This is a genomic window from Pseudomonas sp. BW16M2 (assembly GCF_014268865.1).
GTDB lineage: Bacteria > Pseudomonadota > Gammaproteobacteria > Pseudomonadales > Pseudomonadaceae > Aquipseudomonas > Aquipseudomonas peradeniyensis.
This window is the reverse complement of the sequence record NZ_JABWRI010000004.1, coordinates 1-57,230: the sequence shown is the minus strand read 5'-3', so window position 1 is coordinate 57,230 and position 57,230 is coordinate 1. Positions and strand designations below refer to the sequence as shown.

Sequence of the window (57,230 nt, the reverse complement as noted above, 5' to 3'; positions counted from 1 at the left end):
ACGCAGGTTTGTGATCGGTTCGTGGGAGCGGGCTTGCCCCGCGATTGGCCCTTTCATGAAACTTGTTTCATCGCTGTTTTATTTACTTAGCCTGCTAACAAATTCTATAAAGGAGCCCTGCGACAGAGTGCCGCAGCCAACCTAAGCAGTGGAGTTTGACGATGACAGTCCAGGTAACCGAACGCGACGAATCGAAAATGTCCCACGAAGGCCAGGCCGCTGGCCTGCGGATCTGGGACGTGCATCAACAAGGCCAGCTGGTCGGCATGTTCCATGACGAGCAACAGGCTCAGCAATACCGCATGGAGCTGGAGTACCTCGAGCGCCAACGCCCGGCGCAGTGACCCGGCCCTGCAACAAAAAACCCCGCCAAGGCGGGGTTTTTCGTGCTTACCACATGAGATCGTCAGGGATCTTGTAGGCCGCGTACGGATCGTCCTCGTCCGCCTCCTCGACATGGGTGTTGAGCAGCAGAATGCGATTGGGGTCACGCTCCTGGATCTTCACCGCCGCCTCGCGCGGGATCACCTCGTAGCCGCCACCATGGGCGACGATGGCCAGCGCGCCATTGCTCAGCTTGCTGCGCATCAGGGCGTTGACGGCGATGCGCTTGACCTTCTTGTCATCGACGAAGTTGTAGTAGTCCTCAGTGGTCAGCTTGGGCAGGCGGGTCGCCTCGATCAGTTGCTTGATCTGCGCGGCACGGGCCTTCTGCTCGGCCTTCTCCTGGACCTGGCGATTCAGTTCCTGGTCCTTCCTGGCCTTCTCGGCCATGGCTTCCTTGGCCAGGCGTTGCTGGCTGTCGTCCACCTCCACCTGACCCTTGTGTTCCAGGCGTTTCTGTTTCTTCTGGGCTTTGTTGGTCTGCGAAACCTGTTTCTGGTTGACCAGGCCGGCTTTGAGCAATTGGTCGCGAAGGGAAAGGCTCATGGGTGTTCACTCACTTATGCATCGGCTCAGCCGCAGCTGGGCAGGTTCTTTTCCTGACGCTTGGCCTCGCCCCAGAGGGCGTCCAGCTCGTCGAGGGTACGATCTTGGATGTTCAGGCCCTGCTCGCGCAATGCCTGTTCGATGAATCGGAAGCGCCGCTCGAACTTGCGGTTGGCGCGGCGCAACGCGTTTTCCGGGTCGTGCTTGAGGTGCCGGGCCAGGTTGACGGTGGCGAACAACAGGTCGCCCAGCTCGTCCTCCAGCGCGTCGCTGTCGCCGTCGGCCATGGCCTGCAGCACTTCGTCGAGCTCCTCGCGGACCTTGTCCAGCACCGGCAACGCCTCGGGCCAGTCGAAGCCGACCGTGGCCGCGCGCTTCTGCAGTTTGGCGGCGCGGGACAGGGCGGGCAAGGCAGCCGGTACGTCATCGAGCAAGGACAACTGCTCCGGGGCGCCTTTCTCGGCGCGTTCCTCGGCCTTGATTTCTTCCCAGCGCGACTTGACCTGGCCCTCGTCGAGCTTGGGTGTGTCCAACGATGCGTACAGCTCGCCGGTAGGGAACACATGGGGATGGCGACGGATCAGCTTGCGAGTGATCGAATCGACCACCCCATCGAACTCGAAGCGCCCTTCCTCGCGGGCCAGCTGGCTGTAGTAGACCACCTGGAACAGCAGATCGCCCAACTCGCCCTGCAGGTGCTCGAAATCGCCGCGCTCGATGGCGTCGGCGACTTCGTAGGCTTCCTCGATGGTGTGCGGGACGATGCTGGCGTAGTCCTGCTTGAGGTCCCAGGGGCAGCCATATTGCGGGTCGCGCAGGCGGGCCATCAGGTGCAGCAGGTCTTCAAGGGTGTAGGTCATGGGTTGTCCTTACCGGCCCCATCGCGGGGCAAGCCCGCTCCCACGCGGGGAGCGGGCGGTATCAAGGGGTGCGATTACGCCGCGTCTCGATGATGTTGGGCAACTGCGAGATCCGCCCCAGCAAGCGCCCGAGGGCATCCAGGCCGGGGATCTCGATGGTCAGCGACATCAGCGCGGTGTTGTCTTCCTTGTTCGAGCGGGTGTTGACCGCCAGCACGTTGATCTTCTCGTTGAGCAGCACCTGCGACACGTCGCGCAGCAGCCCCGGGCGGTCGTAGGCACGGATGACGATGTCGACCGGGTAGGTCTGCACCGGGATCGGCCCCCAGCTGACCTGGATCATGCGCTCCGGCTCCTTGCCCGCCAGCTGCAGCACCGAGGCGCAATCCTGGCGGTGAATGCTCACGCCACGGCCCTGGGTGATGTAGCCGACGATGGCATCGCCCGGCAGCGGCTGGCAGCACCCGGCCATCTGCGTGAGCAGGTTGCCGACGCCCTGGATCTGGATGTCGCTGCGCTTGCCCGCGCGGATGCCCCGGGCCTGGCGTGGGATCAGCTCGACCGGCTCCAGGCGCTCGGGTTCGAGCAACTGCTGCGCGGCGTTGACCATGTGCGCCAGGCGCAGGTCGCCGGCGCCAAGGGCGGCGAACATGTCCTCGGCAGTCTTGACGTTGGCCTTTTCCGCCAGGCGTTCGAAGTCCACCTGGGGCAGGCCCAATCGGCTCAGTTCGCGCTCGATCAGGGTCTTGCCGGCGGCCACGTTCTGGTCGCGGGCCTGCAGCTTGAACCAGTGGACGATCTTGGCCCGGGCCCGCGAGGTGGTCACGTAGCCCAGGTTGGAGTTCAGCCAGTCACGGCTCGGGTTGCCGTGCTTGCTGGTGATGATCTCCACCTGCTCGCCGGTCTGCAGGCTGTAGTTCAGCGGCACGATACGGCCATTGATCTTGGCGCCCCGGCAGTTGTGGCCGATCTCGGTGTGCACCCGGTAGGCGAAGTCCAGCGGCGTGGCGCCCTTGGGCAGGTCGATGGCGTGGCCGTCGGGGGTGAACACGTAGACCCGGTCCGGCTCGATATCGACACGCAGCTGTTCGGCCAGGCCGCCGATGTCGCCCAGTTCCTCGTGCCACTCCAGCACCTGGCGCAGCCAGGAGATCTTCTCTTCGTAGTGGTTGGAGCTGGGCTTGACGTCAGTACCCTTGTAGCGCCAGTGCGCGCACACGCCCAGCTCGGCTTCCTCGTGCATGGCGTGGGTGCGGATCTGCACCTCCAGCACCTTGCCCTCGGGGCCGATCACCGCGGTGTGCAGGGAGCGGTAGCCGTTTTCCTTGGGGTTGGCGATGTAGTCGTCGAACTCCTTGGGGATGTGCCGCCACAGGGTGTGCACGATGCCCAGCGCGGTGTAGCAGTCGCGCACTTCCGGCACCAGCACGCGCACCGCGCGCACGTCGTAGATCTGGCTGAATTCCAGGCCCTTGCGCTGCATCTTGCGCCAGATCGAGTAGATATGTTTCGCCCGGCCACTGATGTCGGCGTTGACGCCGGTGGCCAGCAGCTCGTTCTGCAGCTGGTTCATCACGTCGCTGATGAAGCGCTCGCGGTCCAGCCGGCGCTCGTGCAGCAGCTTGGCGATCTGCTTGTACTGATCGGGCTCGAGGTAGCGGAACGACAGGTCCTCGAGTTCCCATTTGATATGGCCGATACCCAGCCGGTGCGCCAGCGGCGCATAGATGTCGAACACCTCGCGGGCCACGCGCAGGCGTTTTTCGTCATCAGCGGCCTTGACCGCACGGATGGCGCAGGTACGTTCGGCGAGCTTGATCAGCGCCACGCGCACGTCGTCGACCATGGCCACCAGCATCTTGCGCAGGTTCTCGACCTGCGCCTGGGAACCGAGCACCAGCGACTGGCGCGGGCTGAGGCTGGCACTGATGGCCGCCATGCGCAGCACGCCGTCGATCAGCTTGGACACCACCGGGCCGAAACGCTGGCCGACCTCGGCCAGGGTCACCTTGCCTTCGCGCACCGAACGGTAGATGACCGCCGCCACCAGCGAATCCTGGTCGAGCTTGAGGTCGGCGAGGATTTCGGCGATCTCCAGCCCCGCCTGGAAACTGGAGGTGCCGTCGGCCCAGGAATGCTTGGCCGGATTGCCTTTCTTCTCGACTTCATGGGCGAACTCGCAGGCCTCTTTCAGCCCCGGGCGATCGAGCTGCGAATCGACGCTCACCACATGATCGAGCCATGCTTCGAGATTGATACTGCCGTCGTGGTTGACCGGCTGGTGCACTCTCACCTGTACCATCTTTGTTCTACCTTTCCATACAGCGCACCACGCGGGTGCACTGGCTATCACCTGTGCGTCCCTCACTCCCTGAAGGGCGCACCAAGAGGGCCAGCCCGGCTAGCCCGCTTCGAATAACGCCATGGCCTCGACATGCGCCGTCTGAGGAAACATGTCGAGAATCCCGGCCCTTTTTAACCGGTACCCCTGCCCGACCAGCACCTGCGCGTCTCGCGCCAGCGTGGCCGGGTTGCACGATACGTAGACCAGCCGCTTCGCACCCAGCCGGGCGATGCCTTGCACCACCTCGAAAGCCCCGTCGCGCGGTGGATCCAAGAGTACCGCAGAAAAGCCCTCGGCGACCCATCCGGCGCCTGCCAAAGGCTGCGATAAATCGGCCTGAAAAAACCGAGCGTTATGCACATTGTTACCGTCGGCGTTGGCCGCCGCGCGCTCGACCATGGCCTGCACGCCCTCCACCGCCACCACCTCGCGCGCCTGGCGAGCCAGGGGCAAGGCGAAGTTGCCCAGGCCACAGAACAGGTCCAGGACCCGCTCGTGCGCCTCGGGCGCCAGCCAGGCCAGGGCCTGCTGGATCATCAGGGTGTTGACCTGGGCATTGACCTGGACGAAGTCTCCCGGCCGCCAGGCCAGTTCCAGGCCCCAGGGCTCCAGGGCAAAGCCCAGTTGCGCCGCAGCATCCACCGGCGCTGGCTCGCCATCGCCCTGCAGCCACAGCTGGGCGCCGGCTTCGCGGCAGAACGCCTCGAGCCGTGCCAGGTCTTCACTGGGCAATGGCGCCACATGCCGCACCAGCACCGCCTCGGCGGTACCGCTGAACAGCTCCACGTGCCCCAGCGCCTGCGGCTTGCCCAGGCTGCGCAACACGGTCGGCAGGTGGCGCATGATCGTTTGCAAGGGTTGTACCAGCACCGCGCATTCGTCGATGCCGACGATGTCCTGGCTGGCCTCGGCGCGGAACCCAACGTCCAGTTGGCGCGCCTTGGTGTCCCAGCGTACCGCGACCCGCGCCCGGCGGCGGTAGCCGAATTCCGGTCCGCTCAGGGGAACAGCCCACTCCTCGGGCTGCACGCCAGCCACCCGCTGCAGCTGCTCGGCGAGCAGGCGCTGCTTGAGTGCCAGCTGGCCGTCATGGGGCAGGTGCTGGAGGTTGCAGCCACCGCAGCGGGCGTAGTGCCGGCAAGGTGCTTCGCGGCGCTCGGGGCTGGCCTGGAACACGCGCTCCAGGCGCGCCTCGACCACCTTGCCACGGGCAGCGAGCACCCGCGCCTCGACGTCCTCGCCGGCCAGCGCGCCGCTGACGAACCAGGTACGTCCTTCGATGAAGGCGATGCCGCGACCGTCACCGGCCACGCGCTCGATCGACAGACGCTGCTTCTTGCCCACGGGCAGTTGTGCGGCACGGTTGCCGCCGGCCGGCTGGAAACGCAGGCCGGCGTTGCTTTTCTTTCTGGACATCAGGTCGGATCGAACAGGCCGGTGGAGAGGTAACGGTCGCCGCGGTCGCAGATGATGGCGACCATCACCGCGTTCTCGACTTCACGGGACAGGCGCAGCATCGCCGCCACCGCACCGCCGGAGGATACGCCACAGAAAATGCCCTCTTCGCGGGCCAGGCGACGGGTGGTCTCCTCGGCCTCCTGCTGGGACATGTCGACCACGCGATCGACGCGGGTGGCGTCGAAGATCTTCGGCAGGTACTCGTGGGGCCAGCGACGGATGCCGGGGATGGCCGAGCCTTCCATCGGCTGCAGGCCGACGATCTGCACCGCCGGGTTCTGCTCCTTGAGGTACTGCGAGCAGCCCATGATGGTGCCGGTGGTGCCCATGGAGCTGACGAAATGGGTGATGGTGCCCTGGGTCTGCTGCCAGATTTCCGGGCCGGTGCTGTTGTAGTGGGCGATCGGGTTGTCGCCGTTGGCGAACTGGTCGAGGACCAGGCCGCGGCCTTCGGCCTGCATCTTCTCGGCGAGGTCGCGCGCGCCCTCCATGCCCTCTTCCTTGGTCACCAGGATCAGCTCGGCGCCGTAGGCGGTCATCGCCGCCTTGCGCTCGGCGGTGGAGTTGTCCGGCATGATCAGGATCATCTTGTAGCCCTTGATCGCCGCGGCCATGGCCAGGGCGATGCCGGTGTTGCCGGAGGTGGCTTCGATGAGGGTGTCGCCGGGCTTGATCTGGCCACGCAGCTCGGCGCGGGTGATCATCGACAGCGCCGGGCGGTCCTTGACCGAGCCTGCCGGATTGTTGCCTTCGAGCTTGAGCAGCAAGGTGTTGCTGGTGTCCCCGGCGATGCGCTGCAGGCGAACCAGTGGCGTATGGCCGATGCAATCGGCGATGGTTGGGTACTGCAGGGTCATGGGCGTTTTCGCAATCCGGACGGCAGGGGCGACTATCATACCGGCAAACCCAGCGTGGCCATATCACGCAATTGCTGGATGTTATAACGGGTGGCTATAAGTGCGGAGGCCTGGCACCCGCTTTGCGGGTGATCGCGGGGCAAGCCCGCTCCCACGCTGGAACCCTGTTCCCTGCGCGACAGCGCAGCCCAAGGGCTGGGTAATCTCCTACAGGGTGTGCGGAGACCTTGTGGGAGCGGCGGTGCACCGCTGCGACTTGTCCCGCGATGGGCTCGACTCCTCCGCAGCCAGGCGCATGCACAAGCGCAGGCCATGCTCGCCATTGACCGCCCACACGCTCCCACCCTGGCGCCGGATCGCATTGCGGGCGATGCTCAAGCCCAGGCCGAAACCACCATCCCCGGGCCGCGAACCCTCCAGCCGGGAAAACGGCGCGAAGATCCGCTCCAGGTCTTCCTCGGCCACGCCACCGCCCTCGTCCTCCAGGTCGATACGCCAATACCCGCCCTCACGCCAACCGCTCAGGCGCACCACCCCCGCCTCCGGGGAGTGACGGATGGCGTTGCGCAGCATGTTCTCCAATGCCTGGGCCAGGTCGTTGAGGCTGCCCTGCACCCAGCAGTCGGCCGGCAACTCGCAACGCAACCGTCGCGGTGCCCAGCCGCTTTCGTAGCAGGCGTTCTCGCTGAGCAGGTCCCACAGCGCCGCCACCTGGATCGGCTCGAGGTTCACCGGCGCGCGCTCGGCGTCCTGCCAGGCCAGTTGCAAGGTGTCCTCGACCAGTTGCTGCATGCCATCCACCTCGCGGTGCAGGCGTTCGCGCAGGCGCTGCAGGTCGGTCTCGCCATCGCAGGCCACGCGCAGGCGGCTGAGCGGCGTGCGCATCTCGTGGGACAGGTCGCGCAGTAATTGCTGCTGCAGGGCCACGGTACCCTGCAGGCGCTCGGCCATCTGGTCGAAGGCCCGGGCCAGTTCGCCCAGCTCGTCCTTGCGCCGGGTGGTGCGCGAGTCCAGCCTGGCCGCCAGCTGGTCAGCCCGCCAGGCATTGGCCTGCTCGCGCAACTGGTTGAGCGGCACGATCAGCATGCGGTACAGGCCGACGCACAGCAGCAAGGTGAACAGCCCGGGGATGATGCCGTTGGTGACGATGCGCCAGAACAACCGGTACTGACCAGGGTTGAAACGCTCCGGCAGCTCGATCACCAGCATGCCCTGCTCCGGCGCGCCGGGGAACGGCAGGCGCAACCAGGGCTGGCCGATGGTGCGCCGGCTCATGGGCCAGTCGACGCCACGCAGGCGGGTCAGGCGCTGGGCCTGGCCAGCAGTCAGGTCGGCGCTGCCCAGCGGCTGCAGATCGCCATCGAGCACGCCCACCCAGCCCCGCTCGCGCTCGCGCATGGTGGCCAGCCAGGCGTCCACGCCCTCACGGTCGCCGCTGCGCCAGGCCTGCTCGGCTTCGGCCGCATAGCCGCGCAACACTTGCCGTGCCGGCTCGGAGAGGAAAGCATCCTGGGTTTCCATGTGCCGGCCCCAGCTGTAGCTCAGGCCAATCATCAGCAGGCAGAAGCCCACCAGCAGGACGGTCAGTTTCCAGAACAGCGAGTGACGGTCAAGCACGGTTCAGTCGGCCTCGCCCGCGCCGAACACATAGCCTTTGCCCCACACGGTACGCACTTGTCGCTCGTGGTAGCCGATGGCCTTGAGCTTGCGGCGGATCTGGCTGACGTGCATGTCCAGGCTGCGGTCATGCCGCGAGTAGCCGCGCTGCAGTACCTGCTGGTAAAGGAAGGGCTTGCTCAGCACCTCGTCCTGGCTGCGGTGCAGGGTGTCGAGCAGGCGGTACTCGCTGGGGGTCAGACCGGCACAGGCTCCGGCGAGACTGACATCGGTGGTCTGCTCGTCGAAATGCAACTGCCCGGTCTCCACCTCACGCGGCGCCCGAGCGCGTCGCTCGAAGGCCACCCGGCGCAGGATCGCCTCGATCCGCACCCGCAGCTCGGCAAAGCTGAACGGCTTGGGCAGGTAGTCGTCCGCGCCGCGCTCGAAGCCGCTGATGCGGTCGGCCTCGGCGCCCAGCGCCGACATCAGGATCACCGGCGTGGCGCTGCGTCGACGCAGGCTGGCCAGGGCGTCCAGGCCGTTGAGGCCGGGCAGCAGGATGTCCATCAGCACCAGGTCGAATACCTGCCGCCCCGCTGCCTCCAGACCCTCCAGGCCATTGCGGCACCAGGTCACCTGGAAGCCGCCGCGCTGCAGCTCGTCATGCAGGTAGGCGCCGAGCACGGGGTCGTCCTCGATGGCGAGGATGTTGGTCGCGTGAATCGCTTCAGGATGCATTGGCAACTGCCATCAATTCTCAGTTACGCGATTATTGGACAAGCGGTCCGAACAAGGCAACCGTCGTCCGACTGACGTGACCTCGAAGTGGCCGCGCCGGCAACGCCCGCCGAGAAAAGCAAAAACCACTACAAATCCTGTGCATTACCCCTCAGTGCAGAGTAACGTTCCCGCTGATGCGCGAATCGCGCCTTCAACAGCACATGACAGGAGACAGGTGTGCTCGACCGTTTGGGAATCCGCAGCCGCGTCCTGCTGCTGGCCTTGCTGCCCGCCAGCCTGATGGCCCTGGTGCTGGGCAGTTACTTCACCTGGCTGCAACAGAGCGATCTGCGCACGCAGCTGCTGCAGCGCGGCAAGATGATCGCCGAACAGCTGGCACCGCTGGCGGCACCGGCCCTCGCCCGCCAGGCCCCGGCGCAACTGGAGCGCATCGCCGCCCAGGCCCTGGAGCAGACCGATGTGCGCGCCGTCGCGTTCCTCGCCGCCGACCGCACGCGCCTGGCCCACGCCGGCCCCAGCATGCTCAACCAGCCGCCCAGCGGCGGCACTGGCACGCAGTTGCTGCAACGCACGGGCAACGACGCCACCCGCTACCTGATGCCGGTGTTCGGCCATCACCGCGACCTGGCCACCGACGCCGTGCCCGCCGAAGCCGAGCGCCTGCTCGGCTGGGTGGAGATCGAGCTGTCCCACGACGGCACCCTGCTGCGCGGCTACCGCAACCTGTTCACCAGCCTGCTGCTGATCCTCGCCTGCCTGAGCCTGACCGCGTTGCTGGCCCTGCGCATGAGCCGCACCATCAACAACCCGATCAACCGCATCAAGCACGCGGTCAACCAGCTCAAGGACGGCCACCTGGACGAGCGCCTGCCGGCCATGGGCAGCCACGAGCTCGACGAGCTGGCCGCCGGCATCAACCGCATGGCCGAGACCCTGCACAGCGCCCACGAAGAGCTGCAGCACAGCATCGACCAGGCCACCGAGGACGTGCGCCAGAACCTGGAGACCATCGAGATCCAGAACATCGAGCTGGACATGGCGCGCAAGGAGGCCCTCGAGGCCAGCCGCATCAAGTCCGAGTTCCTCGCCAACATGAGCCACGAGATCCGCACCCCGCTCAACGGCATCCTCGGCTTCACCCACCTGTTGCAGAAGAGCGAGCTGACCCCGCGCCAGCTCGACTACCTCGGCACCATCGAGAAGTCCGCCGACAACCTGCTGGGGATCATCAACGAGATCCTCGACTTCTCCAAGATCGAGGCCGGCAAGCTGGTGCTCGACAGCATCCCGCTGAACCTGCGCGACCTGATCCAGGACACCCTGACCATCCTTGCCCCGGCCGCCCACGCCAAGCAGCTGGAACTGCTCAGCCTGGTCTACCGCGACACGCCGCTGTCGCTGGTGGGCGATCCGCTGCGGCTCAAACAGATCCTCACCAACCTGGTGAGCAACGCCATCAAGTTCACCCGCGAAGGCACCATCGTCGTGCGCGCCATGCTCGAGGACGAGCAGGAAGACAGCGTGCAGCTGCGCATCAGTGTGCAGGACACCGGCATCGGCCTCTCGCCCCAGGATGTGCGCACCCTGTTCCAGGCCTTCAGCCAGGCCGACAACTCGCTGTCGCGCCAGCCCGGCGGTACCGGTCTGGGGCTGGTGATCTCCAAGCGCCTGATCGAGCAGATGGGTGGCGAGATCGGCGTCGACAGCACGCCAGGCGAAGGCTCGCAGTTCTGGATCAGCCTCAACCTGCCCAAGGCTCACGACGACGCCGAGGAACAACCCGCCCAGGCCCTGCTCGGCCGCCGCGTGGCCATCGTCGACGGCCACGACCTGGCGCGCCAGGCGCTGGAGCACCAACTGGAGGACTGCGGCCTGGCGGTCAGCGTGTTCGCCTCCTGCGACCAGCTGCTGCAAGGCGTGCAGGCCGCCAGCCAGGCCGGGCAGCCGTTCGAGTTCGCCGTGCTCGGGGTCAACCTGGGCAGCCTGGCGCCGGAACAGCTGGGCCAGTACCACCAACAGCTCGAGCGCCTCGGCTGCCAGTGCGTGGTGCTCTGTCCGACCACCGAGCAGCCGCTCTACCACCCTTACCTGCCCAATGCCCATGGCCAACTGCTGGCCAAGCCGACCTGCACCCGCAAGCTGCGCCGCCTGCTGCTGGAACTGGTGCAGCCGCGCCGCCCGGTGTGCGAGCAGCGCAACCACGGTGGCCAGCGCATGCCGAAGATCCTCTGCGTCGACGACAACCCGGCCAACCTGCTGCTGGTGCAGACCCTGCTCGAAGGCATGGGCGCCGAGGTGCTGGCGGTGGACAATGGCTACGGCGCAGTGCAGGCCGTGCAGGACGAACCGTTCGACCTGGTGCTGATGGATGTACAGATGCCCGGCATGGATGGCCGCGCCTGCACCGAGCAGATCCGCCAGTGGGAAAGCAGCCAGAGCGGCCCGCCCCTGCCGATCGTGGCCCTCACCGCCCACGCCATGGCCAACGAAAAACGCGCCCTGCTGCACAGCGGCATGGACGACTACCTGACCAAGCCGATCAGCGAGCGCCAGCTGTCCCAGGTGGTGATGAAGTGGACCGGCCTGAGCCTGGGCTCACCGCCACCGGAACGCGCCAGCGAACGCCTGGCCGACAGCAGCGAGCTGAAGGTGCTCGACCCGGAGGAAGGCCTGCGCCTGGCGGCCGGCAAGCCGGACCTGGCGGCGGATATGCTGGCCATGCTGCTGGCCTCGCTGGAATCCGACCGCGAAGCCATCCGGGCCGCGCGCAATGCCGCCGACCGCACGGCGATGATCGAGCGCGTGCACCGGCTCAACGGCGCCTCGCGCTATTGCGGCGTGCCGCAGTTGCGTGCGGCCTGCCAGCGCAGCGAAACCTTGCTCAAACAGGACAGCCCCCAAGCGTTGCAGGCGCTGGACGAACTGGACCAGGCCATCAACCGACTGGCCGAGCAGGCGCGCCAGAGCGCGTAGGAGACACAGGTCAACGCCACAACCAGCCATATGGCTAGACTGGTGGCATTTAAGATAGGACTCAGACCATGCGCGCCCTGTTGTTCAGCAGCCAGCACTACGACCAGGAAAGTTTCACCCGCGCCGCCAGTGCGGGCAGCGTGGAGCTGCACTACCAGCCCACCCGCCTGACCCTCGACACCGCGCCCCTGGCCCAGGGCTTCGAGGTGGTCTGCGCCTTCATCAACGACGAGCTCGACGCCCCGGTACTGGAGCGCCTGGCCACCGGCGGCACGCGCCTGATCGCCCTGCGCTCGGCCGGCTACAACCATGTCGACCTGGCTGCGGCACAGCGCCTGGGCCTGACTGTGGTCCGCGTCCCGGCCTACTCGCCCCACGCCGTCGCCGAGCACGCCGTGGCCCTGATCCTGGCCCTCAACCGCCGCTTGCACCGGGCCTACAACCGTACCCGCGAAGGCGATTTCACCCTGCACGGCCTGACCGGCTTCGACCTGCACGGCAAGACCGTCGGCGTGGTCGGCACCGGCCAGATCGGCACCGCCTTCGCCCGCATCATGGCCGGCTTCGGCTGCCAGCTGCTGGCCTACGACCCCTACCCCAACCCCGAGCTGGTCGCCCTCGGCGCCCGCTACCTGGAACTGCCCGAGCTGCTGCGCCAGGCACGCATCATCAGCCTGCACTGCCCGCTGACCGAGCACACCCGCCACCTGATCAACGCCCAGAGCCTGGCCCAGCTGCAGCCTGGCGCCATGCTGATCAACACCGGCCGTGGCGCGCTGGTCGACACCCCGGCGCTGATCGACGCGCTCAAGAGCGGCCAGCTCGGCTACCTGGGGCTGGATGTGTATGAAGAGGAGGCGCAGCTGTTCTTCGAGGACCGTTCCGACCTGCCGCTGCAGGACGACGTGCTGGCACGCCTGCTGACCTTCCCCAACGTGATCGTCACCGCCCACCAGGCCTTCCTCACCCGCGAGGCTTTGGACGCCATCGCCGCGACCACCCTGGACAACATCAACCGCTGGGCGGCAGGCAATCCGCACAATCTTGTAAACGGTTGATGCTAGGATACGCGGCAATTTTGGAGGACCCATGGTCGAACACGATTTCCGCTACACCCTTTTCAACCCGCAACACACCCTGATCGAGTGCCGCGCGCTGGTGCCGGGCCGCTACCAGGTCACCGGCAACGGCGGCTCGATCCAGAAAGGCGACGTCCTGCTGGTCACCCTCAAGGGCAGCAAGGACCTGTCCATGCGCCTGACCGTCGAGACCGTGCGCCACCTGATCAACCCGCACGGCCAGTGGGTCGCCGTGGCCCAGGGCCCGGCGTTCAACGAGCTGGAAATCCTCAACTGGCAGGTCAAGTGCGACAGCTGCGACGCGGTGCTGGACTTCGAGTTCGCCAACGACGCCAAGCTGGGCAAGAAGGGCCAGGCCCCGGCCGCCAGCGCGCGTATCCAGGAACTGGGCTGGGCGAGCAAGGGCGACAAGCACCTGTGCCCGCAGTGCCGGGAGCGTGGTTGAGTGAAACAGCTGCTGACCGGCGCGCTGATCGCCTGCGGCCTGATGGGCTGCGCCGCACAACCCTCGAAGCTGCAGCAGGAGCAGAGCTACGTACTGGAGTGGATCGGTGAGCGCCCGCTGATCGACTACAGCCACCTGACGCTGACCCTGGCCAACGATGGTCGCGCCTACGGCAACGGCGGCTGCAACCACTGGTTCGCGCCCTACACGCTGGATGGCGAGCGCATCAGCTTCGGCAAGGTCGGCAAGACCCGCAAGCTGTGCGCGCCGGCGCTGATGGACCAGGAGAAACGCTTCCTGCAGGCGCTGGAAACGGTGCAGCGCTGGGATGTGTCGCCGATCGAGCAGATCCGTTTCTGGCCGGTCGAGGGCAAGCCGCTGCGGTTCTGGCCTGAGGAAGGCTGAAGTATCCTGGGGCCGCTGCGCGGCCCCAAGATCGATCAGGCGCCGCCTTTCAAAGCCCTGATCTTCGCCTGCAGCCCTTCGAGCGTCTGCTCGCCCATCAGCTGCTCACGCACCTTGCCCTTGTCGTCGATGATGTAGGTCACCGGCAGCGCCTCGCTGCGCGGCAGCTCGTAACGCTCGGCCGGGTCCTGGGCCAGCACGGTGAAACCGATGCCCAGGGTATCGGCGGCGGCTTTCAGGTCCGGCCCCTGCAGACCATCGAAGTTCACCCCCACCACGCGAATGCCCTGGGCCTCCCACTGCTTGGCGGCGGCATTGAGTTCAGGGATTTCCGTGCGGCACGGGCCACACCATTCGGCCCAGTAGTTGAGCACCAGCCAGTGCCCGTCGATCTGTTCGGCCTTTACCGTGTTGCCGTGCTGGTCCACGCCGTAGTCCGCACCGCAGCCGCCGAGCAACAGGCTCGCGGTGATGGCCAGTGCAGCTGCCAAACGCCTTGCCATGGGTCAATCCTTCTCGAAGTTTTCAAGCATTGAAGTCGGTCGCTGCGGTTAGAATAGCCGCCACACCCAGCTGGATGCGACCCGTCATGACCGATCTGACCCTCTATCATAACCCGCGCTGCTCGAAATCCCGCGGCGCCCTGGAACTGCTCGAGGCACGCGGCCTGGCGCCGACCATCGTGCGCTACCTCGAGACCCCGCCGGACGCCGCCACCCTCGAACAGCTGCTCGCCAAGCTGGGCATCGGCGCGCGCCAGCTGCTGCGCACCGGCGAAGACGAATACAAGGCCCTGGACCTGGCCAACCCGGCCCTGAGCGACGCCCAGCTGATCAAGGCCATGGCCGAGCATCCCAAGCTGATCGAGCGCCCGATCCTGGTGGCCGGTGACAAGGCCGTGGTCGGCCGCCCACCGGAGAAGGTTCTGGAGATCCTGCCGTGAGCGAACCCTACATCCTGGTGCTGTACTACAGCCGCCACGGCTCAACCAGCGAGATGGCCCGGCATATCGCCCGCGGCGTCGAGATGGCCGGCCTGGAGGCGCGCCTGCGCACCGTGCCGGCGATCTCCACCGAGTGCGAGGCCGTGGCCCCGGACATCCCGGCCAGCGGCGCGCTGTACGCCACCCTCGATGACCTGCGCCATTGCGCGGGCCTGGCCATGGGCAGCCCGACCCGCTTCGGCAACATGGCCGCGCCGCTCAAGTACTTCCTCGACGGCACCAGCAGCCTGTGGCTGGGCGGCGAGCTGGTGGGCAAGCCGGCGGCGGTGTTCACCTCCACCGCCAGCCTGCACGGCGGCCAGGAGACCACCCTGCTGTCGATGCTGCTGCCGCTGATGCACCACGGCATGCTGGTCACCGGCCTGCCCTACAGCGAATCGGCGCTGCTGGAAACCCGTGGCGGCGGCACGCCGTACGGCGCCAGCCACCATGCTGGCGCCGACGGCAAGCGTGAGCTGGACCCGCACGAGATCACCCTGTGCCGCGCGCTCGGGCAGCGCCTGGCGAAGACGGCCAAGGCCCTGGGTGGCGAACGTGGCTAGAAAGCCCAAGGTCTTGCCGCCACTGGACTGGCTGGCCCCGCGGGTGCGCTTTACCCGTGCCCTGAGCCTGGCCTGCTTTTTCGGCCTGATCGCCCTGCTGGTGGTGAACAACCTGTGGTTCGCCGACCTGCACGGGGCGCGGGTCGAGGTGATCATGGCCATCGAGCTGATCCCCCTGCTGCTCTTGCTGCCGGGCATGCTGACGGGCAGCGCTCGGGCGCATGCCTGGGCCTGCTTCGTGGTGAACATCTACTTCATCAAGGGCGTGCTGGCGGCGTTCGATCCGGCGCGGGCGCTGTTCGGCTGGGTCGAAGTGCTGGTGAGCCTGGGGTTGTTCGTCAGCGGGTTGCTGTTTGTGCGTTGGAAGTTCCAGCAGGAGCGACGCCTGGCGGGTGAAGGAAGCTGAACGCAATCGCGGGGCAAGTCGCATCGGCGCACCGCCGCTCCCACGCCCATTCCCGCAATTGGGGACAGGGCGTGGGAGCGGGCTTGCCCCGCGATTGCATTGCAACTGATCTCAATGGTTAACGGTATGCGCCAGCATCACCGACAACTGGCACAGCGGCCGGCCGCTCTCTGCATGCCACTGGTTGAACGCCTGCTGCACCAGCGCCAGGTCACGCTGACTGGTCGGAGGCTTGTCGATGATCTTCTGCGCGATCAGCGCCGCCGCCATGTCGTCGGTAGGAATGAAGGTATCCTTGCCGACCATCCGCAGGAACCGCGGCGCCGATAACCCGCCCAGCTGGTTGCCATGCTTGGCCAGGTACTTCCACAGCCCGACGATATCGGTCTCTGGCCAGTCGGCGATGAACGCGCCGAAACTGCCCTTCTCCTTCGCCACATCCAGCACCATCTGGGCATTGCGCGGCACGCTCTTGAGCTTGCCCAGGTGGCGGATGATGCGCTCGTCGTGCATCAGCCGCTCCAGGTGCTCGGCGCCCATCAGCACCACCTTCTGCGGATCGAAACCGAAGAACACCTGCTCGAACGCCGGCCACTTGGCGTCCACCAGGCTGTGCTTGAGCCCGGCGCGGAATACACGCAGGGCCAGGGTCGACAGGTAGCGGTCGTCAGGGATGTCGCGCAGCTGCGCGGGCGTGCGCGGCTGCGGCAGGAAGGCTTCCAGCGCCTGGGCCGAACAGAAGCGGTTCAGGCAGTACTCGTGCAGCCACTGATAGTCGCGCATGGGCTCAGATGTTCAGCACGTCGAGGAAACGCGGGGTGGCGCTCTCGTCGATCTTCAGGCTGGTGAAATCGAACAGGTTGCGGTCGGCCAGCTGCGACGGCGCGACATTCTGCAGGGCGCGGAAGATGCTCTCGGTACGGCCCGGGTGCTTGCGCTCCCACTCCACCAGCATGTCCTTGACCACCTGGCGCTGCAGGTTCTCCTGCGAGCCGCACAGGTTGCACGGGATGATCGGGAATTCCTTCATGTCCGAATAGGCCTGGATGTCCTTCTCGCTGCAGTAGGCCAGCGGGCGGATCACCACGTTGCGGCCATCATCGGCGCGCAACTTCGGCGGCATGCCCTTGAGCGCGCCGTTGAAGAACATGTTGAGGAAGAAGGTCTCGACGATGTCGTCGCGGTGGTGACCCAGGGCCATCTTGGTCGCGCCGATCTCGTCGGCGAAGGTGTACAGGGTGCCGCGACGCAGGCGCGAGCACAGCGAGCAGGTGGTCTTGCCCTCGGGTACCAGCTCCTTGACCACCGAGTAGGTGTCCTTCTCGACGATGTGGTACTCGACGCCCAGCTCTTTCAGATAAGCCGGCAGCACGTGCTCGGGGAAGCCTGGCTGCTTCTGGTCCATGTTCACCGCGACGATGTCGAACTTGATCGGCGCCACCTTCTGCAAGTGCAACAGAACGTCGAGCATGGTGTAGCTGTCCTTGCCGCCAGACAGGCAGACCATGACCTTGTCGCCATCCTCGATCATGTTGTAGTCGGTGATGGCTTCGCCGGCGAGACGACGCAGGCGTTTTTGCAGTTTGTTCTGGTTGACCGAGAGGGTGCCCATAGCGCTTGGATCCGCGAGGTGTGACAAAAGCCGGCTATTTTACGCACAAACCGCACGGCGCAGTAGGTGAATCCGATAAAGACTTCAAGGGAATCAGCACCGGGCCTGACAGCGCAATTTGCTCTAAAAACCCGGTTTTATGCGGGGAACGGCTTCCTATACTGCGACATAAGGCCACATGACCGCAGCAATCGGTGTTCCTGGCCTCGGGTCACAGGCGCTCCATCTGGGGGGCGTTTGGCAACGACGATAGGAGTGACCAGTATGATTCATCACGTTGTAGGGTTGTTCACCCACCCTGACCAGGAGTGGCGGGAGATCCGTGGCGAGGAAGAAAGCATCAGCCACATGTACCTGACGCACACGCTGATCCTGGCGGCGATCCCCGCCGTCTCGGCGTTCATCGGCACCACCCAGGTCGGCTGGGTGATCGGCGAGCGGCCGGCGGTGATGCTGACCATGGAAAGCGCGCTGTGGATGAGCATCATGTCGTACCTGGCGATGCTCGCCGGGGTCGCGGTGATGGGCGCCTTCATCCACTGGATGGCACGCACCTACGACGCCAACCCGAGCATGGCGCAGTGCATCGCCTTCGCCACCTACACCGCCACCCCGCTGTTCATCGGCGGACTCGCGGCGCTGTACCCGCACCTCTGGCTGGGCATGCTGATCGGCACGGCGGCCATCTGCTACACCGTGTACCTGTTGTATGTCGGCTTGCCGACGTTCATGAACATACCGTCGGATGAAGGCTTCCTGTTCTCCAGCTCGGTGCTGGCGGTGGGCCTGGTGGTACTGGTGGCGATCATGGCCGCGACCGTGATCATCTGGGGACTGGGCGTGGGGCCCGTCTACACCAACTGAACGCATACCTATCAGATCCAACCAACACTGGGGCATCACCCGAGGCCGCCGCAAGGCGGCTTCGTTTCGTGTGCCTGACCGGCGGCTCGGCAGCCGGCCTGTGCCTGCGGCATAATGCCCGGTCAGGAGAACTACCCCGCCATGCCCGAGCTGCTCAGACAACGCGTCGAAACCTGTTACCAGCAAGCCGAAACCTTCTTCAAACGCCCTTTTCCGCGCCCGCAGGTCAGCTTCAAGCTGCGCGGCCAGAAAGCCGGTGTCGCCCACCTGCACGAGAACCTGCTGCGCTTCAACCTGCAGCTGTACCGCGAGAACCAGGAAGACTTCCTGCGCCAGACCGTGGCCCATGAGGTCGCTCATCTGGTGGCTCACCAGCTGTTCGGCGAGCGCATCCAGGCCCATGGCGAAGAGTGGCAGCTGATCATGCGCGGGGTGTACGAACTGCCGCCGAACCGTTGCCACAACTATGAAGTGCAGCGGCGGGTGGCGACGCGCTATATCTACCGCTGCCCATGCCCGGAGAGCGATTTTCCGTTCACCGCCCAGCGGCATAAGCTGGTGCGCCAGGGCCGGCGGTATCTGTGCCGGCGGTGTCGGGAGATTCTGGTTTACAGCGGCGAGACCCGCGTCGAGTGAAAGATCGCATTCGCGGGTAAACCCGCTCCCACAGGTACCCCACCGGCCTGAAGGCAGCATTTTTCCTGTGGGAGCGGGTTTACCCGCGAAAGGGCCGGCACTGACAGCACAGAACTCCCGGCACAAAAAAGGCGACCCGAGGGTCGCCTTCTTCATTTCACACCGCGATCAACGCGCCGGGCCTTCGGCCACGCCCAGGTCGTCAGTCGGACGGGTGTCGACCAGCGGCGAGCCGCCGGACGCCAGTTCCGCCTGCAGGGTGTCGGTGTCCAGCTCCTTGACCCACTTGGCCACGACCACGGTGGCCACGGCGTTGCCGATCAGGTTGGTCAGGGCGCGGGCTTCGGACATGAAGCGGTCGATACCCAGGATCAGCGCCAGGCCCGCCACCGGCAGGTGGCCGACGGCCGACAGGGTCGCGGCCAGCACGATGAAGCCGGAACCTGTGACGCCCGCAGCACCTTTGGAGGCCACCAGCAGCACCAGCAGCAGGGTGATCTGGTGGGTGATGTCCATGGTGGTGTCGGTGGCCTGGGCGATGAACACCGCGGCCATGGTCAGGTAGATCGAGGTACCGTCCAGGTTGAACGAGTAGCCGGTCGGGATCACCAGGCCAACCACGGATTTCTTCGCGCCCAGGCGCTCCATCTTGGCCAGCATGCGCGGCAGGGCCGATTCGGAGGACGAGGTGCCCAGCACGATCAGCAGTTCTTCACGGATGTAGCGGATCAGCTTGATCACGCTGAAGCCATGGGCGCGGCAGATACCGCCCAGCACCACCAGGATGAACAGCACGCAGGTGATGTAGAAGCACGCCATCAGGTAGCCCAGCTGCACCAGCGAACCCACGCCGTACTGGCCGATGGTGAAGGCCATGGCACCGAAGGCGCCGATCGGGGCCAGCTTCATGATCATGTTGATGATGTTGAACATGACATGGGCGAAGCGATCGATCAGGTCCAGCACCGGCTTGCCGTAGCTGCCCAGGCGGTGCAGGGCGAAGCCGAACAGCACCGAGAACATCAGCACTTGCAGGATGTCGCCGTTGGCGAAGGCGCCGACCACGGTGTTGGGGATGACGTTGAGCAGGAAGCCCACGGTGGTCTGCTGCGCGCCGGCGGCGGCGTAAGCGGCCACGCTGCTGGCGTTCAGGGTGCTGACGTCGACGTGCATGCCGGCGCCCGGCTGGACCACGTTGACCACGACCAGGCCGATGATCAGGGCGATGGTGGAGACGATCTCGAAGTACAGCAGCGCGTAACCGCCGGTCTTGCCGACCGATTTCATGCTCTGCATGCCGGCGATGCCGCTGACCACGGTGCAGAAGATGATCGGGGCGATGACCATCTTGATCAACTTGACGAAGCCGTCACCCAGGGGTTTGAGGGCTACGCCGGTTTCCGGGTAGTAGTGGCCGAGCAGGATACCGATGGTGATGGCGACGATCACCTGGACATACAGCGATTTGTACAGCGGCTGACGAGTCGTCATGGCTAGTTTTTCCTCAAGTGGGCCGGCGCATCCTTCCCAGGATGTCGGGGCACCTGAATCGCGAACCCTCCTGTACCCGGAGGGATTTGTCGTTGTGGGCGAGTGCCTGGGCAGGCCTCTGCCAGCTGAATAGCAAGGGCGATGCCAAAGTGCCCACTTGAGGTGCACAGCCAATGATTACAGGGTGTGAATGCCCCGGGACGGGGCGAAGAACCACGTAGGAAATGGCGGATTTCCGCCCGATGGCGGAAATCGTACAGGGTGGGTTGGCGGGAATCCGCCTCAGAGGTAATCAGTGGGACTTCCCGGTGGGAGCGGGCTTGCCCCGCGATGAGGACCGCGCCGGATGGCACCGGCTTCACCGGTATCGCGGGGCTGGCCCGCTCCCACGCACCGCCCCCCTGCACTGGAAAGGCAGAATCAATCGAGTCGGAAAGCGATGCGGAACGCAGCCCCGCCCAACGGCGAATCGCCCAAACTCAGCTCGGCGTCATAGCTGTCGATGATGTCCTTGACCACCGCCAGCCCGATCCCCTGCCCCGGGTGCTGGCGGTCCAGCCGCTCGCCGCGCTCGAGAATCCGCTCGCGTTGATCCGGCGGCACGCCCGGCCCGTCGTCCTCGACGCACAGCTGCAGCAGCCCCGGCGACTGCTGCAGGCTGACCCGCACCTGCCCCAGGCATAACCGGTAGGCGTTTTCCAGCAGGTTGCCCAAGAGCTCCAGCAAGGCGCCCTGCTCCATCGGCACCCGCGCCAGGGCCGGGATGTCGAGGCTGACCTCGACGCGCTTGTCGCGATAGACCTTGGCCAAGGTGCTGCACAGGCTGTCGAGCAACGGCCTGAGCTCGACCTGGTGGCGGACCAGGCCGCTCTTGCGCAGGCTGGCGCGCTGCAGCTGGTAGTCGATCTGCTGGCTCATGCGCTCGATCTGGCTCTGCAGCACCCGTGCCTGTTCGCGGTCGCCCTGCTCCATGCTCTCGCCAACCCCCTGCAGCACCGCCAGCGGGGTCTTGAGGCTGTGGGCCAGGTCGTCGAGCGAGTCGCGGTAGCGCTGGCGCTGCTCACGCTCGCTGCGCAGCAGGCGGTTGAGGGAGCCGGTCAGGCGCAGCAGTTCGCGCGGGTGCTCACGACTGAGCCCGTCCCGCGCCCCGCTCTCCACGTCGTCGAGTTCGGAACTGAGCCGGCGCAATGAACGCAGCCCCCAGGTCAGGCCGGCCCAGAGCAGCACCATCAGCGCCAGCAGCGCCGCGCCGAAGCCCAGGTAGAGCTTCTCGCGCAGGCCGTTGAGAGTGTCCTGGTACTCACGCACCGGCTGCAGCGCGACGATACTGAACGCCGCGCTCTTGCCACCGAGCAGCTTGACCTCGACGTCGTAGACGAAGAACTCGTCGCCGTCGTCCTGGTGAATGCGGGCGAACTCGTTGCCGCGCCCGTCATAACGAGGGTGATAGTTGATATTGCGGTTGCGGGTGGCCCGCGACTGCCACACCAACGTGCCCTGGCGGTCGAAGATGTAGCCGAGCAGGCCGGTGTAAGGCAGGTTGTAGCGTTCGTCCGGCAGCAGCGCCGGCATCTGCAGCTGGCCGCGCTCGATGCGCGCGGCCGAGATCAGGGTGGTCACGTCCGAAGCCAGGCGCTGCTCGATCGACTCCTGCAACGCCAGGCTGAAGGCCTTCTGCAAGGCCGGCAGCAGCGCCAGCATGAACAGCAGCGCCAGCAACGCCGCCGCCAGCATCAGGCGCACTCGCAGCGAACGGATCATCGGCAGCGCTCGGTGAACAGGTAGCCCAGGCCGCGCACGGTGTCGATCGGTTTGAAGCCGTTGTCGCCCTCGAGCTTGCGGCGCAGGCGGCCGACCAGCACCTCGATGACGTTCGGGTCGCGCTCCTCGTCGTCGGGGTACAGCTGCTCCATCAGCCGGTCCTTGGCCACCACCTGCTGGTGATGACGCATGAGGTATTCGAGGATGCGGTATTCGTAGGCGGTCAGCGCCAGCGGCTGCTCGTCCAGGGTCGCCTGCTTGCGGTTGAGGTCGAGCACCAGCGGCCCGGCGGCAATGGTCGACTGGGTGAAGCCGCTGGAGCGGCGCAGCAAGGCGTTCAGGCGGGCCTCCAGCTCTTCGAACTGGAACGGTTTGACCACATAGTCGTCGGCGCCGGCGGCCAGGCCCTCGACCTTGTCCTGCCAGTTGCCGCGGGCGGTGAGGATGAGGATCGGGAAGGTCTGGCCGAGGCTGCGCAGCTGGCGGATCAGGTCCAGCCCGCTCATGCCCGGCAGGCCCAGGTCGATCACCGCCAGGTCGTGGTTGTACTGCTCGGCCTGGTACAAGGCTTCTTCCGCGTTGGCCACCGCCTGCACCACATGGCCGCCTTCGCCGAGGCGGGTGAACAGGTGATGACGCAGCAGCGCCTCGTCCTCGACCACCAGCAATTTCATGTGGATCTCCTTTCAATAGGGAATGCCTGTACCGGCCTCATCGCGGGGCAAGCCCGCTCCCACGGGTCATGCAGAGGCCGGTACAGGATAACAGCGACCTCAGAACTTGTAGGTAGCCGCCAGGTAGGTCTGCGCGCTGCTGGTCAGGCGCAGGGTACCGTCCTTCGGCCCGCCGTGGGCGCCGATCTCGGTGGCGGCGTTGCTGCGCAGGTAACGGTAGCCCAGCTCCACCGAGGTGTTGTCGGTGACTTCCTGGATCACACCGGCCTGCAGGCCGACGGCGTAACCGTAGTCGGTGTCGCGGCGGGCGCCCGGCGAATCCTGGGTCAGCTTGGTCATGCCCAGGCTGCCGCCGCCGAACAGCTTGGTGGTATCGCCCACCGGCAGGAACAGGTCGTAGCTGCCCAGCAGGTTCTCCTGGCGCAGCTTGACGCCGCTGTGATCGCCCGAGACGTTGTCGTAGGTGATGTAGTAGCGGCCCTGGTCGTTGATCTTGCCCAGGCGCGCGCCCCAGGTGCTGTCCTTGCCGATGATGCCGTCGGCGTTCAGGCCGTCGGTGTTGCGTTGCAGCAGGCCGGACTTGCGGACTTTGTCGCTGGTCTGGCCGTAGGTCAGGCTGGCGAAGTTGTCATCGGCCTGGGCAACGCTGGTGAGGCCGGCGGCGCAAACGGCCATGGCGGCAATCAGGGTGTTGAGGGTTTTCATGATTCAGGTACTCCGGGTTGGATGCGTTGTTGCTGTCTGGGGGCTAGAGTAGGGAGGGCGCCCTGAACCCCTGCTGAACCCGGCCTGAACCTTGGCTGAACGAACCGAAGAAGGAGCTCGACCATGCGTACCCTGCTTGCCCTGGCCTTGTTGTGCAGCGCCAGCCTTGCCCAGGCGGCGGTGCAGACCCGCGAGATTCCCTACCAGGATGCCGACGGCAACCGCCTGATCGGCTACTACGCCTACGACGACGCTATCGAAGGCAAGCGCCCGGGCGTGGTGGTGGTGCATGAATGGTGGGGGCTGAACGACTACGCCAAGCGCCGCGCCCGCGACCTCGCGGCGCTGGGCTACAACGCCCTGGCCATCGACATGTACGGCGACGGCAAGAACACCGAGCACCCCGCCGACGCCCAGGCGTTCATGGCGGCGGCGATGAAGGATCCGAAAGCCGCTGCCCGGCGCTTCGATGCCGGGCTTGAGCTGTTGAAGATCCAGCCCAACACCAACAAGCACCAATTGGCGGCCATCGGTTACTGCTTTGGCGGCAAGGTGGTACTGGATGCGGCGCGCCGGGGCGAGAAACTCGATGGCGTAGTGAGCTTCCATGGCGCGCTGGTGACCCAGACCCCGGCCAAGCCCGGGGTGATCCGGGCGAAGATCCTGGTGGAGCACGGCGAGGCCGATAGCATGGTTACCCCGGAGCAGGTGACGGCGTTCAAGGCGGAGATGGATGCGGCCAAGGCCGACTACAAGTTCGTCGGGATTCCGGGGGCAAAGCATGGGTTTACCAACCCGGATGCGGATCGGTTGGGGCATGGGGGGCATGGCGGACCGGATATCGGGTATGACAAGGCGGCTGACGAGAGCTCTTGGAAGGATATGCAGGCGTTCTTGAAAACCGCGTTTGACTGAAGGCCTCATCGCGGGGCAAGCCCGCTCCCACGCCGGAAAACAACGCCATTCGTGGGAGCGGGCTTGCCCAGCGATGACGCTCCGGTGATTTGCGCCAGCTATCGCGACTGGCACAATATCGACCATGAACAGACTCCCCACCTGCTGCGCCCCGCTCCAGCACCACTGGCCCCTGCCCCGCCCGGTCCCCGGCGCGGTGCTGGTCAGCTGCGCCTTCGACCCGGCCCGCCTGGCCGCCGACGACTTCCAGCGCGCCGGCGTCGAGCAGACCGCCAGCCTGCAACGCTCGGTGGCCAAGCGCCAGGCCGAGTACCTGGCCGGCCGGGTCTGCGCCCGCGAGGCGCTGCGGATTCTCGACGGTCGCAGCTACGTTCCCGCCCCGCATGAAGACCGCTCGCCCATCTGGCCCGCCGGCATCCACGGCTCGATCACCCACGGCCAAGGCTGGGCCGCCGCCGTAGTCTCGGCCGACGGCCAATGCCGTGGCCTGGGCCTGGACCAGGAAACCCTGCTCAGCGAAGAGCGCGCCGAACGCCTGGCCGGGGAAATCCTCACCCCCGCCGAACTGGAGCGCCTGGACCGCAGCCAGCAGGCGCTGGCCGTGACCCTGACCTTCTCGCTCAAGGAAAGCCTGTTCAAGACCCTCTATCCGCTCACCAAACAGCGCTTCTATTTCGAACACGCCGAGCTGCTGGCCTGGTCCGCCGACGGCCATGCCCGCCTGCGCCTGCTCACCGACTTGTCGGCCGAGTGGCACCACGGCGTCGAACTCGATGGCCAGTTCTGCCTGCAGGACGGCCATCTGCTCAGCTTGATCAGCGTCTAGTCGCGCGGCTGCTCACGCGGCCAGCTCAGGCTGAAACACGCCCCGCCCAACTGCTCGCTGTGCCCTACCAGGGCACGGCCGCCGTGCCAGTAAATGATCCGTCGCACGATCGACAGCCCCAATCCATGCCCGCCCGAGGCCCGGGTGCGGCTGTCGTCGAGGCGGGTGAACGGGGTGAAGATGCGGTGCCACACCCCTTCGGGAATCCCGGGGCCGTCATCCTCCACATCGATGCGACAACGCTGCTGGCCGATCTGGTAGCTCAGGCGCACTTCCGATTCGGCATGGCGCATGGCATTGCGCACCAGGTTCTGCAGCGCCCGGTGCAGGTAGCGCGGCTCGGCCTCGACCCGGGCGTCGCCGCCGTCGAGCCCGTGGCACACCCCACGCACCACCCGCACCTCGGCCCGCAGCGGTGCCAGCTCCTCGATCACGCGCGCCAGCAGCTCGTCCAGGTCCACCACCTGGAAATGCAGGGCCGGCGCGCCCTGCTCCAGGCGGGCGTAGGTCAGCATCTCGTCGACCAGCTTGTCCAGGTCCTGGATATCGCCGTCCATGCCGGCCAGGTGCTTGGCCCTGGCCTCGTCGGTGCTGGCGCTCTCGATCATCTCCAGGCCGAAGCGCAGCCGCGCCACCGGCGTGCGCAATTCGTGGGACACCGCCCGCACCAACTCGCGCTGCATGGTCAATGAGCGCTGCAGGTGTTCGGCCATGCCGTTGAAGGCCTCGGCCAGGCGCCCCACCGAGTCGGCGTCGCCGGCCGGCACGCGGGTATCGAGGCTGCCCTGGGCGATGCGCGTGGCCGCCACCTCCAGGCCCGACACGCGCCGCTCCAGCTGGCGCACCAGCAGATAGACCACCAGGCCGATCAGGCACAGGCCGAGGAAGGCGATCAGGATCAGCAACTGCGGCGGATAGGGGTTGAGCTGATACAGCGGGCCAATCTCCAGCACCCAGGGCGAGCCGGACAGCCCCGCGAACACGCGGATCGAATCGCCGTCCCGGCCCAGGGCCATCACCGTGTCGCCCTCTTCCACCCGACGGCGCTGGTCGTCGTCCAGGGCGGCGCGCTCGATGCGCTGCAGGGCGATGTCGAAGCCGAAGCCCTTGCTCTGGCGCAGTTGCGCCAGGCGCGCCTGCTGCTCGGTCACCGGGTAGCGCACCAGCTCGTCGGCCAACAGATAAAGGGTAGCGCGGGCCAGCTGCTCGCTGATCTGCTTGACCTCGGCCACCAGCAGCAGGTCTTCGTGGCCGACCCGACGCAACACCCGGGCGGCATGCGGGCCGGTCTTTTCCACCACCACCAGGTCGCGGTACAGCCGCGCCCGCTGCCCACCGTCGAGGGTGAACGCCGACAGCGGCTGCAGGTCCAGCGGCACGCCGAGCAGGCGCTCCCAGATCACCAGCGAACGGGTGCGCTCCACCGCGTTCTGCTGCGCCAGGTTGTCGGCCATCAGGCTGAAGGTGCCCTGGGCCAGACGCTCGCGGTGCTGGCCGGCGCGGATCTCGTTCAGCAGGTGCAGGCTGAGCACGCCGAGCACGGCCACCAGCACCAGCACTGCGAGCATGCCGCCATAGATGCGCAGGAAGATCGAATTCATGGCGCCTCGCCGACAAACAGGTAACCCTTGCTGCGCAGGGTCTTGATCAGCCGTGGGGTGATCGGGTCGTCGCCGATCTTGGGGCGGATCTTGGAAATGCGCACATCGATGGAGCGGTCCTGGCCGTCGTAGCCGACGCCGCGCAGCGAGGTGAAGATCTCCTCGCGGGACAGCACCCGCCCGGCATTGCTGGCCAGCAGCCAGAGCAGGTCGAACTCGGCGCCGGTCAGCTCGATCAGCTGGCCGCTCAGGCGCGCCTCACGCTGGCGGCTGTCTATATGCAGCGGGCCGAAGGTCAGTTCCTGGCGCCGCTCCGGGGCCTCGCTGCGGCGCAACAGGGCGTTGATGCGCGCCAGCAGCACGCGTGGGCGCACCGGCTTGCACACATAGTCGTCGGCGCCCAGGTCCAGGCCCTGGATCTGGTCCAGCTCGTCGCTGCGGGCGGTGAGCATGAGGATCGGGCCGGCGTACTGACCACGCACCCGGCGGCAGATGCTCAGGCCGTCCTCGCCGGGCAGCATCAGGTCGAGGATCACCAGGTCCGGCTGGCTGTCGATGATGCGCCGGGCGGCACGGCCGCCATCGCCCTCCACCGCCACCTCGAAGCCGTTGGCCTGGAGGTACTCGGCAGTGAGCTCGGCGAGGCGCTGGTCGTCCTCGACGATGAGGATGCGGTTGATTGGCTGGTCCATGGCCTTACCCTTCTTCTGGTTTTTGTCGGGCCTTGCGGTTGGCTGTAGCGGCCTCATCGCGGGGCAAGCCCGCTCCCACGCTGAATACATAACCATGCGTGGGAGCGGGCTTGCCCCGCGATGCGGCCAGTACAACCCTTTGATTCCAGCGAAAATCCACCTTCACCAAAGCGCAACATCAGCCCCGGATACTACGTCCCGCCCCCACCCCTGCCAACCACCCAGAACGCCCCACGACTGAACCGTTTTTTGTGATAGGGTGCGCGCCCGAAAAAATCTGCGCGGCGACATAGCACAGACAAAAAATAGTGCAAACCTCTTGGGACAAGGGCTACAGCGAATACCCACGGATCACTCACAAAGTACCCACAAGTTATCCACAGGCGCTCACCTTGCAAAGCCCCCGAGACCGCATTATCTTGTATCCCTATCGCAGCGAACCACTAGATATTGGGTTTCGCGCAAAATCACAAACACAAGTCGCCAGGCAAATTCAAGCGAATTTACCGACTGAACTTAACGTGATTTCAACAGCCAAACCGCTCCTGCGGAGGGCGACCGAGGCAAGCCGCAGACGGCCTTGTTCGGGTATGAGTGTTGCAGGCAGTGCCTCCCACTCATCAGCAACAGATTTTGGGTACGCCCAGAACCTTTGACTTCGGCCAGGGAGCGGCAGGTTATTGCCCCTTATTCCTGAGTCTGTCCCGAAGTCGGTAAGCCCGAGCGGGCGTATGCGCGTGCATGACGCCTCCCCGCCCGGGCCATCGAGCAAGTGGACGGAACGGTGGGCGCCCCAACAAGGCGCCTGAACAAACTAGAAACTGTGGAGACACCCACCCATGCAAACCGACACAACTCGCGAGAACCCGCAGGCCAAGGCGCCGCAGGCCGAATCCAACCAGGATCTGGCTGCCACCGCCCCCGGCCAACTGCGCGTGATCAAGCGCAACGGTACTGTCGTCCCCTACACCGACGACAAGATCACCGTTGCCATCACCAAGGCGTTCCTCGCAGTTGAAGGCGGCACCGCCGCCGCCTCGTCGCGCATCCACGACACCGTCGCGCGCCTGACCGAGCAGGTCACCGCCACGTTCAAGCGTCGCATGCCATCGGGTGGCACCATCCACATCGAAGAAATCCAGGACCAGGTCGAACTGGCCCTGATGCGCGCCGGCGAGCAGAAAGTCGCCCGCGACTACGTGATCTACCGCGACCAGCGTGCAAAAGAGCGCGCCACTCGCTCCAATGCCGACGCCGTGGTCGAGCCGCACCCGAGCATCCGCATCACCCTGGCCGACGGCAGCCTGGCGCCTCTGGACATGGCCCGCCTGAACACCATCATCAGCGAAGCCTGCGAAGGCCTGGCCGAAGTCGATGGCGACCTGATTCAGCGCGAAACCCTGAAGAACCTGTACGACGGCGTGGCCCTGAAGGACGTCAACACCGCCCTGGTGATGACCGCCCGTACCCTGGTCGAGCGCGAGCCGAACTACTCGTTCGTCACCGCCCGCCTGCTGATGGACACCCTGCGCGCCGAAGGCCTGGGCTTCCTGAACGTCGCCGACAGCGCCACCCACCACGAGATGGCCGACCTGTACGCCAAGGCCCTGCCGGCCTACGTCGAGAAAGGCGTCGAGTTCGAACTGCTCGACCCGGCGCTGAAAGGCTACGACCTGGAGCGCATGGGCAAGGCGATCAACCACGAGCGCGACCAGCAGTTCACCTACCTGGGCCTGCAGACCCTGTACGACCGCTACTTCATCCACAAGGATGGCGTGCGCTTCGAGCTGCCGCAGGTGTTCTTCATGCGTGTGGCCATGGGCCTGGCGCTGGAAGAGAAAGATAAAGAAGCCCGTGCGATCGAGTTCTACAACCTGTTGTCGTCCTTCGACTACATGGCCTCGACCCCGACCCTGTTCAACGCCGGTACCCTGCGTCCGCAGCTGTCCAGCTGCTACCTGACCACCGTGCCGGACGACCTGTCGGGCATCTACCACGCGATCCACGACAACGCCATGCTGTCGAAATTCGCCGGCGGCCTGGGCAACGACTGGACCCCGGTGCGCGCCTTGGGCTCGTACATCAAGGGCACCAACGGCAAGTCGCAAGGCGTCGTGCCGTTCCTGAAAGTGGTCAACGACACCGCCGTCGCCGTGAACCAGGGTGGCAAGCGCAAGGGCGCCGTGTGTGCCTACCTGGAAACCTGGCACCTCGACATCGAAGAATTCATCGAGCTGCGCAAGAACACCGGTGATGACCGTCGTCGTACCCACGACATGAACACCGCCAACTGGATCCCTGACCTGTTCATGAAGCGCGTCTTCGATGACGGCAAGTGGACCCTGTTCTCGCCATCGGAAGTGCCTGATCTGCACGACCTGACCGGCAAGGCCTTCGAAGAGCGCTACGAGTACTACGAAGCCCTGACCGAGTACAACAAGATCAAGGTGTTCAAGACCATCCAGGCCAAAGACCTGTGGCGCAAGATGCTGTCGATGCTGTTCGAGACCGGCCACCCATGGCTGACCTTCAAGGACCCGTGCAACCTGCGCAGCCCGCAGCAGCACGTGGGCGTGGTCCACAGCTCGAACCTGTGCACCGAGATCACCCTGAACACCAACAAGGACGAGATCGCGGTCTGCAACCTGGGCTCGATCAACCTGCCGAACCACATCAATGACGGCAAGCTGGACACTGCCAAGCTGCAACGCACCGTGAACACCGCCGTGCGCATGCTCGACAACGTGATCGACATCAACTACTACTCGGTGCCGCAAGCGCGTAACTCGAACTTCAAGCACCGCCCGGTCGGCCTGGGCATCATGGGCTTCCAGGACGCGCTGTACCTGCAGCACATCCCGTACGGCTCCGATGCTGCCGTCGAGTTCGCCGACAAGTCGATGGAAGCGGTCAGCTACTACGCGATCCAGGCTTCCTGCGACCTGGCCGACGAGCGCGGCGCCTACGAGACCTTCCAGGGTTCGCTGTGGTCCAAGGGCATCCTGCCGCTGGACAGCCAGCAGATCCTGATCGAGGCCCGTGGCCAGAAGTACATCGACGTCGACCTGACCGAGAGCCTGGACTGGGCACCGGTGCGCGAGCGCGTGCAAAAAGGTATTCGTAACTCGAACATCATGGCCATCGCGCCGACCGCGACCATCGCCAACATCACCGGCGTGTCGCAGTCCATCGAGCCGACCTACCAGAACCTGTACGTGAAATCGAACCTGTCGGGCGAATTCACCGTGATCAACCCGTACCTGGTCCGCGATCTGAAAGCCCGTGGCCTGTGGGACTCGGTGATGATCAACGACCTGAAGTACTACGACGGTTCGGTTCAGCAGATCGAGCGTATCCCGCAAGAGCTGAAGGACCTGTACGCCACCGCGTTCGAAGTCGAGACCAAGTGGATCGTCGACGCCGCCTCCCGTCGCCAGAAGTGGATCGACCAGGCCCAGTCGCTGAACCTGTACATCGCCGGCGCTTCGGGCAAGAAGCTGGACGTGACCTACCGCATGGCCTGGTACCGTGGTCTGAAGACCACCTACTACCTCCGTGCCCTGGCCGCGACCAGCACCGAGAAGTCGACCATCAACACCGGCAAGCTCAACGCCGTGTCGAGCGGCGGCGACAGCGCCCCGGTCCAGGCCGCGGGCCCTGCCCCGGTACCGAAGGCCTGCGCCATCGACGAGCCGGATTGCGAAGCCTGCCAATAAGGCCTTCGCAGCGCTGAGCTGAACATGCCGCCTCAATCGCCCTCACGGGTGGCTGAGGCGGCATTTTTTTGCGCCCCGACATCCCCCTGCGGGAGCGGTGCGTGGGAACGGCACGTGGGAGCGGGCTTGCCCCGCGATAGGGCCCCTACAGGCAATACACCCCCTAGGCCCTGACCAAGATCAAAACACCATATGTAGCGCCAAACAAAAAAAATCCTACTACATATAGGATCTAATCCCATTTAGGGCTAGACTCTTACCCCGTGACGAACCACCGGTATCCAGTGAACGGAAGCACGTAATGCAGGTCGAAAATTTACCGCCCTGCGCCCCCTGCGCCGCCCCGATCCAAAGTGATTTCCGGTATACTTCGCGGCCCCAAAAAGGGATGAGCCAATGATCGACTGCGTGAAGCAAGCCCCCCGGGGCCACACCGCAGGTTTTATCGTTGCCGTACAGCTTCCAGGTGCCCTGCCCCCTCGCCCGAGTGCAGGCCAGGCGCCGACCCGAACACCTTCAAACGTGACGAGAGCCCGCTCTCACTGCCTGCCGCAGCGCCCGTTGGCGTCGCGCCGTACAGGCATCACTTCAAAATCCAACCGGTTGCCCCGCGCAACCCTCTAGCAGGAGCCAGGACCATGCTGAGCTGGGACGAATTCGACAAAGAAGACGGTGAAGTCGCCGCCAAAGGCAACACCCCCGCGCAGGCCGCAGCCGCCACCACCCTCGACAAGCTCGACAGCGCCGGCGGTGCCGCCGCCCTGGAAGCCCGTGCTGCCACCGCCGCCGACTCCGACGCCGTCAAGCGTGCCAAGGCTGCGCTGGACGCCCTGGACATCGCGGAAGGCCTGGCCGAGCTGGAAGGCTCCTCGGCCCGCGTCGCGGTCGATGAAAAGCGCATGATCAACTGCCGCGCCGACCTCAACCAGCTGGTCCCGTTCAAGTACGACTGGGCCTGGCAGAAGTACCTCGACGGCTGCGCCAACCACTGGATGCCGCAAGAGGTCAACATGACCGCCGACATCGCCCTGTGGAAGAGCATGGACGGCCTGACCGAAGACGAGCGCCGCATCGTGATGCGCAACCTCGGCTTCTTCTCCACCGCCGACTCCCTGGTGGCCAACAACCTGGCCCTGGCCGTGTACCGCCTGATCACCAACCCGGAGTGCCGCCAGTACATCCTGCGCCAGGCCTTCGAAGAGGCGATCCACACCCACGCCTACCAGTACTGCATCGAGTCGCTGGGCATGGATGAAGGCGAGATCTTCAACATGTACCACGAGATCCCGTCGGTCGCGAAAAAAGCCGCCTGGGGCCTGAAGTACACCCGCGCCATCTCGGACCCGGAGTTCAACACCGGCACCGTCGAAACCGACAAAGAGCTGCTGCGCAACCTGATCGCCTACTACTGCGTCCTGGAAGGCATCTTCTTCTACTGCGGCTTCACCCAGATCCTGTCCATGGGCCGCCGCAACAAGATGACCGGCGTCGCCGAGCAGTTCCAGTACATCCTGCGCGACGAGTCCATGCACCTGAACTTCGGCATCGACGTGATCAACCAGATCAAGATCGAGAACCCGCACCTGTGGGATGCCGCGATGAAGGAAGAGGCTACCCAGATGATCCTGCAGGGTACCCAGCTGGAGATCGAATACGCCCGTGACACCATGCCACGCGGCGTGCTGGGCATGAACGCGGCGATGATGGAGGACTACCTCAAGTTCATTGCCAACCGTCGACTGACCCAGATTGGTCTGAAGGAAGAGTATCCGGGGACTACCAACCCGTTCCCTTGGATGAGCGAGATCATGGACTTGAAGAAGGAGAAGAACTTCTTTGAGACTCGGGTGATTGAGTATCAGACTGGTGGGGCGTTGAGCTGGGATTAAGAAAAAGGGCTGCTATATGCAGCCCTTTTTTTCAACTAAAGAAAGCACATCCAAAACAGAGCGACAACACAAACAATCCAATAAAAATTCACAAGAAGGCTCCAACCATGAGAAAGCCTAGAGTATTTATCGCGTCCTCTGTCGAGGGAATGAATGTCGCTAACGCAGTAAATGAAAGCTTAGATTACGATGTAGAGCTAGTACACTGGAAAGATAGCTTCAAGCTATCATCATATTCAGTAGACGATTTGATGGAGAAATCCAGAACTGTTGATTTCGCGATTTTTATTTTCACTCCAGATGACGTTTCAACGATAAGAGCGCAGGTTCACGCAGTTGCACGAGACAACGTACTTTTTGAGCTTGGACTCTTCATTGGCAGCTTGAGCAGAGAGCGTTGTTTCATCGTCAAACCTCGTGGAGTTGAAATGCACTTCCCCACGGACTTGATTGGTTTGACACCAGCTGATTTTGATGGGAACAGATCAGATGGTGATTTGACACAAGCAGTCAATGCACCGTGCATTAAAATAAAAAAGGAAATTTCCCGCCTTGGTTTAGCGTCCGAAGACAAAGACATAATAAAAGCCAGAGTCAAAAAAACCGGATTCAACTACAACATCGGAATACCAGAAAGAAAACCACTACTAACAATATTCGAAAAATGTATCCATTTAACGGAAGGTGTCCCATCAGGAGAGCTTTTCACTCTAAAAAACGAGAGTGAATTCCTCTCTATAGCTGCAATAAAACTAGAGCGCCTAGGACTAATTGAAAAGGCAATACATGCCGACAACAACTGGGAGTACTACACCTATTCAGTTACCGCCGACGGAATAGATTACATACTTACTAATGAAGAGGAAATCAAATCTTCGCGAAGCAGTAATCCGACTTCACCGCCCGCCCCACCTCATAGCTTTGACGACGACATACCATTTTAAAACTCTTCAGCTTGACGGGCATTAACTAAATGCCCGCCCGCCAAACGAGAAGTACATTTCAGAAAAAGACAACACCGGAATTTAAAGAATTTTCCCACACAAAAAAAATAATCGCCTAGCGACACTAAATATTATACTTATTTCTCAGCGCTTAAGAACGCTCACGCAGCGGATTCCCGTTCCCGTTAGAAACGGCTCTCCTGATTCTGGAAGGCCAATCATGGACAACCATTTCTGCTCCACCCTCTTCACCCGCCACAACCGCCCCCTCCACACCCTCTGGCTCGAATCCCAAGCCTGGTTCTGCGCCCACGAACTCGGCCGGATGACCGGGCGCTTCTTCGACGAACACTGCATCCGCAAGCTTGACCCAGACCAGCACCGCACCGTGCAGCTGCTGCGCTACGGCCAGTACGGCGAGACCACCATGGTCAGCGAGTCCGGTGCCTATACCCTGCTGGCCCATCATCACATTCCGGAAAACCGCCACCTGCGCCACTGGCTGACCCATGAGGTAGTGGCGGTGCTGCGCGATGGGCAGGACTCGGCGCTGGAAGACCTGCCGCGCCTGGGCAGGATGTGCTGGCCGGGTGGGCATACGGCGAGTCTGTTGTATTGGCAGAGTGAACCTTGGGTACGAATGCGGGATATGCCGGTGGTGATGGCGGCAGAGAGGCCCATGGTGGTGCCCGAGCGGCGCAAGTTGAGCTGGAAGGAATGTGCGCAGCGGGCGTTGCGGTTGCATGGGGTGGGGGATTGACCAGCTGGAGGCTTCAACCCAAGCCGATGAGAAGGCAAGCGTGTCGGTAGCGCAGGCGATTGCCAGCCACATTCGTTATCTGGCCCGAGGCAAGCCGTTCTCTGTTCAACACTTCACGAAGTTCGGATCACGCTCCGCCGTGGACAAGGCTCTGGCCCGCCTTGTCCGGGCGGGCGCCTTGGAGCGGGTGGCGCGAGGTGTGTACATGCGCCCAAAGTGCAGCCCCTATGTGGGCAAGGTGCGACCGGGACCTGTCACCGTGATGATGGCAATGGCCAAGGCACGCGGCGAGATCATCCAAGTGCATGGGGCCGAAGCAGTTCGATGGTTCAGGCTCAGCACGCAGGTTCAGGTGCGGCCGATGTACTACACCAGTGGCTCCAGTCGTAATCTACGGGTAGGTGATGCGGTCATCCACTTGCGGCATGTATCAGCGGATAAGTTGCAATGTGCGAGTAGTCAGGCCGGCTTGGCGCTGTGTGCGCTTTTTTATATCGGCAGACGCGAACTGACGGGCGCGATGGTTCAGACGATTCTATCCAGGCTCGATACCGGGGAGACAGAGAGATTGATGCGCTGCAGGATGCCTCGGTGGATGCGCAAGATGGTGGATGGGGCGTATGGATAGGTAACGCCCGCCTCAGCCCGAGGAAAGGGCTGAAACGAGCTGTGCGCATTGCTGAAAGGGCCGCGCAGGGGATGGCACCGGTTTCGCTGGTGTCTGCCCGTCAGTACAGGCGACGACGATGACCTTGCCGTCCCGATCGCGGGGCAAGCCCGCTCCCACGCCCTCATTTGCTGACTTAGGCACAATGACCTTAGTGAGCGACATCCAGCGGCATCCGGTACTCGATCACCCCCGGCTTCTCGGCAATCCAGTCATACAACCGCTGCGCAGTCCGGTTGGTCTCCTGGGTATGCCAGTACAGCCGGTCGCACTGCTGCTGCCGGGCCTGGTCCTGAACGTACTCGATCAGTTGCTTGCCGATCATCCGCCCCCGGGCGCTCGGGCACACGTACAGGTCTTCCAGGTAGCAGAAGTCGTTGCGCCCCCAGGTCGAGCGGTGGAACACATAGTGGACGAAGCCGAAGAGCTGTTCGCCGTCGGTGGCCACGGCGCAGTGCATGGGTTCGGCCGGGTCGAAGAAGCGGGCCCAGGTGCGTTCGGTGATGGCTGGGCCCAGGTCTACCTGGTAGAAGGCCTGGTATTGCGACCAGTAGTCGCGCCAGGGCTGGAGGTCGGCTTGCTTTACTTCGCGGATGAAGACGGGTGGTTGGGTGGTGGTCATTGGTGGAACCCCTTTTTGGGCAAAGCAGTGTGGATGAGTGGGGGGCCGGCCTGCCCGTAGCGCTTGCCTTCCTTGGTGGTTGCTTGCGGGCTGGGGTTTTATAGCGGATAAATGGTTGGTTTTTACCTGCCAATAAGTTGGAAGTTGCCAGACCATTTTGGGGGTCTGGATAGGGGTAGGGCTTGAGATTGCCGGGGGGCGCTTTGCGCCCCTTTCGCGACACAAGGCCGCTCCTACAGGGGTTCGCGGTCGCCTGTGGGAGCGGGCCTTGCCGGGGCGGCGGACCGGTCGGAAAGGGCTGCGAAGCGGCCCCGGCATTGGCAGCCATTAATCAGGTCCATCAGCCAGGGAATCAGGCCAATGTTCAAACACGCGCAGCTGGAATCGGTGAAAGCCTGGATCAACGACCCTGCCCATCGCGCGCTGGCCTTGCATGTGCGCATCCAACGGGCGATCCGCCAGTTGATCCTCGACGGCGCACTGCCGGTGGGCAAGGCGCTGCCCGCCTCGCGTCCGCTGGCCCAGTCCCTGGGCGTGTCGCGGGATACCGTGGAGTCGGCCTACAGCCAGTTGCACGCCGAGGGCTTTATCGAGCGGCGCGTGGGCAGCGGCAGCTTCGTGTCGCAACGGGCCCGCTGCCTGCCATCGCGCAAGCGCCAGCGTCCGGCACATCAGGAAGCCCCCGTGCAGTTGAGCCGCCGTGGTGAAGCGGTGTTGCACAGCGGTGGCGTCCACAACTTCCAGACGCCACGCCCCTTCGCCCCAGGCGTGGCCGAAACCCGGCACTTCCCCCTGGCCATCTGGGAGAAGCTGGAGCGGCAGGTGTACAAGGAATACGGCACGCGGGCGCTGGAACACAGCGAGCCGCAGGGCATGGCCCCCTTGCGCCGGGCAATCGCCGACTACCTCAACCTCGAGCGCGGGGCCCAGGCATCCGCCGAGCACATCCTGATCCTCACCAGCTCGCAGCAGGCCCTTGGCCTGTGCGCCCAGGTGCTCATGGACGCAGGCGACCAGGTCCTGGTCGAAGACCCGCTGTACCAGGGCACCCGCAAGGCCGTCACCGCCGCCGGCCTGGCATGCGTGCCGGTCCCGGTGGACGTGCACGGCCTGCAGGTGGACGCCATGGCCCGGCTGGCGCCGGATGCCCGGGCGGTATTCCTCACCCCTTCGCACCAATACCCGACCGGCGCGACCCTGGCGCTGGACCGGCGCCTGCTGGCGATCGAATGGGCCCGCCAGCAACAGGCCTGGATCATCGAGGACGACTACGACAGCGAGTTCCACTACGCCGGCCGCCCCACCGCCTGCGTGCAGGGCCTGGACCCACATGAACGCACGCTGTACATCGGCACCTTCACCAAATCGCTGTTCGCCGGCCTGCGCATCGGCTACCTGCTGCTGCCGCCCCAGCTCGTCGCGCCGATGACCGCCGCCCGCACGTTGCAAGACGGACATAACGCCTCCATCGCCCAGCTGACCCTGGCCCGGTTCATGGAGGGCGGCCACTTCAACGCCCATGTGCGGGCCATGCGCGCGCTCTACGCCGAGCGGCGGGATGTGCTGGCGGATCTGTTGCGCAGGCACCTGGGGGCGTTTCTCGTGCCGCAGGTGCCCGCCGGCGGGCTGCAGATGCCCTGCCATTTCGTGCAGGGCCTGTCTGAAGACGCCGTGGTCAGGGCGGCACGCGGGGTGGGCATCGATCTGTTGGGACTGGGCAGCTTGTACGCGGTGCCGAGGAACGATGCCGGCTTGCTGATGGGGTTTGCGGCACTGACACCCGCTGAGATGAGGGAAGCGGTGGTGAAACTGGAGAAGGTGCTGGCAGGTCTGGTCACTTCGGGACGTTCGATGCGGTAGCCCGTTCTGCGCGAAACGAAATGTGGTAAACCAATCGCTGAAATCCGCCGCGATAACAAGGATCAGACAAAGCCTAGAATTCTTGGCAAAAACATTAAAATGCGCACTCAACGCCTAGAAAACTAGTCTTTATCCCGTAGCGGTTTTTTCTTTCAAGCGCACTATACAAAGCCTAGAATCCTAGGCATGCAGGTCAATAACAGCGTTTTAAGCATAGGATCCCAGGCGTTATGAAAGCCATATCAATGACTGACGACGCTATCGCCAACGAGATCGGCCAACGCATTGAGGCTATCCGCCTGAAGCGTAATATTGGCCAGGACATCGTCGCCCATGAAGCCGGGATTTCCCGGGAGACCTACCGCAAGCTCACGGCAGGCAAAGGCACCCTGGTGAACGTGATTGCCGTCCTGAGGGTGCTGGGAGAGCTTGATCGTCTCGCCTCCCTCATCGAGGACGTCAGGACCAGCCCCGTGCAACTGGCGAAAATGCAGGGCAAACAGCGGCTGCGGGCGACCGTCACACGGGCTACACCGCCGGCGCCTGAACACGGAATCAGGACGCCTATCGGCAAGCCCACGCTCATTGGTGGCCCGAAACCCGACAAGGATGACAGCTGGTGATTGCACGGATCTATCTCTGGGATGTGTATGTAGGCGCGCTCAACTGGAACACGCAGACCCAGATCGGAGAGTTCGAATACACCCCCGAGTTCGTCAGGACCGGCCTTGAGATCTCGCCGGTCCATATGCCCTTGCGCCAGGACTACACCTACGTGTTCCAGGGGCTGGACCGCGAAACCTTCAAGGGCCTGCCCTCGATCCTCGCCGATTCCCTGCCCGATGATTTCGGCAACGCGCTGATCGATGCCTGGCTGGCCCAGCAGGGGCGTGACAAGGCAACGTTTACCCCGGTCGAGCGCCTGCTGTACCAGGGCAAGCGCGGCATGGGCGCCCTGGAGTATCGTCCGGCGATGGCCACCGAACAGGACAAGGGGGAGAGCATCCATATCGATGCCCTGGTGCGCCTGGCCAGCGAGGTGTTGTCCGAACGCGAGTCGATCGCCGAACGCCTGGATGCCAAGGACCCGTCGCTGGACGACAGCGCCTTGCAGCACCTCATCCAGATCGGTACCAGCGCAGGCGGCGCCCGGGCCAAGGCGGTGATCGCCATGAATGCCGAAGGCGAGATCCGTTCGGGCCAGGTCACCGCGCCGCCGGGCTTCGAGTACTGGTTGCTCAAGTTCGATGTGGCCAAGGACTCGACCGTACTGGCGGACTCGCAAGGCTACGGGCGCATCGAGTACGCCTACCACCTGATGGCCAAGGCGGCCGGCATCACCATGACCGAGTGCCGATTGCTGGAGGAAGGTGGACGCGCTCACTTCATGACCCGGCGCTTCGACCGCACGACCGAAGGTGAAAAGATCCACGTGGCGACCTTGTGCGCACTCGACCACGCCGACTTCCGCAAGCCTGGCCAATACTCCTATGCCGAGGCCTTCGCGGTGATGCGCACACTGCGGATTTCCCGCGACGGCGCCGAACAGTTCTACCGCCGCATGGTCTTCAACCTGGTGGCACGCAACCAGGACGACCACACCAAGAACACGGCCTTCATGATGGACACCGACGGCACCTGGTACCTCACGCCAGCCTATGACGTCTCCTACTCCTACCTGCCAGGTAGTTTCTGGGTCGATACCCACCAGATGACCGTGAACGGCAAGCGCGATGACTTCACCCTCGACGATCTGTTAAGCGTTGCCAGCCAAGTTCGTGGCATGGACGCACGACGGATCATCAAGGAAGTCTGCGAAGCCATCGCACAATGGCCGCAGTTTGCCCAGGACGCAGGGGTACCAATCTCAGCCAGTAAGCGAATCGGTGAAGTACACCGCCTGTATCTTGGCGAGGGGCTTTGAATAAACGCCCCTCCCGAGGGCTGGACGCGCAGCTCAAGCCACCCGCACCACCACCTTGCCCTTGCTCCGCCCACCTGCCACCGCCGCCAGCGCCTGTTCGGTAGCCTCGAAGGCGAACACTTGGTCGAGCACCGGCGTCAGGATCCCCTCCTCCACCAGCCGGGTGATGGCCTCCAACTGTCGACCATCGGCGCGCATGAACACGAACCGATAGCGCACGCCCAAGGCCTCACAACGCTTGCGGATGCGGCGGCTGAGCAGGCGAAGCATCTGACGTAATGGCCAAGCCATCCCTTGCTCGGCCGCAAACTCAGGCGTGGGCGGCCCGGAAATGGAAATCAGCTGGCCACCCGGTTTGAGAATCTGCACCGAGCGCTCCAAGGTGCCTGCCTCCAACCCGCTGAGCACCACATCGTAGTCGCGCAATTCCCGGGTGAAATCCTGGCGCTTGTAATCGATGACCACATCCGCGCCCAAGGCCTTCACCCATTCGACATTGCCCGTGCTGGTGGTCGTGGCGACGAACGCCCCCAAGTGCTTGGCCAACTGGATCGCGATGCTGCCCACGCCACCAGAACCCGCATGAATCAGTACCTTCTGCCCCGGCTTGAGCTGGGCGGTTTCCACCAATACCTGCCAAGCGGTCAAGGCCACCAAGGGCAGCGCGGCGGCCTGCTCCATGCTCAAGTTGGCGGGCTTGCGCGCCAGGGCCTGCTGGGTGACGGCGATCTGTTCGGCAAAACTGCCGATGCGTGCCTGCCCGGGCCGTGCATAGACCTCGTCGCCGGGCTTGAAGCGGGTGACACGGGCGCCCACGCGCAGCACGGTACCGGCCAGGTCGTTACCAAGGATCAGCGGCAGGCGGTACGGCAGCACCCGTTTGAACTCGCCGTTACGCAGCTTCACGTCCAGGGCGTTCACCCCGGCGGCGTGGACCCGCACCAGCACGTCGTCATCCCCCAGGGTGGGCACGGGCATTTCGGCGATACGCCCGGCTACATCCTTGCCATAACGATCGATGATGAAAGCTTTCATTGAGATCTCCCGTGACTCACTGCGCACTGCGATAGCGCTCGGCCACCTGGGATTGGCGCAAGTCCCCCATCAGCATCTGCCGCGCGTCATCCAGCGCAGCCCAGCGGTCGGCGTGCTGCAAGGGCGGAATGGTGATCGCTTCGCGGCGGTCGTAACCCACCAGCGCAGCATCGACCAAGTCTTCCACCTCCATCACTTCTGGCAACGTGTTGATATCCAATCCGGAACGCGACCAGATCTCGGTGCGGGTCGCGGCCGGCAGCACGGCCTGCACATAGACCCCCTTCGGCCCCAGCTCCAGCGCTAGCCCCTGGGACAGGAACTGCACGAACGCCTTGGTGGCGCCATACACGGTCATGCCCAGCTCAGGCGCCAGCCCCACCACCGAACCGATGTTGACGATCGCGCCAGTGCCCTGCTCGGCCAGGCGCGGCGCAAAGGCCGCCGCCAGGCGGGTGACTGCGGTGACGTTCAGGCCGATCAGGCGCTCGAGGCTTGCGCCATCCTGCCCCAGGAAGCCCCCTGACTGGCCTTGCCCGGCGTTGTTGATCAGCACGCCTATACGCACGTCTTCGCGCAACCGCGCTTCGACCCGAGCAAGGGCATCGGCCTGGGTGAGGTCGGCGACCAGCACCTCGACGGCGACAGCGAAGTGCTCACGCAGGCGGGCAGCCAGGATCTCCAGGCGCGTCTGGTCGCGGGCGACCAGCACCAGGTCGTGACCACGCTGGGCGAAGCGTTCGGCATAGGTGGCACCGATACCGCTGGAGGCACCGGTGACGAGAACGGTAGGCAAGGCACTCATGGCAAATCCTCAAGGTGGGTGGCGACACCCGATCGGGGTGGGCCTGGCCTTTATGATTACGATCATAATCTAACTATGTCAACATTTTGATGATGACTGACATCAATGTATGATGAACCTCATCCCCACGGCGCAGGAGTCATCCGCCATGAAAGTCACCAAGGCACAAGCCCAGGCCAACCGCGCCCATATCGTCGAGACGGCGTCCTCGTTGTTCCGCCAGCGGGGCTATGACGGGGTCGGCGTCGCCGAGTTGATGGCGGCCGCCGGTTTCACCCATGGCGGCTTCTACAAGCATTTCGGCTCGAAGGCCGACCTCATGGCCGAGGCGGCAGCCTGCGGGCTGTCACAGAACACCTCCGGCACCGACAGTGGCGGTGTGGCGGACTACCTGCGCCAGTACCTCTCCAGGGAACACCGCGACAACCCGGCCTCAGGTTGCACCCTGGCGGCGCTGGCCAGCGATGCCGCGCGCCAGCCCGACGCCGTGAAGGCGGTGTTTGCCGACGGGCTCGAGCGCTTGCTGGCAACGCTCCAGGCCGCCAGCGAGCCGACGGATACCGCCGACGAGCAGGCCGAACGCACCCGGCGCCTGGGCGTGATCGCCACCCTGGTGGGCGCCATCACGCTCTCCCGCGCCTGCCCGGACGATTCGCCGCTGGCGGACGACATTCTCCAGGCCTGCCGGGACCGGTTGCTGACACCGCAGTAACCCCGCCCCGGGCTGTATTGAAAATCGCCCAGGCGCTGTATCTGTTTCAGCAGGCGCCCGCCCTTCACCCTCCACCTCACTCCCTGGATGGCTGAAGGAACCCGCATCATGGCTGCCCTGCTGCTGCAAATGTCCCCCATTGGCCTGGTGATCGCCCTGATCCTGCTGCTGCGCCGCCCACCCGTGCAGGCCGCGCTGGCCGGCGTGGCCGGTGTCTTGCTGCTGTGGGGCCTGGGCGCCGCGCAGCCGCTGTCGGCGGCGGTGTCCAGCGCCATCCTGCAAGACACGTTGATCCTGTTCCTCAGCACCGCCTGCGTGATCGTTCCGGGGCTGGCCTTCGTCATCCTGGTCGAACGCGCCAACGCCCCGCAGGCGATCGGCGCCTGGGTGCGGGAGCTGGGCTGGACGCCGCCGATGCAGGTGATCTTCATCGTGCTGGGCCTAGCGCCGCTGCTGGAGGCGATGACCGGGTTCGGGGTGTCGCTGATCGCCACGGTGCCGCTGCTGATGGGGCTGTTTTCCCGCCAGGTCGGCATGAAGATGGCACTGGCCGGCATGGTGGTGATGCCTTGGGGCACGCTTGGATTGGCCACGGTGATCGGCGCGCTACTGGCCCATGTGCCGGCGCAGGAGCTGGGCAGCCATTCGGCGCTGGTCAGCGCGCCGGTGTTCCTCGGCCTGGCCGCCGTGGCGCTGGTGCTGGCGGGGATTCGCAGCCTGCAGGCATGGCTGGGGTTGGCGCTGGTCGCGCTGCTGTTCAGCGCGGTGCTGTATGCGGTCAACCGCTGGATCGGGCCGGAGGCCTCGGGCGTGCTGGCCGGGCTGACAGTGGCCGGCGTGGGCCTGGGGATGTCCTGGGCACGGCGCGGGGCGCTGGTGCGCTGGCCGCAGGCGGCGTGGCCGTACCTGGCCCTGCTGGCGGTGATCATCGCCTCGCGGGGGTTGTTCCTGCTGTCGGGATGGGACGGGCTATGGGTGGTGCATGGCACCAACGTGTCGTGGAAGCCACTGGCTTCGCCGGGGCTGGCCTTGCTGCTGGTGGTGCTGATGATGGTCGGGCGCCAGCGCACGGGCTTTCCGTGGCAGGCGCTGGTCACGCGGGCGCGGTTCCCGGTAGCGACGATCTTCCTGTTCCTGCTGCTGTCGCAGGTGATGGTCAAGGCCGGCTTCCTGGTCGAGGCGCAACGGGCATTGCAGGCACTGTCCGGTGTGTCGCTGGCATCGACGGTGTCGCTGCTGGCGGGGTTGGCCGGCTATGTCACCGGCTCCAATGTCGGCGGCAACACGCTGGTGATGCCCTCCATCGCCGCACTGTCCACGGTCCACGGCCCGTGGCTGGCGGCGATGGTCAACAGTGCCGCCGGGCATGGCGCGCTGGGCTCGCTGTCGATCCTGTCGCTGATCATCGGGCTGGCCGGGGCCAACCGTGAGGAAGAGCACGGGCTGATCCGCTTCGGCTTTGCCCTGGTGCTGCTGAACATCGTCATCGTGGCTGCAACCGGCGTGGTTTTGCTCTACCTTTCCGGAGCCCCCGCCTGAGACGACACAAGGCCCCCATGGACCGGAACCCCAAGCCCGACAAACGCTGGCACACCGTCAACGCCTGGCTGCTGCGCCAGATCGACAGCGGCGAATGGCCCAGCGGCACGCAACTGCCCTCGGTGCGCGAGCTGGCGCGGCTGTTCGACAGCAGCATCGCCACCGTGCAGCGGGCCCTGGCGGAGCTGGAGGCCAATGCCTATGTGCAGGCCACGCCGCGGATCGGCTATTTCGTCGCCAAGGGCGCGGCCCAGGTACAGGGGTTCGACCTGGCCAGTGTCACCGTCAACGTCAACCATGCGGTGGTCGCCATGCTCGCCCAGGCGGCCAGCAACACCGCGCTGTCGTTGAGCTCGGCGGTGCTGCACGACGAGCTCACGCCCCAGGTGCTGCTGAACAAGTGCCTGGCGACACTGGCCACCAAGGCCGACCAACCCTTGGCCGGCCTGATCGCCCCGCCGGGCCTGGCCTCGCTGCGCCGACGCATCGCCGGGCTGATGCTGCAACGCGGCGTGGCCTGCGGGCCGGACGACATCCTGGTGACCTCGGGCGACACCGTGGCCCTGGAACTGGCCCTCGAAGCCGTCGCCCGGCCGGGCGCCACGGTGGCCATCGAGACGCCTACCTACTACGGCATCCTGCAGACCATCGAACGCCTGGGGATGCGCGCCCTGCCCATCTGCACCCACGCCGACAGCGGCATGGACCTCGAGCACCTGGAATGGGCGCTCAAGCGTGGCAAGGTCGATGTGGTGTTCCTCAACCCGACGCTGCAGAACCCACGGGGCTTCATCATGCCCGACGCGGCGCGGGCACGGCTCTCACAGCTGGCGCAGGCAGCGGATGTGCCGATCATCGAGGACGATATCTTCTTCGACCTGGTGGACGAGGCGCTGCGGCCCAAGGCGATCAAGCACTACGACAGCACCGGGCAGACGATCTATTGCTCGTCGTTCTCCAAGACCGTGGCGCCGGGGTACCGGGTGGGCTGGTGCGTGGCGGGGCGCTACCGGGATGCGATCCTGGCCCAGCTGTTTTCGCGCAACCTGGCGGTGTCGAGCCTGGCCCAGCGGGTGCTGGATGAGTTTATCGGCCGGGGGTACATGGAGGAGCACTGCGCGAAGCTGCGCGGGCGGCTGGCGGTGCAGGCCGGGGTGATGGAGACGCTGGTGCGTTCGGCGTTTCCGCTGGGGACGCGGTATGTGGCACCGCAGGGCGGGTTTATCCATTGGATCGAATTGCCGGAAGGGACGGACATGGTGACGCTGCAACAGCTTGCGGCGGAGCGTGGCTGCAATGTCGGCGCCAGCGGGATGTTCTTTGCCGATGGGGAATGTGGCATTGGGTTGCGGGTATGCCTGGGGCGGGTGATTACGTCGGAGGTGATGGGCGGGTTGAGGGTGCTGGCGGAGTGTGCGGCGCTTTCAGGCGCTTGAATGCTGGGGGCGCTTTGCGCCCCTTTCGCGGCACAAGGCCGCTCCTACAGAGAGATGCGCGTTCCCCTGTAGGAGCGGCCTTGTGCCGCGAAAGGGCTGCGCAGCAGCCCCAGCTACCTGGATCAGGCCAGATGCGCCTGGCTACGCAAATGCTCGGCCAACATATCGATAAAGGTACGCACCTTGGTCGAGCCATATTTGCTCTCCCGATGCAGGATATGGATCGGCCAGGGCGCTTCCTCATATTCAGCCAGGATCACCTGCAAGCGCCCGGCCGCCACTTCGTCCGCCACCTGGTACGACAGCAACCGTGCAATCCCGAGCCCGGCACTGGCTGCGGCGATAGCGGCGTCGTTGCTGGTCACGGTCAGGCGCGGCTTCATGCGGATCAGCGTCGGGTCGTCGATGGCGCCGAAGCGCCAGTCCGTGCGCGGTGACAGGGTTCCGGCGGCGATGACTTCGTGCTTCTGCAATTCAGAGGGATGGCGCGGCGTGCCGTGGCGTTCGAGGTACTCGGGCGAGGCGCACAACAACCGGCGCATCCTGCCCACGCGCAACGCCTTGAGGCCCGAGTCGGGCAACTGGCCGATGCGCACCGCCACGTCCATGCCCTCCTCCACCAGGTTCACCACGCGGTCGAGAAAGTACGCCGACACATCCACCTCGGGGTACTGCTGCAGGTAACGGACGATGCACGGCATGACGAACTTCTTGCCGAACAGGATCGGCGCGGTCACCGCCAGGTCGCCCTTGGGCGCGGCGTTGATGCCGGCGGCGGCTTCGTTGGCCTCGATGATGCTGGCGAGGATGTGCCGGGTGTCCTCCAGGTAGCGCCCGCCGGCCTCGGTCAGGCGCACGCTGCGGGTGGTGCGCAGCAGCAGCTTGACCCCGAGCTGTTCCTCCAGGGCGCTGACGGCGCGGGTCACCGCCGCCGGCGAGATGGCCAGGCGGCGGGCGGCGGCGGCAAAGCTTTCCAGCTCGCCCACGGCCACGAACACTTTCATCAGGTGGATCTGGTCCATGCCGCGCCCCACGCGTTGTCGTGGGGCGATTATCGCCGTGGTCACGCTAGAGCTCCAGTACCAGGGGCTGCACGCCGTCCTCGGCCTGGGCGGGGATGGCGCAGCAGATCAGCACGCTGCCGGGCTCGGGCAATTCGGCGGGCGGGTTCGGGTAGTGGACCTGGCCGCTGACCAATTTGGTCCTGCAGGTACCGCAGGAGCCTCCTCGGCAACTGAAGTCCGGCGACAGGCCACGGCTTTCCGCCAGTTCCAGCAGGGTGCCGCTGTCCGGCGCCCAACGCGCTTCCTTGGCGGAGCTGGCGAAGTACACCGGCACCGGCTCGCTGGCGGGTGGGGGCTGCTGCAGCGTCGGCTGGTTGTCGTCGGTGTGGCGGCGCAGGGTCGAGGGGCCGAAGGCTTCGGCATGGATGCGGGCGTCGGGTACATGCACGCCGCGCAGGCCTTCGTACAGGTCCTGGGTGAAGCTGGCCGGGCCGCAGAGGTAAAAGTCATAGTCATCCAATGCCAGCGTGGCCTTGATCTGCTCGATGCCCAGGCGGCTGGCGAACTGGTAGTCATGACCCAGCACGGCCGAGGGCTCGGGCTGGCTCAGGGCACGATGAATGCTCAGCAAGCCATTGGCGTGTTGCTGGAGCGCGGCAAGCTCCTGCTGGAACGGCAGATCGCCCAGTGTGCGCCCGCCATGGAACAGGTGGATGCGCCGCCCCCGCCCTTTCGCCAGCTGCTCGCGGAGCATGGCGATCAACGGGGTAATGCCTACGCCCGCACCGATCAGCACAAGGGGCCGGTCGCTCTGCTGATCTAGGGTGAAGCTGCCCATGGGCTGACGCACCTCCAGCCGATCGCCGACCTTCACCTGTTGGTGCAGATAGCGTGACGCCGGCCCCTGCGCCTTGACGCTGATGCGCAGGAAGCCATCGGACGGCGCGCTGGACAGGCTGTAGGTACGGATCAGCGGCGCCTCCCCATCGAAACGCAAACGCACGGGAATATGCTGGCCAGGGGCGAAGGCCACTGCGGCGCCATCCTCCGGTTGCAGATGGAACGAGCGGATATCGCGACTCTCCTGCTCGATGTGCAGTACCCGCCAGGTCAGCCATTGGCGCTGCCGTTCGCGCTGTTGCAGGCGCTGCTCGGCCTCGGGCCAGGTGCCGGTCATCAGGCTGGTGGGTGCGTATTCCTGGAAGGCCCAACGCAGCGACACGGCAGCCCGGCGCAGCACCACCTGCTCGATGTCCAGGGTCCAGATCCGCTCGGCGCCTTCGAAGGCGCTGATCAGCGGGCTGTCGAGAATGACCTCGGCGCGCCCGGAAACCTGCAGCACATCACCCGTGGTGAAGTCGACGAACAGCAGGCCGGCGACCGGGTTGACCAGCAGATTGCCGAGGGTATTGAAATGCAGGTTGCCGGCGTAGTCGGGAATGGTCAGGCGATTGCCCTCGACCCTGACGAAACCAGGCCGGCCACCGCGATGGGACACGTCCACCGAGCGCTGGCTACCGTCTCGATCGACGTAGCTGGCGACAAAGAAGGTGTCGGCGCTTTCGATCATCGCGCGGGTTGCGGCATCGAGCGCAGCTGAATCCCGGCGCCCCTGCGGCGGCTCGTCGACGCGGGTGTACTCGCGCAGCTGGATGTACTGCGGGCAGTTGCCGAAGGATTGCTCGACCACCACCTCCAGCTGGCCGGCGCTGGCCCTGCGGATCAGGCCATTGAGGCGATTGCGCCGCCGCGTGTGCAGCTCGATCCCCAGCAGACCGATGGCACCACCCGCCACCAGGCCCGGCGTGGCCGGATCATCGCTGGCGAGGTCGGCGCCGATCAACAGTTGCCGTGGATCGGGCGAGCTGACAAAGCCTTCCGGGCCTTCGAGCAGCGTCGCCCAGGGTTTGCCTGCGGCATCCACGGCACCGGCCACCATGAACGGCAGCTGCTGGTAGAACGTGCGATGCTGGTCGGGCATGTAGTCACGAATGACCTTCTGCCCGAACGCCTCCATGCGCTCGGCAACACCGACGTGCTCCTGCAGCCGTTTTTCACCTGCATGCCAGGGCGATTGCATGGCGGCATCCCTCGGGAGTCAGAGCGTGGTCTGCAAACCGATGACCGTACGTGGCATCGGCACAAAGCCTGGCAGCGCCTCGACACGGGCCAGCCAGGCGCGCACGTTGGGGTACGGCTCCAGCGACACGTTGCCTTCCGGCGCATGGGCGATGTATGAGTAGTTGGCGATATCGGCGATGGTCGCCTGGTCACCGACCAGGAACGGGCCCTTGGCCAGTTCGGCGTCGATCACCTTGAGCAGGGTGTGAGCGCGGCCGATGACTTCATCGGTGTTGAACGAGGCACCGAACACCGTCACCAGTCGCGCCGCCGCCGGGCCGAAGGCCAGGGGACCCGCCGCGACCGACAACCAGCGCTGCACACGGGCGGCACCGACCGGATCCGCAGGCAACCAGCGCTCACCGCCGTAGGCCTTGGCCAGGTAGACCAGGATGGCGTTGGAATCGGCGATGACGATGCCGTTGTCATCGATCACCGGCACCTGGCCGAAGGGGTTGATGGCGAGAAACTCTGGCTGCTTGTGCTCGCCCTTGGCCAGGTCGACGAAGACCAGTTCGGTAGGTAGTTCGAGCAGCGACAGCATCAGCTCGATGCGGTGGGCGTGGCCGGACTTGGGGAAGTTGTACAGCTTGATCGGGCTTGGCATGTGCAGGGCTCCGGATCAGCGCCGGGAGTGGCGCTGCTGGAGGACATGCTGCACTGGATCGGCTGGCAGCAGAATCAGTGCTGGGAGCAATCCAGTATTTCGGCAGGTGGAATAATCACACTCGCGGGGCAAGTCGGGTCGCCGCATCACCGCTCCCGCGAGCCCGCACTTACGATCTCAATGACGGTGCTGCTTCTGGTACTGATACAACCCCCGCGCCGCCTCGACCACCAGCGGCACACAGGCCTGGAGCTCATCAAAGCTCATCGAATCGAGCAACTCGAAATTATCTTCCAGCCCATGCAGGGAAATGGCCTTGAGCAGACGATCCTGCTCCGGCGGCAGCTCGCTCCACTCGGCCACCTGGGTACCGCGCATGTAGCCGAAGCACCACTCCTCGAGAATGATCGCCGGGCCTTCCTCGCCTTCGCTCTCCTCGAACAGCGGTTCGAAGTGTTCGAGGTCGTCGGCCAGCTCTTCCGCCACCTGGCTGGCGTAACGCAGCATCAACGCGGTGTAGGCCTCTTCATGGGCGGGCTTCTTGAACTTCGGCACCTTGCCGCCGGCGACGGAGGGCAGCCACTGCTCAGGGTTGACCTTGTTGGGGGAGCTGGCCAGAGCGGTGAAGAAACCGTTGAGCTCGGCGAGGTTGAGCACCGAATAGTCGTTGCCGTAGGTGATCAGCAGGTCTTCGAGACGGTCGAGTTCTTTTTCGCTGAGCGCGGGGAGCATGGGCGGGTGTCCTAGGGCGGAAATTTGCGTGCACCCTAGCACAGGCAACGCCTGCCCGCTCCCATCAAGGGAACGGGCATCGGACTAGTGCTGCAGCCAGTGCGCCAGGTCGGCCTGCCGCCCGGTGCCGATCAGCAGCCACAGCAAGAGTCGGCACTTGCGCGGGCAGAGCCAGCCGGCCATGTGCAGGCCCCGGTCCTGCAGGTCGATCTCGCCGCCGATGAAGCCATAGGTTCCCAGGGCTGTCGGGCCATTGCCAGTGCGGGTGGCGATGATCACCGGCATGTTGCCGGCGATGCTCCCCAGCGCCTCGGCCCAGACCTCGGAGACATGGCCTGCGCCAAATCCGGCAACCACCAGCCCTGAATAGCCCAGGCCTCCGAGCGCTTGCAGCAGCCCCGTATCGGCATCGAGACAGGCCTCCAGCAGGACGACCTGGTGATCCACCTGCGCCGGCAGGGGCAACACCCGCCGTGGCGTGGCAGCCTGGCGATAAAGTGGTCTGCCCTCCACGACCGCCCCTATCGCCCCAGCGCCGGGCGACTCGAAGGCTGCCATCGCCAGGCTGGCAGTCTTGCGCACCCGCGCGGCCAGGTGGATCTGGTCGTTGATCACCACCAACACGCCACGCCCCCGGCTGCCATCGGCGATTGCAACCTGCACCGCCGCCAGCAGGTTCGCCGGACCATCCGCGCCCGGCTGGCTGGCCGAACGCATGGCGCCGGTCATGATCAGCGGGGTGTCATGGGGCCAGAGCAGGTCGAGGAAATACGCGGTCTCCTCCAGCGTATCGGTGCCTTGGGTGAGGACCACGGCCTGGGCCCCCGCGTGCACTTGCGCGCTTGCCCAGGCCAACGCATCCAGCATGTCGCTGAACGCCAGCGAGGCGCTCGGCACCAGGCTCAACGTGGTGGTGCTGATCTGCGCCAGTGCCTGCAGTTGCGGCAGGGACGCCAATAGCGCGGCGCAATCGAGCCGGGGTGTCACACCCTGCCCCGTCGCCGCGGACTGCATGCTGACCGTGCCGCCCAGGCTGGCGATCGAAACACGTGGTGCTGTCATGGGTTACCTCCCGCAAGCAGGCCGACCAGGGGCACGATGCCCAGGGTGCTGATGGCCATGGACAGGACATTGCCGATATAGCCGTGCATGTAGCCTGGCAGACGCTGGCTGATGGCCACGGCAAGCGGTGGCGCGATCAGCGCGCCGAGCACTGCGCTGGCGACGATCACCTGCCAGCTGCCGCCCAGTGTCAGCACGGCCGCGGGCACGATCGACACGATGGGAATATAGGTCGGATACCAGCCCCGTTCTTGCCATTGCCGCCGCCAGAACAGCACACCAACCAGCGATGCCAATGCCTGCCCGGCGACCATCTGCAGCACCAGTTGCGAGCCGTAGGCCGGCGCCGCCGGGGCCAATACATAAGCCAGCAAGACACCCAACAGCAAGCCGAGGCTGGCCAGTTCATTGCCAAAGAACGGCGCTTCGCTGAAATCGGCCAGTACCCGACGCAGGGTCCAGACCACGCCATAGTCGGGCTGGCTGGCCGTCGCGGCGGCCACCGGGCGCTGTCCATCGCGAACCAGCGCCGGAAAGCGCTTGCACAGCAGGAACGCCAGCACACTGGCCAGTGCCATGCCACTGACATTGCCGATCACCACCGGCAACTGCAGCGGATAGCACAGGTAGTTGACCAGCAACAGGCTGGCCGGCGTCACCAGCACGGCACCGAGCAGCGCGCCATTGATCGCGACGCGCCAACCGCCACCAAACAGCAGGACCATGGCCGCCGGCAGCGAGACGAAGGCGACGAAGGTCGGCTGCCAGGTAGCACCGTCCAGCGTCCAGCCCCACAACGCATGGCTGAGCAGCAGGCCGAGCAGCGAGCTGATGATCAGCCAGGGCCACAGCCCGGTGCCGTAGCAGATGGCAAAGCCTTGCCAGCGATACCCGCGCTGCTGGGCCCAATGCGCGAGGCTCGCCCCCAGCAGCAGCCCCAGTGCCGGCAACTCGTGCTTGTAGAAGGCGACCTCGCTGATATCGCCGACAATCCAGCGCAGCCTGCTCAACGGCTGGTCGAGGGTTGCGACGAGCTGCGCATAATCGGGCCATCCACCCAACATCAGGCTGGCAACGCAAAGCAGCGCGAGGCCCAGGAGAATCAGCGACGACGACCGTTGTCGCGGTAAGGAAAGGCGCTGTTCCATGACGCCTCCTCAACGTGGCATCGGCGCATGCAGCCGATACCCCAGGGTGGCGTCGTAGAGGTCGGTGCGCCGGTCACGCGGCAAGTCATTGAGGCTGTTCCAGATCGGCGCCGAGCGGGCGGCACTGAGATCGACGTCGGCATAGAGGATGCACTCCTCCTCGGCACTGGCCACCTCGCCGATGGGCCAGCCGTTGGTACCGGCAATCAGCGAACAACCGAGGAAGCGCCCGCCCCGTTCGCGACCGATGCGATTGGCGGCGGCGATATAGACATTGTTGACGTGGGCCGCAGTCATCGTCAGGTACGAGGCCATGCAACGTCCGGCCTCGTCGAACAGCGGCGGCGGTGTCCAGACCCAATTGTTCAGGCTGCAGATGATGTCGGCGCCCTGCGCCGCCATGAGCCGTGGCACCTCCGGGAACCAGATGTCCCAGCAAATCAGCAGGCCGATGCGGCCGATGGGCGTTTCGAACACCGGGAAGCCCAGGTCTCCGGGGGTGAACCAGAGCTTTTCCTGGTTCCACAGGTGCGCCTTGCGGTAATGCCCGAGCCGCCCCTGCGGGCCGAACAGCACGGCGCTGTCGTAGAGCTTGAGGCCGTCCCGCTCGGCGAAGCCTGCGGCCAGATACACCTGCTGCTCACGGGCGAACTCCGCCCAGGCCTGCAGGCATCGTCCATCCTCCAGCGTCTCGGCGTGGGCATAGGCCTCGGCGCGGGAGTTGAAGGTGTAGCCGGTGTTGGCGAGCTCCGGCAGCACGATCAGGTTCGCCCCTTCACGCGCGGCGCGACGGGCCAGGGCCAGGCCACGGCTCAGGTTGCCATCGCAGTGGTCCAGGCCGACCTGCGGGTCGTACTGGATGACGGCAATGCGTACGGGGCTGACGGGAGTGGTGTGTTCCTGCATGGCGGCTTCCTGTTCTGGTTGTTGTGGAAGGCCGCCAGTAGAACGGGCATGGCAGGTGGGGCGACAGTCAGCAGAGTCCTCTGGAACTGAGGGAGATTGCGAAAAGACGTGGAGGAGCACTCCTACAAAGTTGTTTCAAAGCGCCTGCCGAGGCAGCTGATAATGCGGATAGTGCTCGAGGCTAAAGCCCCCCTTGAAACATGCGCCGGTGTTGTTGCAGAGGTTGATCACGGTGTCGATGGCGGTGCGCAGACACGGCTCGGTCCAGCCGGCATCGACAGAGAAAGACTCCCCGGCGAGGTAGAGCCCTGAATGGGCACTCCGGTCACGGTTGTACTTCATCAGGCTTACCGCGTCGTAATAGGCACCCGCCCGGTACAATTTCGCACAGCCAAGTGCATTCCTGTCTGTCATCCATCTTTGTATGCGGGTGTTTCCAAGATCGATATGTGGCGAGATGGGTTCGCCGATGTTGGTGCAACGCAACAGAATCCGATCGAGTTCCGCTACGCATTTTTCCACAAGCTCCGCGTCTGAATACGCTGCCAATTTGGTGGCATCGTCCTCCCAGGTGTAGCTGAGCAGGATGCAATCGCGGGTGTGCTGATCGTTGTAACGGTAGGCATAGACATCGTGCACGAAGCTGTCAGTGACCAGGATCTGCGGCAGGTGGGGATACTGGTCGAGAAAGCTTTTACGCAGCGGCGCATAAACCTTGCAGCTGGTTTCCCAATGGGCGTGCTTCCAGGCCTCGACAATGGCCGGTGGCAGCATGCTCCGGGAGAAGCCCTCCAGGCGCATCCCTGTTTCGATCAACCAGGACGGCGTGGTAAGCACCACGCTGTCGAACACATCGCTAATCGGCTGAGCCTTGGCTTCATCGCTATGCCGCCAACGGTAATCGACGCGGATGCGGCCATCGGCCAATTTGTGCAGGCCATGAACCGAGCTGTCCGTCAGCAGGCCATCCTTACGCGCCACGCATTGGCTGTACAAGGATTCGCCCAGGCCAGCGATATCCATGAACAGCAGGGCCTCATCCAACGCGGCGATCCCCAGGTAGGCAGGCGCCTGGAAATGCAGGCCTTTGCTGTCGGGCACAGTCTCGACATCCTGATACGGCGCTGCAAGCACTCGCCCCTTGCCATCTACACGACCATGCACAAGCTGCAGGTGGCTGCTGAACCCGAAAATGGCGGTGCGCAGCGGATAGAGGCAACACACGTCGTAGAAGGCGCCCCAGCTGCCATCACCGATGCCGATTGCATAGAAGATCGCCGACTCGTCACGGTCCATGCCAAGGCCGCCGAAATCGCCTGGATTGCCAGGATCCCAAGCCTCCCGGATCGGCAGCAGTACCAGGTCACGGAACGACAGCCTGTGATATCGCTCGACGATTGCCGACCACATCGCCAGCCAGCCTTCTGTGCCGTAGATGGCGGCCACCTGTTCGGCGAAACGCTCGGCAAAGCGCCGCCACTTGCCATGAATCCTCTGTAGTACCGCAGTAGGTGGCGGGGTGTGGCCTTCGGGATTCTTCCAGATCAGCAGCTTCGGATCACCCTCCCCTTCAAGTTGGCCTTCACGCAGGTAGATACCCGTCGCATTGACCCACGGCGTGCCAGGGTTGGGAAAGTCGGAAAGCAGCAGGTCGAAAAGATCTGCGTAGTAAGCCATCAATGAGCGGCCTGCCTTGGGCGGCTCACCGGTTCGGTTGAAGAACGGCATGCGCATGGCGCCCATCTCGAAGGGAGCGGTGTGTGCTGTTGGCTTGTCAGCGGAGACTGACACGGTGAGATGACGCCCCCCGATTCGCCGGGCTTGCTCGATCAGGGTGATCTGGGTGAAACCACAGCGCAGCAGTTCACGTGCGACGGTAAGGCCGGTGACGCCAGCACCGACAATGCAGATGCGATGTGCAGGACGAGCAACCTGGGCAATGCCGCCTTGCTGTTCGACAAGACGTCGGTAGTCGAAACACAGGTCAGGCGGATTCGGGAAGCGTGCGGCCCATGGCAGCACTGGAGTACGAGGCTCGATGGCCAGGTCGGCAGGATGGTTGTGCGTTGATCCGATGGTCATGGTCTCGGGTTCTCAGGGTGGGTGAGGAGCCTGAGCATGCCGAGAGCAGGGAGGTGGGGAACGGTAGATGTGTATGGTGGTGCTGCGTGTGTCGTTGCCTGAACTGACGCTATCGCGGGGCAAGCCCGCTCCCACGCCCCCCATCCCCACAGGCCTGTAATAGCGCTATGGGAACGGATAGCGTGGGAGCGGGCTTGTCCCGCGATGGGTCGTCAGCGTTTAGACCGCCAGCGCGCGCTCACGCAGCTCGCTGTTGAGGATGCGGTCGTTCTCGCTGTAGTCCACCGGGCAGTCGATCACGTGCACGCCCGGGGTCTTGATGCAGTGCTCGAGCAGCGGCAGGAAGCCTTCGGCGCTTTCCACGCGGTGGCCGTTGGCACCGTAGGCTTCGGCGTATTTGACGAAGTCCGGGTTGCCGTAGTCCAGGCCGAAATCGGTGAAGCCCATGTTGGCCTGCTTCCAGCGGATCATGCCGTAGCCGTCGTCACGCAGGATCACCACGGTGATGTGCATGCCCAGACGTACTGCGGTTTCCAGCTCCTGGCTGTTCATCATGAAGCCGCCGTCGCCGCATACCGAGATGACCGGGCGATCCGGGTACACCAGGTGCGAGGCCATGGCCGATGGCAGGCCGGCGCCCATGGTCGCCAGGGCGTTGTCCAGCAGCACGGTGTTGGGCTTGTGGGCCTTGTAGTTGCGGGCGAACCAGATCTTGTAGATGCCGTTGTCCAGGGCGACGATGCCTTCGGACGGCAGGGCGCGACGGATGTCGGCGACCATGCGCTGCGGGTAGACCGGGAAGCGGTTGTCGTCGGCGCCTTCAGCGATCTGTGCTTCGTTCGCTTCACGGATGGCCATCAGGCGGGTGAAGTCCCAGTGGCTGGTGTCAGTCAGCGCTTCGCTGATCTGCCACACGGCGTTGGCGATGTCACCGATCACTTCCACCTGCGGGAAGTACACGGCATCGACTTCAGCCGAGCGGAAGCTGACGTGAATGACTTCGGTGCCACCACGGACCATGAAGAACGGTGGCTTCTCGATCACGTCGTGGCCGATGTTGACGATCAGGTCGGCGGCTTCGACGGCGCGGTGCACGAAGTCGCCGGAGGACAGCGCGGCGTTGCCCAGGAAGCGCGGATGGCGCTCGTCGACCACACCTTTACCCATCTGGGTGGTGATGAACGGGATACCGGTTTTGTCAATCAGTTGCTTGAGGACCTTGGCGGTCATCTTGCGGTTGGCGCCGGCGCCGATCACCAGGATCGGGTTGCGGGCGTTCTGCAGTTTCTGCACGGCGGCTTCGATGGCCACGTGCTCGGCCAGCGGGCGACGGTGCAGGCTGCGCGGGATCGGCAGGGCATCGGTCTGCTCGGCGGCGATGTCTTCCGGCAGTTCCAGGTGCACGGCGCCCGGCTTCTCTTCTTCGGCCAGGCGGAAGGCTTCACGCATGCGCGCAGGGATGTTGTCGGCCGAGGCGAACTGGTGGGTGTACTTGGTGATGGGGTCCATCATGCCGCACACGTCGATGATCTGGAAACGGCCTTGCTTGGACTTCTTGATCGGCTTCTGGCCGGTGATCATCATCATCGGCATGCCGCCCAGGTAGGCGTAGGCGCTGGCGGTCACCAGGTTGGTCGCGCCAGGGCCGAGGGTCGACAGGCTGACGCCGGTCTTGCCGGTCAGGCGGCCGTAGGTGGCGGCCATGAAGCCCGCGGATTGCTCATGGCGGGTCAGTACCAGCTTGATCTTCGACTTGCGCAGGGACTCGAGCAGGTCGAGGTTTTCCTCACCGGGAATGCCGAACACATACTCGACACCTTCGTTTTCCAGGCATTGCACAACGACATCGGCGGCCTTGGCCATCTTGCTTCTAACCTCAAGTAATAGGACGGTGAAAGTCCAGAAATGCGCAGCACGGTACGCTGGCATCGCTCGGTCCGGGTGCCAGGATTGCCCCGAACCTAAGCCTTGACGCAGGGTAGGTACGGGGAAGTCACGTAATTGTGACGGCAATATTGTCGCACCTGTGACGAGGCGATGTGAGGTAGCCGACGAGCAAAGGATATTTGCGTGATCGTCAGCAAACGGATCCCTGTGTAGGAACAGAATACCGTGGGAGCGGGCTTTTCGGAACGCGGAAAAGACAAAACCCCTACCTGCTCGCGCAGATAGGGGTTTTGCGAAATGAATCTTGACGATGACCTACTCTCACATGGGGAAACCCCACACTACCATCGGCG

The 57,230-nt window shown here is 64.7% G+C and carries 51 protein-coding genes; 23 read left to right on the top strand and 28 right to left on the bottom strand.

Translation table 11 applies throughout. The annotated features are described in order from the left end of the window. Window positions 1–161: 161 nt before the first annotated feature. Complete coding sequence (locus tag HU735_RS05630) at window positions 162–344, top strand: hypothetical protein (protein ID WP_050704537.1); 183 nt, start codon at window positions 162–164, stop codon at window positions 342–344. Between the two features lie 46 nt (window positions 345–390). Here the strand turns inward: HU735_RS05630 and HU735_RS05625 are convergent, their stop codons facing one another. From HU735_RS05625 to HU735_RS05595, 7 genes are all read right to left on the bottom strand, one after another. Beyond that, window positions 391–930 (bottom strand): DUF2058 domain-containing protein, encoded by a 540-nt coding sequence (locus tag HU735_RS05625; RefSeq protein ID WP_050704536.1) that lies wholly within the window; start codon window positions 928–930, stop codon window positions 391–393. 26 nt (window positions 931–956) lie between these two features. Continuing rightward, entirely contained in the window at window positions 957–1,790 is an 834-nt protein-coding gene (mazG, locus tag HU735_RS05620) for a nucleoside triphosphate pyrophosphohydrolase (RefSeq protein ID WP_186712743.1), read from the bottom strand. Window positions 1,791–1,851: 61 nt separating this feature from the next. After that, entirely contained in the window at window positions 1,852–4,092 is a 2,241-nt protein-coding gene (gene relA / locus HU735_RS05615) for a GTP diphosphokinase (RefSeq protein ID WP_186712742.1), read from the bottom strand. 99 nt (window positions 4,093–4,191) lie between these two features. Next, window positions 4,192–5,550: a 23S rRNA (uracil(1939)-C(5))-methyltransferase RlmD gene (gene rlmD / locus HU735_RS05610; RefSeq protein WP_186712741.1), complete on the bottom strand. Its 1,359-nt coding sequence runs from the start codon at window positions 5,548–5,550 to the stop codon at window positions 4,192–4,194. Beyond that, window positions 5,550–6,449: a cysteine synthase CysM gene (gene cysM, locus HU735_RS05605; protein ID WP_050704532.1), complete on the bottom strand. Its 900-nt coding sequence runs from the start codon at window positions 6,447–6,449 to the stop codon at window positions 5,550–5,552. Before cysM ends, rlmD begins: the two co-directional genes overlap by 1 nt. Before the next feature lie 207 nt (window positions 6,450–6,656). Beyond that, window positions 6,657–8,066, bottom strand: coding sequence for a histidine kinase sensor domain-containing protein (locus HU735_RS05600; RefSeq protein ID WP_186712740.1), 1,410 nt, complete (start codon window positions 8,064–8,066; stop codon window positions 6,657–6,659). A gap of 3 nt (window positions 8,067–8,069) precedes the next feature. Next, a complete protein-coding gene (locus HU735_RS05595; RefSeq protein ID WP_186712739.1) occupies window positions 8,070–8,786 on the bottom strand; it encodes a response regulator transcription factor in 717 nt (238 codons plus the stop codon). Window positions 8,787–9,005: 219 nt separating this feature from the next. Here HU735_RS05595 and HU735_RS05590 point away from each other — a divergent pair, with 219 nt between their 5' ends. The 4 genes from HU735_RS05590 to HU735_RS05575 all read left to right on the top strand — a co-directional run bounded on the left by HU735_RS05590 (window position 9,006) and on the right by HU735_RS05575 (window position 13,691). Beyond that, window positions 9,006–11,762 carry a response regulator gene (locus tag HU735_RS05590; protein WP_186712738.1) on the top strand — a complete coding sequence of 919 codons (2,757 nt, stop codon included), beginning with the start codon at window positions 9,006–9,008 and terminating at the stop codon, window positions 11,760–11,762. A 68-nt stretch (window positions 11,763–11,830) separates the two neighbouring features. Next, a complete protein-coding gene (locus tag HU735_RS05585) occupies window positions 11,831–12,820 on the top strand; it encodes a 2-hydroxyacid dehydrogenase (protein WP_186712737.1) in 990 nt (329 codons plus the stop codon). 31 nt (window positions 12,821–12,851) lie between these two features. Beyond that, a complete protein-coding gene (locus tag HU735_RS05580; protein ID WP_028690922.1) occupies window positions 12,852–13,286 on the top strand; it encodes a hypothetical protein in 435 nt (144 codons plus the stop codon). Beyond that, entirely contained in the window at window positions 13,287–13,691 is a 405-nt protein-coding gene (locus HU735_RS05575; protein ID WP_186712736.1) for an META domain-containing protein, read from the top strand. It abuts the gene before it with no gap. 35 nt (window positions 13,692–13,726) lie between these two features. Here HU735_RS05575 and HU735_RS05570 read toward each other — a convergent pair whose 3' ends face one another. Further along, window positions 13,727–14,194, bottom strand: coding sequence for a TlpA disulfide reductase family protein (locus HU735_RS05570; protein WP_028690924.1), 468 nt, complete (start codon window positions 14,192–14,194; stop codon window positions 13,727–13,729). Between the two features lie 86 nt (window positions 14,195–14,280). On the opposite strand from HU735_RS05570, the gene arsC reads away from it, so the two are divergent. From arsC to HU735_RS05555, 3 genes are read left to right on the top strand one after another with little or no spacing between them, the layout of a single operon-like run. After that, window positions 14,281–14,634, top strand: a complete 354-nt coding sequence (arsC, locus tag HU735_RS05565; protein ID WP_050704526.1) for an arsenate reductase (glutaredoxin) — start codon at window positions 14,281–14,283, stop codon at window positions 14,632–14,634. Beyond that, window positions 14,631–15,236 (top strand): NAD(P)H:quinone oxidoreductase, encoded by a 606-nt coding sequence (wrbA, locus tag HU735_RS05560; RefSeq protein WP_050704525.1) that lies wholly within the window; start codon window positions 14,631–14,633, stop codon window positions 15,234–15,236. The genes arsC and wrbA overlap by 4 nt, the downstream gene beginning before the upstream one ends. Then, window positions 15,229–15,642, top strand: a complete 414-nt coding sequence (locus HU735_RS05555) for a DUF2069 domain-containing protein (protein WP_186712735.1) — start codon at window positions 15,229–15,231, stop codon at window positions 15,640–15,642. The genes wrbA and HU735_RS05555 overlap by 8 nt, the downstream gene beginning before the upstream one ends. A 111-nt stretch (window positions 15,643–15,753) precedes the next feature. On the opposite strand, the gene HU735_RS05550 is transcribed toward HU735_RS05555, so the two are convergent. Next, a complete protein-coding gene (locus tag HU735_RS05550) occupies window positions 15,754–16,425 on the bottom strand; it encodes a DNA-3-methyladenine glycosylase I (RefSeq protein ID WP_186712734.1) in 672 nt (223 codons plus the stop codon). Between the two features lie 4 nt (window positions 16,426–16,429). Then, a complete protein-coding gene (ttcA, locus tag HU735_RS05545; protein ID WP_011532643.1) occupies window positions 16,430–17,254 on the bottom strand; it encodes a tRNA 2-thiocytidine(32) synthetase TtcA in 825 nt (274 codons plus the stop codon). A 264-nt stretch (window positions 17,255–17,518) separates the two neighbouring features. On the opposite strand from ttcA, the gene HU735_RS05540 reads away from it, so the two are divergent. Continuing rightward, window positions 17,519–18,118: a Yip1 family protein gene (locus tag HU735_RS05540; RefSeq protein ID WP_028690929.1), complete on the top strand. Its 600-nt coding sequence runs from the start codon at window positions 17,519–17,521 to the stop codon at window positions 18,116–18,118. 141 nt (window positions 18,119–18,259) lie between these two features. Continuing rightward, on the top strand, window positions 18,260–18,754 hold the full coding sequence (locus tag HU735_RS05535; protein WP_096048527.1) for a SprT family zinc-dependent metalloprotease: 495 nt from the start codon (window positions 18,260–18,262) through the stop codon (window positions 18,752–18,754). A gap of 168 nt (window positions 18,755–18,922) precedes the next feature. Here the strand turns inward: HU735_RS05535 and HU735_RS05530 are convergent, their stop codons facing one another. From HU735_RS05530 to HU735_RS05515, 4 genes are all read right to left on the bottom strand, one after another. Continuing rightward, window positions 18,923–20,245, bottom strand: a complete 1,323-nt coding sequence (locus HU735_RS05530) for a dicarboxylate/amino acid:cation symporter (RefSeq protein ID WP_028690931.1) — start codon at window positions 20,243–20,245, stop codon at window positions 18,923–18,925. Between the two features lie 420 nt (window positions 20,246–20,665). Beyond that, window positions 20,666–22,006, bottom strand: coding sequence for an ATP-binding protein (locus HU735_RS05525; RefSeq protein WP_186712733.1), 1,341 nt, complete (start codon window positions 22,004–22,006; stop codon window positions 20,666–20,668). Further along, on the bottom strand, window positions 22,003–22,680 hold the full coding sequence (locus HU735_RS05520) for a response regulator (protein WP_028690933.1): 678 nt from the start codon (window positions 22,678–22,680) through the stop codon (window positions 22,003–22,005). The genes HU735_RS05525 and HU735_RS05520 overlap by 4 nt, the downstream gene beginning before the upstream one ends. Before the next feature lie 99 nt (window positions 22,681–22,779). Beyond that, window positions 22,780–23,385 (bottom strand): outer membrane beta-barrel protein, encoded by a 606-nt coding sequence (locus tag HU735_RS05515; protein WP_050704272.1) that lies wholly within the window; start codon window positions 23,383–23,385, stop codon window positions 22,780–22,782. Window positions 23,386–23,508: 123 nt separating this feature from the next. Here HU735_RS05515 and HU735_RS05510 point away from each other — a divergent pair, with 123 nt between their 5' ends. Then, window positions 23,509–24,300: a dienelactone hydrolase family protein gene (locus HU735_RS05510; protein ID WP_186712732.1), complete on the top strand. Its 792-nt coding sequence runs from the start codon at window positions 23,509–23,511 to the stop codon at window positions 24,298–24,300. Window positions 24,301–24,424: 124 nt separating this feature from the next. Beyond that, window positions 24,425–25,126, top strand: a complete 702-nt coding sequence (locus tag HU735_RS05505) for a 4'-phosphopantetheinyl transferase superfamily protein (RefSeq protein ID WP_186712731.1) — start codon at window positions 24,425–24,427, stop codon at window positions 25,124–25,126. Here the strand turns inward: HU735_RS05505 and HU735_RS05500 are convergent. Together HU735_RS05500 and HU735_RS05495 are read right to left on the bottom strand one after the other, a co-directional pair. After that, window positions 25,123–26,727 (bottom strand): ATP-binding protein, encoded by a 1,605-nt coding sequence (locus HU735_RS05500; RefSeq protein ID WP_186712730.1) that lies wholly within the window; start codon window positions 26,725–26,727, stop codon window positions 25,123–25,125. The two genes, HU735_RS05505 and HU735_RS05500, sit on opposite strands and share 4 nt — an antisense overlap. Further along, complete coding sequence (locus tag HU735_RS05495) at window positions 26,724–27,419, bottom strand: response regulator (RefSeq protein WP_028690938.1); 696 nt, start codon at window positions 27,417–27,419, stop codon at window positions 26,724–26,726. Before HU735_RS05495 ends, HU735_RS05500 begins: the two co-directional genes overlap by 4 nt. A gap of 839 nt (window positions 27,420–28,258) precedes the next feature. On the opposite strand from HU735_RS05495, the gene HU735_RS05490 reads away from it, so the two are divergent. The 5 genes from HU735_RS05490 to HU735_RS05470 all read left to right on the top strand — a co-directional run bounded on the left by HU735_RS05490 (window position 28,259) and on the right by HU735_RS05470 (window position 35,356). Beyond that, on the top strand, window positions 28,259–31,135 hold the full coding sequence (locus HU735_RS05490) for a ribonucleoside-diphosphate reductase subunit alpha (RefSeq protein ID WP_186712729.1): 2,877 nt from the start codon (window positions 28,259–28,261) through the stop codon (window positions 31,133–31,135). A gap of 638 nt (window positions 31,136–31,773) precedes the next feature. Further along, on the top strand, window positions 31,774–33,024 hold the full coding sequence (locus HU735_RS05485; RefSeq protein WP_050704266.1) for a ribonucleotide-diphosphate reductase subunit beta: 1,251 nt from the start codon (window positions 31,774–31,776) through the stop codon (window positions 33,022–33,024). Window positions 33,025–33,131: 107 nt separating this feature from the next. Beyond that, window positions 33,132–33,968 carry a nucleotide-binding protein gene (locus HU735_RS05480; RefSeq protein WP_186712728.1) on the top strand — a complete coding sequence of 279 codons (837 nt, stop codon included), beginning with the start codon at window positions 33,132–33,134 and terminating at the stop codon, window positions 33,966–33,968. A gap of 220 nt (window positions 33,969–34,188) precedes the next feature. Beyond that, window positions 34,189–34,728, top strand: a complete 540-nt coding sequence (locus tag HU735_RS05475; RefSeq protein ID WP_186712727.1) for a Bro-N domain-containing protein — start codon at window positions 34,189–34,191, stop codon at window positions 34,726–34,728. Between the two features lie 40 nt (window positions 34,729–34,768). Continuing rightward, the gene (locus tag HU735_RS05470; protein ID WP_186712726.1) at window positions 34,769–35,356 is read left to right on the top strand and encodes a DUF6088 family protein; all 588 of its coding nucleotides are present in this window, start codon (window positions 34,769–34,771) and stop codon (window positions 35,354–35,356) included. Between the two features lie 190 nt (window positions 35,357–35,546). On the opposite strand, the gene HU735_RS05465 is transcribed toward HU735_RS05470, so the two are convergent. Then, window positions 35,547–36,017 (bottom strand): GNAT family N-acetyltransferase, encoded by a 471-nt coding sequence (locus HU735_RS05465; protein WP_186712725.1) that lies wholly within the window; start codon window positions 36,015–36,017, stop codon window positions 35,547–35,549. A 360-nt stretch (window positions 36,018–36,377) separates the two neighbouring features. On the opposite strand from HU735_RS05465, the gene HU735_RS05460 reads away from it, so the two are divergent. The 3 genes from HU735_RS05460 to HU735_RS05450 all read left to right on the top strand — a co-directional run bounded on the left by HU735_RS05460 (window position 36,378) and on the right by HU735_RS05450 (window position 39,801). Next, window positions 36,378–37,877: a PLP-dependent aminotransferase family protein gene (locus tag HU735_RS05460; RefSeq protein WP_186712724.1), complete on the top strand. Its 1,500-nt coding sequence runs from the start codon at window positions 36,378–36,380 to the stop codon at window positions 37,875–37,877. A 245-nt stretch (window positions 37,878–38,122) separates the two neighbouring features. Next, complete coding sequence (locus HU735_RS05455; protein WP_186712723.1) at window positions 38,123–38,500, top strand: XRE family transcriptional regulator; 378 nt, start codon at window positions 38,123–38,125, stop codon at window positions 38,498–38,500. Continuing rightward, a complete protein-coding gene (locus HU735_RS05450; protein WP_186712722.1) occupies window positions 38,497–39,801 on the top strand; it encodes a HipA domain-containing protein in 1,305 nt (434 codons plus the stop codon). The genes HU735_RS05455 and HU735_RS05450 overlap by 4 nt, the downstream gene beginning before the upstream one ends. A 33-nt stretch (window positions 39,802–39,834) precedes the next feature. Here HU735_RS05450 and HU735_RS05445 read toward each other — a convergent pair whose 3' ends face one another. Further along, window positions 39,835–40,836 carry an NADP-dependent oxidoreductase gene (locus HU735_RS05445; protein ID WP_186712721.1) on the bottom strand — a complete coding sequence of 334 codons (1,002 nt, stop codon included), beginning with the start codon at window positions 40,834–40,836 and terminating at the stop codon, window positions 39,835–39,837. A gap of 16 nt (window positions 40,837–40,852) precedes the next feature. Then, on the bottom strand, window positions 40,853–41,641 hold the full coding sequence (locus HU735_RS05440; RefSeq protein WP_186712720.1) for an SDR family oxidoreductase: 789 nt from the start codon (window positions 41,639–41,641) through the stop codon (window positions 40,853–40,855). Window positions 41,642–41,789: 148 nt separating this feature from the next. On the opposite strand from HU735_RS05440, the gene HU735_RS05435 reads away from it, so the two are divergent. The 3 genes from HU735_RS05435 to HU735_RS05425 all read left to right on the top strand — a co-directional run bounded on the left by HU735_RS05435 (window position 41,790) and on the right by HU735_RS05425 (window position 45,328). Next, a complete protein-coding gene (locus tag HU735_RS05435) occupies window positions 41,790–42,353 on the top strand; it encodes a TetR/AcrR family transcriptional regulator (RefSeq protein ID WP_186712719.1) in 564 nt (187 codons plus the stop codon). Between the two features lie 108 nt (window positions 42,354–42,461). Next, window positions 42,462–43,892: an L-lactate permease gene (locus tag HU735_RS05430; protein WP_186712718.1), complete on the top strand. Its 1,431-nt coding sequence runs from the start codon at window positions 42,462–42,464 to the stop codon at window positions 43,890–43,892. A 17-nt stretch (window positions 43,893–43,909) separates the two neighbouring features. Further along, a complete protein-coding gene (locus HU735_RS05425; protein ID WP_186712717.1) occupies window positions 43,910–45,328 on the top strand; it encodes a PLP-dependent aminotransferase family protein in 1,419 nt (472 codons plus the stop codon). A gap of 122 nt (window positions 45,329–45,450) precedes the next feature. Here the strand turns inward: HU735_RS05425 and HU735_RS05420 are convergent, their stop codons facing one another. From HU735_RS05420 to HU735_RS05380, 9 genes are all read right to left on the bottom strand, one after another. Further along, complete coding sequence (locus HU735_RS05420) at window positions 45,451–46,350, bottom strand: LysR family transcriptional regulator (RefSeq protein ID WP_186712858.1); 900 nt, start codon at window positions 46,348–46,350, stop codon at window positions 45,451–45,453. Between the two features lie 46 nt (window positions 46,351–46,396). Further along, complete coding sequence (locus HU735_RS05415) at window positions 46,397–48,412, bottom strand: pyridoxamine 5'-phosphate oxidase family protein (RefSeq protein ID WP_186712716.1); 2,016 nt, start codon at window positions 48,410–48,412, stop codon at window positions 46,397–46,399. 18 nt (window positions 48,413–48,430) lie between these two features. Continuing rightward, on the bottom strand, window positions 48,431–49,060 hold the full coding sequence (locus HU735_RS05410) for a glutathione S-transferase (RefSeq protein WP_028692248.1): 630 nt from the start codon (window positions 49,058–49,060) through the stop codon (window positions 48,431–48,433). Between the two features lie 177 nt (window positions 49,061–49,237). Then, a complete protein-coding gene (locus HU735_RS05405) occupies window positions 49,238–49,792 on the bottom strand; it encodes a UPF0149 family protein (RefSeq protein WP_186712715.1) in 555 nt (184 codons plus the stop codon). Window positions 49,793–49,876: 84 nt separating this feature from the next. Beyond that, complete coding sequence (locus HU735_RS05400; protein ID WP_186712714.1) at window positions 49,877–50,854, bottom strand: asparaginase; 978 nt, start codon at window positions 50,852–50,854, stop codon at window positions 49,877–49,879. Continuing rightward, window positions 50,851–51,918 (bottom strand): hypothetical protein, encoded by a 1,068-nt coding sequence (locus HU735_RS05395; RefSeq protein WP_238349757.1) that lies wholly within the window; start codon window positions 51,916–51,918, stop codon window positions 50,851–50,853. Before HU735_RS05395 ends, HU735_RS05400 begins: the two co-directional genes overlap by 4 nt. Window positions 51,919–52,011: 93 nt before the next feature. After that, a complete protein-coding gene (locus HU735_RS05390; protein ID WP_186712712.1) occupies window positions 52,012–52,908 on the bottom strand; it encodes a nitrilase family protein in 897 nt (298 codons plus the stop codon). 135 nt (window positions 52,909–53,043) lie between these two features. Beyond that, window positions 53,044–54,990: an FAD-dependent oxidoreductase gene (locus HU735_RS05385; protein WP_186712711.1), complete on the bottom strand. Its 1,947-nt coding sequence runs from the start codon at window positions 54,988–54,990 to the stop codon at window positions 53,044–53,046. A gap of 219 nt (window positions 54,991–55,209) precedes the next feature. Further along, window positions 55,210–56,853, bottom strand: coding sequence for an acetolactate synthase large subunit (locus tag HU735_RS05380; protein WP_023629316.1), 1,644 nt, complete (start codon window positions 56,851–56,853; stop codon window positions 55,210–55,212). Between the last annotated feature and the right edge of the window lie 377 nt (window positions 56,854–57,230).

Coding starts and splice junctions, on each gene's coding strand:
- HU735_RS05630 (WP_050704537.1), top strand. CDS start 162: ATGACAGTCCAGGTAACCGAACGCGACGAATCGAAAATGTCCCACGAA.
- HU735_RS05625 (WP_050704536.1), bottom strand. CDS start 930: ATGAGCCTTTCCCTTCGCGACCAATTGCTCAAAGCCGGCCTGGTCAAC.
- mazG (WP_186712743.1), bottom strand. CDS start 1,790: ATGACCTACACCCTTGAAGACCTGCTGCACCTGATGGCCCGCCTGCGC.
- relA (WP_186712742.1), bottom strand. CDS start 4,092: ATGGTACAGGTGAGAGTGCACCAGCCGGTCAACCACGACGGCAGTATC.
- rlmD (WP_186712741.1), bottom strand. CDS start 5,550: ATGTCCAGAAAGAAAAGCAACGCCGGCCTGCGTTTCCAGCCGGCCGGC.
- cysM (WP_050704532.1), bottom strand. CDS start 6,449: ATGACCCTGCAGTACCCAACCATCGCCGATTGCATCGGCCATACGCCA.
- HU735_RS05595 (WP_186712739.1), bottom strand. CDS start 8,786: ATGCATCCTGAAGCGATTCACGCGACCAACATCCTCGCCATCGAGGAC.
- HU735_RS05585 (WP_186712737.1), top strand. CDS start 11,831: ATGCGCGCCCTGTTGTTCAGCAGCCAGCACTACGACCAGGAAAGTTTC.
- HU735_RS05580 (WP_028690922.1), top strand. CDS start 12,852: ATGGTCGAACACGATTTCCGCTACACCCTTTTCAACCCGCAACACACC.
- HU735_RS05570 (WP_028690924.1), bottom strand. CDS start 14,194: ATGGCAAGGCGTTTGGCAGCTGCACTGGCCATCACCGCGAGCCTGTTG.
- arsC (WP_050704526.1), top strand. CDS start 14,281: ATGACCGATCTGACCCTCTATCATAACCCGCGCTGCTCGAAATCCCGC.
- HU735_RS05550 (WP_186712734.1), bottom strand. CDS start 16,425: ATGCGCGACTATCAGTGGCTGCACGAGTACTGCCTGAACCGCTTCTGT.
- ttcA (WP_011532643.1), bottom strand. CDS start 17,254: ATGGGCACCCTCTCGGTCAACCAGAACAAACTGCAAAAACGCCTGCGT.
- HU735_RS05540 (WP_028690929.1), top strand. CDS start 17,519: ATGATTCATCACGTTGTAGGGTTGTTCACCCACCCTGACCAGGAGTGG.
- HU735_RS05535 (WP_096048527.1), top strand. CDS start 18,260: ATGCCCGAGCTGCTCAGACAACGCGTCGAAACCTGTTACCAGCAAGCC.
- HU735_RS05530 (WP_028690931.1), bottom strand. CDS start 20,245: ATGACGACTCGTCAGCCGCTGTACAAATCGCTGTATGTCCAGGTGATC.
- HU735_RS05525 (WP_186712733.1), bottom strand. CDS start 22,006: ATGATCCGTTCGCTGCGAGTGCGCCTGATGCTGGCGGCGGCGTTGCTG.
- HU735_RS05520 (WP_028690933.1), bottom strand. CDS start 22,680: ATGAAATTGCTGGTGGTCGAGGACGAGGCGCTGCTGCGTCATCACCTG.
- HU735_RS05515 (WP_050704272.1), bottom strand. CDS start 23,385: ATGAAAACCCTCAACACCCTGATTGCCGCCATGGCCGTTTGCGCCGCC.
- HU735_RS05510 (WP_186712732.1), top strand. CDS start 23,509: ATGCGTACCCTGCTTGCCCTGGCCTTGTTGTGCAGCGCCAGCCTTGCC.
- HU735_RS05505 (WP_186712731.1), top strand. CDS start 24,425: ATGAACAGACTCCCCACCTGCTGCGCCCCGCTCCAGCACCACTGGCCC.
- HU735_RS05500 (WP_186712730.1), bottom strand. CDS start 26,727: ATGAATTCGATCTTCCTGCGCATCTATGGCGGCATGCTCGCAGTGCTG.
- HU735_RS05495 (WP_028690938.1), bottom strand. CDS start 27,419: ATGGACCAGCCAATCAACCGCATCCTCATCGTCGAGGACGACCAGCGC.
- HU735_RS05490 (WP_186712729.1), top strand. CDS start 28,259: ATGCAAACCGACACAACTCGCGAGAACCCGCAGGCCAAGGCGCCGCAG.
- HU735_RS05485 (WP_050704266.1), top strand. CDS start 31,774: ATGCTGAGCTGGGACGAATTCGACAAAGAAGACGGTGAAGTCGCCGCC.
- HU735_RS05480 (WP_186712728.1), top strand. CDS start 33,132: ATGAGAAAGCCTAGAGTATTTATCGCGTCCTCTGTCGAGGGAATGAAT.
- HU735_RS05475 (WP_186712727.1), top strand. CDS start 34,189: ATGGACAACCATTTCTGCTCCACCCTCTTCACCCGCCACAACCGCCCC.
- HU735_RS05465 (WP_186712725.1), bottom strand. CDS start 36,017: ATGACCACCACCCAACCACCCGTCTTCATCCGCGAAGTAAAGCAAGCC.
- HU735_RS05460 (WP_186712724.1), top strand. CDS start 36,378: ATGTTCAAACACGCGCAGCTGGAATCGGTGAAAGCCTGGATCAACGAC.
- HU735_RS05455 (WP_186712723.1), top strand. CDS start 38,123: ATGACTGACGACGCTATCGCCAACGAGATCGGCCAACGCATTGAGGCT.
- HU735_RS05445 (WP_186712721.1), bottom strand. CDS start 40,836: ATGAAAGCTTTCATCATCGATCGTTATGGCAAGGATGTAGCCGGGCGT.
- HU735_RS05440 (WP_186712720.1), bottom strand. CDS start 41,641: ATGAGTGCCTTGCCTACCGTTCTCGTCACCGGTGCCTCCAGCGGTATC.
- HU735_RS05435 (WP_186712719.1), top strand. CDS start 41,790: ATGAAAGTCACCAAGGCACAAGCCCAGGCCAACCGCGCCCATATCGTC.
- HU735_RS05430 (WP_186712718.1), top strand. CDS start 42,462: ATGGCTGCCCTGCTGCTGCAAATGTCCCCCATTGGCCTGGTGATCGCC.
- HU735_RS05425 (WP_186712717.1), top strand. CDS start 43,910: ATGGACCGGAACCCCAAGCCCGACAAACGCTGGCACACCGTCAACGCC.
- HU735_RS05420 (WP_186712858.1), bottom strand. CDS start 46,350: ATGGACCAGATCCACCTGATGAAAGTGTTCGTGGCCGTGGGCGAGCTG.
- HU735_RS05415 (WP_186712716.1), bottom strand. CDS start 48,412: ATGCAATCGCCCTGGCATGCAGGTGAAAAACGGCTGCAGGAGCACGTC.
- HU735_RS05410 (WP_028692248.1), bottom strand. CDS start 49,060: ATGCCAAGCCCGATCAAGCTGTACAACTTCCCCAAGTCCGGCCACGCC.
- HU735_RS05405 (WP_186712715.1), bottom strand. CDS start 49,792: ATGCTCCCCGCGCTCAGCGAAAAAGAACTCGACCGTCTCGAAGACCTG.
- HU735_RS05400 (WP_186712714.1), bottom strand. CDS start 50,854: ATGACAGCACCACGTGTTTCGATCGCCAGCCTGGGCGGCACGGTCAGC.
- HU735_RS05395 (WP_238349757.1), bottom strand. CDS start 51,918: ATGTTGGGTGGATGGCCCGATTATGCGCAGCTCGTCGCAACCCTCGAC.
- HU735_RS05390 (WP_186712712.1), bottom strand. CDS start 52,908: ATGCAGGAACACACCACTCCCGTCAGCCCCGTACGCATTGCCGTCATC.
- HU735_RS05385 (WP_186712711.1), bottom strand. CDS start 54,990: ATGACCATCGGATCAACGCACAACCATCCTGCCGACCTGGCCATCGAG.
- HU735_RS05380 (WP_023629316.1), bottom strand. CDS start 56,853: ATGGCCAAGGCCGCCGATGTCGTTGTGCAATGCCTGGAAAACGAAGGT.